48 protein-coding genes and 3 pseudogenes (1 of these 51 running past the window's edge) are annotated in these 57,671 nt (G+C 35.8%); 14 read left to right on the top strand and 37 right to left on the bottom strand.

From position 1 onward, the window contains the following. Nucleotides 1–219: 219 nt before the first annotated feature. The 3 genes from M3627_RS15960 to M3627_RS15970 all read right to left on the bottom strand — a co-directional run bounded on the left by M3627_RS15960 (nt 220) and on the right by M3627_RS15970 (nt 2,572). Nucleotides 220–441 carry a GNAT family N-acetyltransferase gene (locus M3627_RS15960; RefSeq protein WP_251556530.1) on the bottom strand — a complete coding sequence of 74 codons (222 nt, stop codon included), beginning with the start codon at nt 439–441 and terminating at the stop codon, nt 220–222. Nucleotides 442–457: 16 nt separating this feature from the next. Then, entirely contained in the window at nt 458–1,294 is an 837-nt protein-coding gene (locus M3627_RS15965; RefSeq protein ID WP_251556531.1) for a hypothetical protein, read from the bottom strand. 414 nt (nt 1,295–1,708) lie between these two features. Beyond that, nucleotides 1,709–2,572, bottom strand: a complete 864-nt coding sequence (locus tag M3627_RS15970) for a helix-turn-helix transcriptional regulator (protein WP_251556533.1) — start codon at nt 2,570–2,572, stop codon at nt 1,709–1,711. Nucleotides 2,573–2,652: 80 nt separating this feature from the next. Here M3627_RS15970 and M3627_RS15975 point away from each other — a divergent pair, with 80 nt between their 5' ends. Then, the gene (locus M3627_RS15975) at nt 2,653–3,366 is read left to right on the top strand and encodes a DUF4386 domain-containing protein (protein WP_251556534.1); all 714 of its coding nucleotides are present in this window, start codon (nt 2,653–2,655) and stop codon (nt 3,364–3,366) included. A gap of 97 nt (nt 3,367–3,463) precedes the next feature. Here M3627_RS15975 and M3627_RS15980 read toward each other — a convergent pair whose 3' ends face one another. Beyond that, nucleotides 3,464–4,228: an SDR family oxidoreductase gene (locus M3627_RS15980; protein WP_251556535.1), complete on the bottom strand. Its 765-nt coding sequence runs from the start codon at nt 4,226–4,228 to the stop codon at nt 3,464–3,466. 306 nt (nt 4,229–4,534) lie between these two features. Here M3627_RS15980 and M3627_RS15985 point away from each other — a divergent pair, with 306 nt between their 5' ends. Both M3627_RS15985 and M3627_RS15990 read left to right on the top strand, forming a co-directional pair. Further along, entirely contained in the window at nt 4,535–5,122 is a 588-nt protein-coding gene (locus M3627_RS15985; protein WP_251556536.1) for a Crp/Fnr family transcriptional regulator, read from the top strand. Between the two features lie 220 nt (nt 5,123–5,342). Beyond that, on the top strand, nt 5,343–6,311 hold the full coding sequence (locus tag M3627_RS15990) for an NAD(P)-dependent alcohol dehydrogenase (RefSeq protein WP_251556537.1): 969 nt from the start codon (nt 5,343–5,345) through the stop codon (nt 6,309–6,311). Nucleotides 6,312–6,402: 91 nt separating this feature from the next. On the opposite strand, the gene rlmD is transcribed toward M3627_RS15990, so the two are convergent. Then, nucleotides 6,403–7,764 carry a 23S rRNA (uracil(1939)-C(5))-methyltransferase RlmD gene (gene rlmD, locus M3627_RS15995; protein ID WP_251556538.1) on the bottom strand — a complete coding sequence of 454 codons (1,362 nt, stop codon included), beginning with the start codon at nt 7,762–7,764 and terminating at the stop codon, nt 6,403–6,405. Between the two features lie 212 nt (nt 7,765–7,976). Between rlmD and M3627_RS16000 the strand changes: the two genes are divergently transcribed. Continuing rightward, complete coding sequence (locus tag M3627_RS16000) at nt 7,977–8,177, top strand: hypothetical protein (RefSeq protein WP_251556540.1); 201 nt, start codon at nt 7,977–7,979, stop codon at nt 8,175–8,177. Here M3627_RS16000 and M3627_RS16005 read toward each other — a convergent pair. From M3627_RS16005 to M3627_RS16030, 7 genes are all read right to left on the bottom strand, one after another. Continuing rightward, the gene (locus M3627_RS16005) at nt 8,155–8,343 is read right to left on the bottom strand and encodes a hypothetical protein (RefSeq protein WP_251556542.1); all 189 of its coding nucleotides are present in this window, start codon (nt 8,341–8,343) and stop codon (nt 8,155–8,157) included. The genes M3627_RS16000 and M3627_RS16005 overlap by 23 nt on opposite strands. Nucleotides 8,344–8,472: 129 nt before the next feature. Continuing rightward, nucleotides 8,473–9,174, bottom strand: a complete 702-nt coding sequence (locus tag M3627_RS16010; RefSeq protein ID WP_251556544.1) for a YjjG family noncanonical pyrimidine nucleotidase — start codon at nt 9,172–9,174, stop codon at nt 8,473–8,475. An 85-nt stretch (nt 9,175–9,259) separates the two neighbouring features. Then, nucleotides 9,260–9,364, bottom strand: a complete 105-nt coding sequence (gene cydS, locus M3627_RS21190; protein ID WP_445678175.1) for a cytochrome bd oxidase small subunit CydS family protein — start codon at nt 9,362–9,364, stop codon at nt 9,260–9,262. 14 nt (nt 9,365–9,378) lie between these two features. After that, on the bottom strand, nt 9,379–10,404 hold the full coding sequence (locus M3627_RS16015) for a cytochrome d ubiquinol oxidase subunit II (protein ID WP_251556545.1): 1,026 nt from the start codon (nt 10,402–10,404) through the stop codon (nt 9,379–9,381). Then, on the bottom strand, nt 10,401–11,747 hold the full coding sequence (locus M3627_RS16020) for a cytochrome ubiquinol oxidase subunit I (RefSeq protein ID WP_251556546.1): 1,347 nt from the start codon (nt 11,745–11,747) through the stop codon (nt 10,401–10,403). Before M3627_RS16020 ends, M3627_RS16015 begins: the two co-directional genes overlap by 4 nt. A gap of 526 nt (nt 11,748–12,273) precedes the next feature. Beyond that, complete coding sequence (locus M3627_RS16025; protein ID WP_169360570.1) at nt 12,274–13,185, bottom strand: diacylglycerol kinase; 912 nt, start codon at nt 13,183–13,185, stop codon at nt 12,274–12,276. Between the two features lie 116 nt (nt 13,186–13,301). Further along, complete coding sequence (locus M3627_RS16030; RefSeq protein ID WP_169360569.1) at nt 13,302–13,865, bottom strand: thioredoxin family protein; 564 nt, start codon at nt 13,863–13,865, stop codon at nt 13,302–13,304. 126 nt (nt 13,866–13,991) lie between these two features. Between M3627_RS16030 and M3627_RS16035 the strand changes: the two genes are divergently transcribed. After that, nucleotides 13,992–15,308: a TrkH family potassium uptake protein gene (locus M3627_RS16035; RefSeq protein ID WP_251556547.1), complete on the top strand. Its 1,317-nt coding sequence runs from the start codon at nt 13,992–13,994 to the stop codon at nt 15,306–15,308. A gap of 181 nt (nt 15,309–15,489) precedes the next feature. On the opposite strand, the gene M3627_RS16040 is transcribed toward M3627_RS16035, so the two are convergent. The 6 genes and pseudogenes from M3627_RS16040 to ligA (M3627_RS16065) all read right to left on the bottom strand — a co-directional run. Continuing rightward, nucleotides 15,490–16,128 (bottom strand): Type 1 glutamine amidotransferase-like domain-containing protein, encoded by a 639-nt coding sequence (locus M3627_RS16040; protein ID WP_251556548.1) that lies wholly within the window; start codon nt 16,126–16,128, stop codon nt 15,490–15,492. A 177-nt stretch (nt 16,129–16,305) separates the two neighbouring features. Further along, nucleotides 16,306–17,736 carry an Asp-tRNA(Asn)/Glu-tRNA(Gln) amidotransferase subunit GatB gene (gene gatB / locus M3627_RS16045; RefSeq protein WP_251556550.1) on the bottom strand — a complete coding sequence of 477 codons (1,431 nt, stop codon included), beginning with the start codon at nt 17,734–17,736 and terminating at the stop codon, nt 16,306–16,308. Further along, nucleotides 17,736–19,202 (bottom strand): Asp-tRNA(Asn)/Glu-tRNA(Gln) amidotransferase subunit GatA, encoded by a 1,467-nt coding sequence (gene gatA, locus M3627_RS16050; protein ID WP_251556551.1) that lies wholly within the window; start codon nt 19,200–19,202, stop codon nt 17,736–17,738. The genes gatB and gatA overlap by 1 nt, the downstream gene beginning before the upstream one ends. 22 nt (nt 19,203–19,224) lie before the next feature. Then, nucleotides 19,225–19,515: an Asp-tRNA(Asn)/Glu-tRNA(Gln) amidotransferase subunit GatC gene (gene gatC, locus M3627_RS16055; protein WP_169360564.1), complete on the bottom strand. Its 291-nt coding sequence runs from the start codon at nt 19,513–19,515 to the stop codon at nt 19,225–19,227. 82 nt (nt 19,516–19,597) lie between these two features. Beyond that, a complete protein-coding gene (locus M3627_RS16060) occupies nt 19,598–20,731 on the bottom strand; it encodes a CamS family sex pheromone protein (RefSeq protein ID WP_251556552.1) in 1,134 nt (377 codons plus the stop codon). A 14-nt stretch (nt 20,732–20,745) separates the two neighbouring features. After that, a pseudogene (gene ligA / locus M3627_RS16065) lies at nt 20,746–22,341 on the bottom strand (NAD-dependent DNA ligase LigA); the annotation flags it as partial. Nucleotides 22,342–22,571: 230 nt separating this feature from the next. Here ligA (M3627_RS16065) and M3627_RS16070 point away from each other — a divergent pair. From M3627_RS16070 to M3627_RS16085, 4 genes are read left to right on the top strand one after another with little or no spacing between them, the layout of a single operon-like run. Then, nucleotides 22,572–23,906, top strand: coding sequence for a tyrosine-type recombinase/integrase (locus tag M3627_RS16070; protein ID WP_251556553.1), 1,335 nt, complete (start codon nt 22,572–22,574; stop codon nt 23,904–23,906). A gap of 13 nt (nt 23,907–23,919) precedes the next feature. Continuing rightward, on the top strand, nt 23,920–26,109 hold the full coding sequence (locus tag M3627_RS16075) for a site-specific integrase (protein ID WP_251556554.1): 2,190 nt from the start codon (nt 23,920–23,922) through the stop codon (nt 26,107–26,109). Next, nucleotides 26,106–27,980, top strand: a complete 1,875-nt coding sequence (locus M3627_RS16080) for a tyrosine-type recombinase/integrase (RefSeq protein ID WP_251556555.1) — start codon at nt 26,106–26,108, stop codon at nt 27,978–27,980. Before M3627_RS16075 ends, M3627_RS16080 begins: the two co-directional genes overlap by 4 nt. Further along, nucleotides 27,968–28,489, top strand: coding sequence for a hypothetical protein (locus tag M3627_RS16085; RefSeq protein ID WP_251556556.1), 522 nt, complete (start codon nt 27,968–27,970; stop codon nt 28,487–28,489). Before M3627_RS16080 ends, M3627_RS16085 begins: the two co-directional genes overlap by 13 nt. 365 nt (nt 28,490–28,854) lie before the next feature. Here the strand turns inward: M3627_RS16085 and M3627_RS16090 are convergent, their stop codons facing one another. Further along, complete coding sequence (locus M3627_RS16090) at nt 28,855–29,088, bottom strand: helix-turn-helix domain-containing protein (protein WP_251556558.1); 234 nt, start codon at nt 29,086–29,088, stop codon at nt 28,855–28,857. Between the two features lie 156 nt (nt 29,089–29,244). On the opposite strand from M3627_RS16090, the gene M3627_RS16095 reads away from it, so the two are divergent. From M3627_RS16095 to M3627_RS16110, 4 genes are all read left to right on the top strand, one after another. Beyond that, complete coding sequence (locus M3627_RS16095) at nt 29,245–29,772, top strand: hypothetical protein (protein ID WP_251556560.1); 528 nt, start codon at nt 29,245–29,247, stop codon at nt 29,770–29,772. Between the two features lie 100 nt (nt 29,773–29,872). Further along, nucleotides 29,873–30,523 carry a MerR family transcriptional regulator gene (locus M3627_RS16100; protein WP_251556562.1) on the top strand — a complete coding sequence of 217 codons (651 nt, stop codon included), beginning with the start codon at nt 29,873–29,875 and terminating at the stop codon, nt 30,521–30,523. Nucleotides 30,524–30,540: 17 nt separating this feature from the next. After that, the gene (locus M3627_RS16105; RefSeq protein ID WP_251556564.1) at nt 30,541–30,681 is read left to right on the top strand and encodes a hypothetical protein; all 141 of its coding nucleotides are present in this window, start codon (nt 30,541–30,543) and stop codon (nt 30,679–30,681) included. An 822-nt stretch (nt 30,682–31,503) separates the two neighbouring features. Continuing rightward, nucleotides 31,504–31,710 (top strand): hypothetical protein, encoded by a 207-nt coding sequence (locus tag M3627_RS16110; RefSeq protein WP_102782466.1) that lies wholly within the window; start codon nt 31,504–31,506, stop codon nt 31,708–31,710. A 122-nt stretch (nt 31,711–31,832) separates the two neighbouring features. Here the strand turns inward: M3627_RS16110 and M3627_RS16115 are convergent, their stop codons facing one another. From M3627_RS16115 to M3627_RS16125, 3 genes are all read right to left on the bottom strand, one after another. Beyond that, nucleotides 31,833–32,132 (bottom strand): hypothetical protein, encoded by a 300-nt coding sequence (locus M3627_RS16115; RefSeq protein WP_251556566.1) that lies wholly within the window; start codon nt 32,130–32,132, stop codon nt 31,833–31,835. Between the two features lie 604 nt (nt 32,133–32,736). After that, entirely contained in the window at nt 32,737–32,934 is a 198-nt protein-coding gene (locus tag M3627_RS16120; protein ID WP_251556567.1) for a hypothetical protein, read from the bottom strand. A 145-nt stretch (nt 32,935–33,079) separates the two neighbouring features. Then, on the bottom strand, nt 33,080–34,747 hold the full coding sequence (locus M3627_RS16125; RefSeq protein WP_251556568.1) for an SNIPE associated domain-containing protein: 1,668 nt from the start codon (nt 34,745–34,747) through the stop codon (nt 33,080–33,082). 670 nt (nt 34,748–35,417) lie between these two features. Between M3627_RS16125 and M3627_RS16130 the strand changes: the two are divergent. Beyond that, a pseudogene (locus M3627_RS16130) lies at nt 35,418–35,995 on the top strand (transposase); the annotation flags it as partial. A 455-nt stretch (nt 35,996–36,450) separates the two neighbouring features. On the opposite strand, the gene M3627_RS16135 reads toward M3627_RS16130, so the two are convergent. The 15 genes and pseudogenes from M3627_RS16135 to purL all read right to left on the bottom strand — a co-directional run. Then, complete coding sequence (locus tag M3627_RS16135) at nt 36,451–38,127, bottom strand: SMC family protein (protein WP_251556569.1); 1,677 nt, start codon at nt 38,125–38,127, stop codon at nt 36,451–36,453. Between the two features lie 62 nt (nt 38,128–38,189). Continuing rightward, nucleotides 38,190–39,290 carry a dsDNA nuclease domain-containing protein gene (locus tag M3627_RS16140; RefSeq protein ID WP_251556570.1) on the bottom strand — a complete coding sequence of 367 codons (1,101 nt, stop codon included), beginning with the start codon at nt 39,288–39,290 and terminating at the stop codon, nt 38,190–38,192. A gap of 612 nt (nt 39,291–39,902) precedes the next feature. Then, nucleotides 39,903–41,897 carry an NAD-dependent DNA ligase LigA gene (gene ligA, locus M3627_RS16145; protein ID WP_251556571.1) on the bottom strand — a complete coding sequence of 665 codons (1,995 nt, stop codon included), beginning with the start codon at nt 41,895–41,897 and terminating at the stop codon, nt 39,903–39,905. A gap of 98 nt (nt 41,898–41,995) precedes the next feature. Then, nucleotides 41,996–42,409, bottom strand: a pseudogene (gene ligA / locus M3627_RS16150) (NAD-dependent DNA ligase LigA); the annotation flags it as partial. Nucleotides 42,410–42,431: 22 nt separating this feature from the next. Further along, nucleotides 42,432–44,660 carry a DNA helicase PcrA gene (pcrA, locus tag M3627_RS16155; RefSeq protein WP_251556573.1) on the bottom strand — a complete coding sequence of 743 codons (2,229 nt, stop codon included), beginning with the start codon at nt 44,658–44,660 and terminating at the stop codon, nt 42,432–42,434. Between the two features lie 70 nt (nt 44,661–44,730). Next, nucleotides 44,731–45,411, bottom strand: coding sequence for a heptaprenylglyceryl phosphate synthase (gene pcrB / locus M3627_RS16160; protein ID WP_251556590.1), 681 nt, complete (start codon nt 45,409–45,411; stop codon nt 44,731–44,733). Between the two features lie 549 nt (nt 45,412–45,960). After that, nucleotides 45,961–46,281 (bottom strand): YerC/YecD family TrpR-related protein, encoded by a 321-nt coding sequence (locus M3627_RS16165; RefSeq protein ID WP_169360559.1) that lies wholly within the window; start codon nt 46,279–46,281, stop codon nt 45,961–45,963. 25 nt (nt 46,282–46,306) lie between these two features. Further along, nucleotides 46,307–47,365: a DUF3048 domain-containing protein gene (locus tag M3627_RS16170; protein ID WP_251556574.1), complete on the bottom strand. Its 1,059-nt coding sequence runs from the start codon at nt 47,363–47,365 to the stop codon at nt 46,307–46,309. Nucleotides 47,366–47,376: 11 nt separating this feature from the next. Further along, entirely contained in the window at nt 47,377–49,107 is a 1,731-nt protein-coding gene (locus tag M3627_RS16175; protein WP_169360558.1) for an adenine deaminase C-terminal domain-containing protein, read from the bottom strand. 579 nt (nt 49,108–49,686) lie between these two features. Further along, nucleotides 49,687–50,946 (bottom strand): phosphoribosylamine--glycine ligase, encoded by a 1,260-nt coding sequence (gene purD, locus M3627_RS16180; protein ID WP_169360557.1) that lies wholly within the window; start codon nt 50,944–50,946, stop codon nt 49,687–49,689. A 17-nt stretch (nt 50,947–50,963) separates the two neighbouring features. Next, a complete protein-coding gene (gene purH, locus M3627_RS16185; protein ID WP_251556575.1) occupies nt 50,964–52,499 on the bottom strand; it encodes a bifunctional phosphoribosylaminoimidazolecarboxamide formyltransferase/IMP cyclohydrolase in 1,536 nt (511 codons plus the stop codon). Nucleotides 52,500–52,893: 394 nt separating this feature from the next. Next, the gene (purN, locus tag M3627_RS16190) at nt 52,894–53,463 is read right to left on the bottom strand and encodes a phosphoribosylglycinamide formyltransferase (RefSeq protein WP_251556576.1); all 570 of its coding nucleotides are present in this window, start codon (nt 53,461–53,463) and stop codon (nt 52,894–52,896) included. Beyond that, nucleotides 53,463–54,518, bottom strand: a complete 1,056-nt coding sequence (purM, locus tag M3627_RS16195) for a phosphoribosylformylglycinamidine cyclo-ligase (protein WP_169360554.1) — start codon at nt 54,516–54,518, stop codon at nt 53,463–53,465. Before purM ends, purN begins: the two co-directional genes overlap by 1 nt. Before the next feature lie 11 nt (nt 54,519–54,529). Next, entirely contained in the window at nt 54,530–55,951 is a 1,422-nt protein-coding gene (gene purF / locus M3627_RS16200; RefSeq protein WP_251556577.1) for an amidophosphoribosyltransferase, read from the bottom strand. After that, nucleotides 55,927–57,671, bottom strand: the 3' portion of a protein-coding gene (gene purL / locus M3627_RS16205) for a phosphoribosylformylglycinamidine synthase subunit PurL (RefSeq protein WP_251556578.1). Its footprint extends 487 nt past the window's final position; the window shows 1,745 of its 2,232 coding nt (coding positions 488–2,232); the start codon falls outside the window, past its right edge; its stop codon occupies nt 55,927–55,929. Before purL ends, purF begins: the two co-directional genes overlap by 25 nt.

Consider the following 57,671-nt stretch of genomic DNA (forward strand, 5'->3'; position numbering starts at 1 on the left):
TTGCGTCACCTCTAGTTAGTTTTACTCATTATACTATGATAAGAGGATGTAAGATAAAGAAAAAGCGATTGCGTGAACAGGTTCACGCAATCGCTTTAGTAATTTCATTGACTTTTTCAGTGCCCTCTCAACTGTCGGGGTCATCTTTTGGATGTTCTTTTCGTATTAACAAATAGTAATACTAAAATTATTCTTTACCATGTACTACCTGTCCTATTCTCATTTTTCGATGTTTAGATACTCGTCTTTTAATATTATCGAATGATATACACTATCTACTAGTTCTCCTTTTATCATTTCCCTTTTACGAAGGATTCCTTCACATGTCATGCCTAAACGACTAAATACTTTTCCAGAAGCACTATTCTTAACCTCGTATCCAACATACACTCGCTCTAAACCAAGTACTTCGAAGGCTAATTTTAGGATTAGTTTCCCCATTCAATGAAGTAAAAGCTCAATCTTCGTCAATCGCATCAATCCATATGCTGCCACCGCTTACAGTAACAAGATAGTTTCTTTCGACACCGGCAGTGTTTTCAAAGCGGATAAAAGTAGTGCCATCGTGTATTGCTGACATCGTCACATGGTTCCCTTCTACAATCTCCACAGTTACAACTGATTTATCCTCAGCCGAGAAGGTCCATTTTCCCTCGTCAAGGTACATTTCCATAGTGTCATCTATTTTGGTGAAGGCAAAAACTGCAATAAAAACGGCAGCTATAATAGCAAGGGCAGTGATGCAATGCTTCTTCTTATCCAGCAAAATAAAAACAAAAAAAACTGCCAGAGCAAGGCAGAATACGGCGCTTAACAGATGATTCGGGAAATTGGCCTGTGCAGCTCTGAAATAGTGCACGCTTGCCCAAGAAAGATACCCAGTAGCCACAGACAAAACTAAAACGCTGATCCAGTTCTTCTTTTTAAGTTGGAATGCTATTGCAGCACCAGGTAAGGTCAGGACGGTAATTTTAAACCAATAATCATAATAACGGAATATGTCCCAACCGTATGCATAAAACGGAACCTCAATCAAATAAATGAGGGGCTGGCTGACAAGGAAGAACACGAAACATTTAAGTGAGGCTTCCCACCACTTTTTGCAGTTAACAATGATAAATATAGCAAATAGAAACCACCAGTCAGGATAAACGGCTATGTCCTGAAAGGAGGTGTCTTGTAAAAATGAAACCTGATTGATCAATGCAGTATATAATGCTGTAATAACAGCTAAAATGATAACTTTTGGCCATTTCATATTAAATTCGCCAAAGTATTTTTTAATCGTTTGCATGTTTTCTCCTTTTAATAAACCTTGTTTAAAGATAATTTTAACAGGCTTGAATTTTTCTCTATATTTTATCTAGAACAAATTTTACATTGTCTGTTTTCTTATTGGTTTGGGCCACTCATAAGCAATGCCATATCGGATGGTCAAAGACGATTTTATTAACTACCTAGCTAGTATAGTATATCAATATAATTTCTCACATGTGTGGAGTAGTTCTATGTTTTTTACTCAGAAAAGTTCAACAAAGGATGCTAACATTATCCCCTAACAATAGCTATCTAATCGTTTCTTCACAATATCTGGAGTCGTTCAGGAAGTAAAATAATTGTTTTACAGCAAGATATGGATAGTGAAAACAGTACCGCAGTGATAAATTTAGGGCAACGGATTTGGCCCTTCAAACAGATTCATCAATTGCTAATAATCGATCGGCAGCTTTTTAATAGGGGTAAATATATGATAGTCCGAATCAAGCTGATGAACGCTATTAAACGCTTGAATAAGTTCTATATCTGATTGTTCTCTTTCTTGCTTTGAAATTTTCAAAAATCTTGCGAAGTCGGTTTTAAATACATCCCCTACATCAAGAAGGTCACCAGAGTATTGGAACTTAGCACAAAATATTTGCGGCACATCTATGTTGAAGTAGAAAGGTTTATCTATTTGTATATCATATGGAATGCCAAATAGAGCATTGAAGCGTGTTGAATTTGAACGGCAATTGGAATAGACCATAAAACAAGGTCCAGATATGGTCTCATCTATTGTTTCTAAGAGCATTTTCGAATGAGCGTGAATTTGTGCTTTGTAATCCTCACATGCCAAATCAACTTCAAATGCGATGCCCGTCAACCTGATAGCATCAAATTCCATTAAGGTAAAATCTGTTACTACATCACCATTAATGTTTTTTACAGGGCGTTTAACGACTGAAGGTATAGGTTCTAGAGATATGTCGGTATCTTTTTCTTTTAGTGAGCTAGGAGCTAATTGAAATTGACGTTTAAAAGCACGAGTGAATGAAGATTGTGATCCAAAGTTTAACTGATAAGCAATCTCCGTCAATGATAATCGGTCTTCTTGTATTAATTTAACCGCACTATTTAACCGTCTTAACAATATGTATTGGTTCAAGGAACAACCCATAATTGCAGAAAAAAGTCTATGATAATAAAATTTCGACATGTTGAAGTTTTTAGATACAGACTCCAATGACAAAGGTTCCTCAATATGATCTTCAATAAAAGTTAAAGAGTTTTCAATAATTTTATAATGATCCATAAGGGTTCCTTCCCTTCATTTTTAAGGTATTCCGACAAAAAATTGCTGATATGATAAATCATTTCAAGGAGGTAAATGTAATGAAAAAGGATAGAATAAATGGAATATTAATCGGTATATTTTATATCGTGGCAGCAGCCAGTGCTGTTATGGCTGTACTATTATATCAGCCGTTACTATCAGGAGATTGGTATATGGCTGTGGTGAATGGTTCGAAAACAGCCGTTTTGGTTGGTGTTATGAATGACATCTTGCTCATTATAACTGCAGTTGGAACCGCTGTTATGTTATTTCCGTATGTACGACTATGGAATGAACATACCGCATTAGCTTATCTTTGTTTTCGATTTATGGAGGCTGTTTTTATAGCGATTGGCGTGGTGAGTATATTAGGTTTGCTAGGTCTTAGTTCTGCTTACGGAGCTGGACAATTTGTTAATGAAGGAGCATATCATCAAATAGGAAGCGTTCTTCAATCATTTCATGCTTGGACTTCTATATTAGGGCCGAATTTAATGCTCGGCTTGAATACACTCTTGTACAGTTATTTATTATATAAAACGGAAATCGTTCCAAAACCGCTAGCGTTATTTGGAATGTTGACGGCTGTTATGGTATTCCTTGCTGGATTGCTCAATATGTTTGATATCATTGGCCCATTCTCTACTCTAAAGGGACTTATCGCCCTGCCAGTTGGCATCTATGAGTTAAGTTTGGCAACCTGGTTAATTATAAAAGGCTTTAATACAAAGAAATTAGAGATATTAAGAGGAAGCAGGAGCTATGCTGAGTAATGCACTAAGAGAAAAAATTTACAATTTTCAATTCCATTCCTTTCAAAAAAATTCAAACCACATTGTTTACTTGATACCTTATTGATAAATTCACTCATTAAATATAATTCAGTTTATTCCTTAAAAATTCCTCATACGTAATTATCCCTTTCTTTTGCAGAGGATTTGTATTTTTCCCTTCAATTAATGAATTGTATAATTTCCCTGGGAGAGGAATGCTTAAAACATCATTCGTTTCATTGTTCACCTTAATTTTTAACTCCGCCATTTCTCTTAATGTCATTATCTCTGGTCCACAGAAATCATCTAATTTCCCTTGTGGACCTTTATTAACTAAATCGATTAAATGTCTAGCAAATTCATTAACATCGATGCTTTGAAATTTAACCTTTCCAGGGATTATATATCTTTTAAAGAGAGGTTTTGATAAGAGTAAATCCTCAACAAAGCTATGAAACTGCGTTGCACGAGCAATTGTATAGGGTACAGAACTATTTTTTAATAATTCTTCTGCTTCGTATTTAAGTCTATAATATTGGAAGGGGATTTCCTCAATTCCTACAATTGATGGATAAATAAACAGGTGTATATGATTCAGCTTGCTTAATAATTTTTCTAACCCAGCAACCTCAATGCTTTTAGAATTTTTTATCGGACTAGTTGCTGCGTGAATAATGACGTCCACATCTTTTACCGCTTCTTCTAAACCTTCACCTGATAATAAATCGCTATAAACCCATGGGAAGGCTTCTCCTTCTGGTTTTCTTCTCGAAGTTATTTTTACTTGATAGTCTAAATCTTTTAATTGCTTTAACAAAGCCGACCCTAATTTTCCGGTTGAACCAGTTACAAGGATTCTCAAGTACAACACTCCCATTCAGATGGATTATCTTACTATTGTAATATTCAAAAGTTGGTTACTTTATTCTAAGGTCCTACAATCATAGAACTTAGCCCTTTTTAGTATGCCTAAATATTTATTTTGGAATGTTATTAGACTAATTTTTATATGCTTTATTATAAATCCTTTCTTTACTAAAGCATCCGTTAATTGAATAGTAAAAGAGATACTATTTCGATTGTGTTTCTATCTAAAAAGGTAAAACGGTTAAAGGTATTGAAATGATAAGATACATTTAAATTGCCTTAATTAGAAAGGAGAGAATACATGATGGATATACTATTAAAATATATGTCTGACTTTACTTTAATCAGCGAAGATGAACAGCGGGCAATCTCAGAAAGTTTACGAATTGATGAATATAAAAAAGGACAATATCTTCTTAGACAAGGAGAACTTTCTGCTATTAAATGTTATTTCGTATTAATAGGGTGTGTTAGGCAGTTTTTTATAGATGAATCAGGTAAAGAAGTAACATCAAATTTTTTTACTGAAGAACAAGCTATTCCAATTATCAACGAAAAGACTCAAGGTGACTTATCAAAGTATTCATTAGTTTGTGTTGAAGATTGCAGATTAGTTGTTGGTGATATTGATTCTGAAAATACGATGTTAAACAAATACCCACAACTTGAAATAATGATCCGTAAAATGATGGAAATAAACGTTGGTGAAATACAAGATCAATTCGGTGAATTTATTGGTTCTTCTCCAGAGGAACGATACGAATCCATTTTAAGGAAACGCCCCGAGTTAATTGAACGTGTACCACAACATCAATTAGCTAGTTATCTTGGAATTACTCCTGAATCGTTAAGTAGAATAAAAAAACGTATTAAAAAAAATACATTATAAAAAAAATTCCATCCCACCAATTATCCTCCTTCAAAGTAGCAACTAAGCACCGAAGACTGACTTACCAAATATCATTGAACTATATATCACCCTTACCTTTTGTGTTTACAAATAAAAAATTTATAAAGTATCTAGAAATTAACTTAAGTCAATGAACGGTTTTTATCCTCTTGTTATTATTAAAATTAATCAAAGATATTAACATTTGGAGGAGATTTTTATGAAGGCGATAGTTTGTGATCAATATGGTTCGCCCGATGTGCTTGTATTAAAAGAGATTAAAAAACCTTTCCCTACTGAGAACCAAGTATTGGTAAAGGTTAATTCAGCATCTTTAAATTTTGGCAACTTAGTTCTTTTGAAGGGCAAACCCTTCTTAGCCCGATTTGCGTTCGGACTAACGAAACCAAAATACTCTATTCCAGGAGGTGACATAGCTGGTACAGTTGAAGCTGTTGGGGAAAACGTAAAGCGATTTAACGTAGGTGATGAAGTATTTAGTGACCTCTCTACTTGTGGCTGGGGTGGTTTTGCTGAATATGTAACTGCACCAGAACATGCTTTAGCGCATAAACCCAACAATATTTCCTTTGAAGAAGCAGCTGCGACTCCTATGGCAGCTGTGACTGCCTTACAAGGCCTACGAGATAAAGGTGGGATTCAATCGGGGCATAAAGTATTAATTTATGGCGCATCTGGAGGCGTTGGTACTTTTGCGGTGCAAATCGCTAAATCATTCGGTGCTGAAGTAACTGGCGTATGCAGTTCACGAAACGTTGAAATATTGCGTTCTATAGGAGCAGATCATATCATCAATTATACAAAAGAGGATTTCGCACAACATAAGGAATCCTATGATTTAGTTCTCGGCGTCAATGGGTCTAATTCCCTTTCAGCTTATAAAAAGGTTCTAAAACCAAATGGGAAATTTGTTCACGTAGGAGGTTCTGAGTCTCAGCTTTATCAAACGTTAATTCTTGGGCCTTTTATTTCAATGACTGGAAGCAGGAAAATGAGTAGCCTATTACAGAGAGCAAATCAAAATGACTTAAATGATGTAAAAGAGTTACTTCAAAGTGGAAAAGTTAAACCAATAATTGATAAACGGTTTAAATTAAGTGAAATAACGGAGGCATTCAAATATTTCCAGGAAGGTCACGCTCAAGGTAAAGTAGTGATTACTTTATAATAAGTGCCTTGCTTCATCCATAAATAAAAAGCAGACGGAACTTAGAAGTGCGATACCAACACCTCTAACCCGTCTGCTTTTTAATTCACTATTACACTAACTCCAACCAAGTAACAACTTCACAGTGTGTTGTCTGCGGGAACATATCAACTGGCTGAATCTCCTGTGTCTTATAGCCGCCGTCCTCTAAGATGCGAAGATCACGCGCTAAGGTTGCTGGATTACAGGAAACGTATACCACACGTTTTGGGCGTTGTTCAATAATCGTTGTTAGTAGTGCCTCGTCGCAGCCTTTTCTTGGAGGGTCCACAACTAATACATCTGCTGTTTTCCCTTCCTTGTACCAGCGTGGGATGACTTCCTCTGCTGGGCCTGCTTCAAAGTACGTGTTCGTAAAGTCGTTTAGCTCGGCGTTTCTTTTTGCATCCTCAATTGCTTGGGGAACAATCTCCACACCAAGTACTTGCTTCGCTTTTTGTGCAAGGAACAAAGAAATCGTACCAATTCCACAATAGGCATCGATAACTGTCTCGTCACCTGCAAGCTGTGCATAATCAAGCGCCTGCTGGTATAACACTTCTGTCTGCTCTGGATTCACCTGATAGAAGGACCTAGCGGAAATTTCGAAGCGTACATCTCCGATTAGATCCTCAATCGTTGGTTTCCCCCACAATAGGTTAGTTTGATCCCCAAAGATCACATTTGTATTTTTGGAGTTTATATTTTGCATAATGGAGGTCACCTTTGGCTCTACCTCTCTAATTAGCTCAATAATCGCTTCCTTTTTGGAAAGCTTAGGATGCTTCGTCACTAGGACAACCATTACCTCGCCGGTAGCTCGTCCTTTACGTACTACTAAGTGGCGAAGCTGACCTTTCTTCGTATCCTCATTGTAAGGAATCAAGTCTAGCTCTAATGCCTTCTCTTTGAATGCTCTCATCAATCGGTCTGCTTCATCGGATTGAATTAGACAAGTCGGTGTGTCTGCAATACGGTGAGATTTTGCCTGGTAGAACCCTCCAATCACCTTTCCATCGACTAAGCCAAATGGAATTTGGGATTTATTGCGATATTCCCAAGGATTGTTCATTCCTTTTACCGGTAGTACTGGTGCATCAATCTTACCTAGTCTTTGCATGACATTTCGAACCATATTTTCCTTCCATTTCAACTGACCTTCATAATTGATATGCTGAAGCTGACAGCCACCACACTCATAAAATACTGGACATGGTGCTTCCACACGGAAAGGAGAAGGCTCTACAATATGAAGTAATTTAGCAAAGCCATAGTTTTTTAATGTTTTTACAACACGTACCTCTGCTTTTTCATCAGGAAGACCCCCGTGGATAAACAGTGGGTAGCCATCGACCTTTGCTACTCCTGACCCATCATGTGTCAAATCCTCTATATAAACTGTTAACTGATCATTCTTATTTACTGGTGTGTTCACGTTAAATCTCCGTTCTTGTGTAATGGATATTATTATATCAAATAAAGGCGTTCAATAGTATTAGGTAGCTTATGTATATAAATTTCCAACTAATTTTAGAAACAAGAAAAGCGGAATCGCCTGCACTGCCCCGACAGGCAAATGGGGAAAAGCGAGGAGGCAGCTCCTCAGCCACCGGAGCTTTTATCCATTTGACCCCGAGGGGCAAGGCGATGAAGCTAGACATCAAGAAAAGCGGAATCGCCTGTCACTGCCCCGACAGACAAATGGGAAAAGCGAGGAGGCAGCTCCTCAGCCACCGGAGCTTTTATCCATTTGACCCCGAGGGGCAAGGCACAGGTTCCGAATTTTATAATTTCCTAAACAACAAAAAAAGTAAGGAATTATTCCTTACTCATTTAACTTTAATATAGACGAATCCTCTATAACAGACCAGTGTTTATTAGGTAATACACTTTTGTTTAATCGAGTTACAAACCGTTCTGCCTCTTCATAATCATAAAATACTTTTACCATTTGGCTATTTGAGTTTTTCAACACTTCTGTAACACCATTTGTGTTACGTGCTATCACAAACATGGTCAACTCCAGGTTATGTCTTTAACAATAATATTGTTATAAGATTATTATCTCATATACTGGAAATATTGTATACATTATTTGGAAGATTTTAAAAAATTATTTTAACTAAATGGGAGTTTTTCTAATTTATTTCTCTATTAATTGACCATTCACAATTCCATTGAGCTGACTCCAATTCTCTATTTCATATGTTGGTATTATAGTTGTTGTGTTTTCCTTTTGGTTTGGATTAAACCAGCATGTATCTATTCCAAAATGGTTTCCACCTTGTATATCAGAAGTAAGAGAATCACCAACCATCAATACTTTAGACTTTTCTGTTATTTCTAATTTCTTAAATGTATATTCAAATATAGCAGGCTGTGGCTTTTGATAACCAGCTTCTTCTGAAGTGATGATAGCTTCAAACACATCCTTCAATGGTGAACTCTTGATCCTAGCATGCTGGGCAATTTGAAATCCATTTGTTAATATAGCTAAACGACTGCCAGCCAGACTAGCCAGCATTTCCTCCACCCCAGATATTAAGTGGATTTCTCTACCTAGATTTTCTATGTACTTATGACTTACTGCTTCCAAATCTAACTTTAGATTATGTTCTAAAAATAAACGTTTGAATCTCTCTATTTTAAGTATCTCTAGCGTTGTAACGCCCTGTTCTAATTCGTCCCATAAAACCTTACTAATTGACTTGTAGCTGCCTAAGTAATCTTGCAAACCGTTTGGCAGTCCATATTCTAAAAATAACTGATGGAATGCATTTCTTTCGGTCATTCCAAAATCGAATAAGGTATCGTCCAAGTCGAACAATATTACGTCATACTTCATTTATTTCTCCACCTCTCTAAGCTTATTTTAACACCTGGGAAGGAAATGAGCAGAAAAAAAGACCCCAACCTGAGGTCCTGGACAATTATTCATCTCTTACTGGTCCATCCATGGTAGATACCCAGAAGGCTATAATAATGGAGCCAATCAGTACTATGAAGGGAGCATAAAATATTAGGAATTCCATCATAACGTTCATTCCTCCTAAGCGTGATTTTTCTTTTTCCCTTTAACATAATCTTTGTTGAATAGAAATAGCTTTAGTAACAAATACAAGGAGGGGATTAATAAGGCTAGCCCTAGAACAAATGCAATGATTAATGAAATTGCCATGGCCTCATTTGTAAAGCTATCGTGTATAGATAAGTATGGATAAAGTAAATACGGTAAATGAGAATACCCATAAGCAAAAAAAGCGATTAAAAATTGTCCTGCCAGAAGTCCAAATGCTAGACCATATTTTTTCTTTTTCCACAGTAACCAAACGGTACCTAAGAACAGGAGGAAGGACAAACCAAACGTCCACCAAATATCAAGCATATTATTATAATGCTCCACATTGTGTGAGCGTAATTCTACCATTATTCCGCCTGCAGTTATAATCGTTGGAAAAGACCAAATCAATGCGTACTTTCTCATCAGTTGAGTTGCTTTTGGGTCCCCTGCCTTATTGGCATACCAAGTTAAAAAGACTGCAGAGATATACAAAACAGAGGTCAAGCTTAAGGCCACAATAGACCAAGTTAACGGACTAGTGAACAAGGCATCATAATTTAAACTTGGTGATCCGCTGATCATATCAACGAAACCGCCCTCTGAAATAGTTAGTACGATAGATAATGAAGCCGGTAGTAACAATCCAGATAAACCATACATAAAAGAATACCCTTTATGGCCTCTGGATCCATACGTTTCAAAGGCATAGTAGGACCCTCTGATGCCAAGCAATATTAATGCTATGCCCACAGGTACGAGAAGAGTAGTTCCATAATAGTAGGCAGTCTTAGGAAAGAAACCAATAATACCAACGAAGAAAAATACGAGAAATACATTTGTTACCTCCCATACTGGAGATAAGTATCGTTGAATAATATTGCTCAGTATATGTTGTTTACCAGTTATTAAGCTATATGCATTAAAGAAGCCGGCACCAAAATCAATGGAGCCTACTATTACATAACCAAATAGAAAAGCCCATAGAACGGTGAGACCAATAATCTCTAAACTCATGTAATATCACCGCCTTTATCTAATTTTCTATCCTCTATCTCCTGTTCAACAGGATTTCTACGGAACATCCGAGTAAGTACTACAACACTTCCAACTCCAAGAACTAAGTAAAGGCCAGCAAACAGAACTAACATAAAATCTACCTGCCCACTTGTTGTTGCTGCATCCTCCACCCTCATGATTCCTCTTAATATCCAAGGCTGCCTTCCTACCTCCGCTAGCCACCAACCTGCCTCAATTGCAATAATAGCAGCAGGTCCTCCTAAGACGAGAAGCCATCGAAACAACCTAGAATCTACAAAGGACCACTTTAAACGTTTACCTAACCAATAAAATGCGGAGAGAGCTGCCAGACCCATCCCAATTACTACCATAATATTAAAAAGATAATGGATATAAAGTGGAGGTCTTTCATCCACTGGGAACTGATCCAATCCAATAACCTCTGCAGTTGGGTTAGAGTAAGCTAATATACTCAAGGCATAAGGTACCTTAATAGCATATTTCACTTCCCCATCATCTAATATTCCAAACAAAACAAGTTCAGCATTTTCCTGTGTCTCAAAATGCCATTCGGCAGCTGCTAGTTTTTCCGGCTGATACTCCGCTAAATATTTTCCGGAAAAGTCGCCTATAATAGCAGTTGCAATTGAAAAGATTAATCCTAATTTTACAGTTAAATACAAAGCTTTTTTATGATAAACATGATTAGAACCCTTTAACAAACGGAAGGCTGCAATGGAAGCCAGTACAAAAGCAGATGTCATATATGCGGTTACCACTACATGGGCTACCTTCGTAGGCATCGCAGGGTTAAACATTGCTAGGATTGGATTAATGTTCACCATTTGCCCATTTACCATGTCAAATCCTTGCGGTGAATTCATAAAAGAATTTACGATCGTGATAAACACTGCGGAAAAGGAAGCCCCTACTGCAACTGGTATAAGCAATAATAAATGCTTCTTCTGATTTTCAAAACGATCCCAAGTGTAAAGATAAATTCCAAGAAAAATAGCCTCAAAGAAGAAAGCAAAGGTCTCCATAAACAAGGGTAGGGCAATCACATTGCCGGCTAACTCCATAAAATTCGGCCATAATAAGGAAAGCTGCATTCCAATTGCTGTTCCAGTTACTACACCGACGGCAACCGTAATAACAAATCCCCTTGCCCAGCGCCTTGCTAGTAATATGTAATGTTCATCATTCTTTTTTATACCAACCCACTGAGCAATCATAATCATTAGTGGAACTCCAACACCGATAGTCGCATAAATAATATGAAAAGATAAGGTTAACTCCGTTAAGACACGACTATAGAAAACTGAATCAGCATTTCCCATACTTGACTCTCCTCACCCTCCAAAAATTCTTCCAGCAATAGATAGTATCATAATACCTGCCACTACAAAGGCGAGCCACATTAAGTATCTCTCTTGTCTCTTATACACTAACCATTCCTCCTTTATGTTGCTCAGATATATTATTAAATTATTCCCAATATTATTGGATTCATAACCTTTTAGAGAGGAAAGTCAAAAATAAACTGGATGCAATGCATCTCCCCCTTTTTGAATCCATTAGTATGCTTACGTTTGTTCAATAAAAAAAGGCTTTACTCCTTTTTGAAGTAAAGCATCTGATCGTATCAGTTTTAGCGTTCAAATTCTATTTGTTCTATTTAGTCTAACATTCAAGGATGATTACCTTTTTTCGAATAAGTTGTATGGAGAAGTGCTCCTGAAAAAGCGTACGCAGTTACGAAGAACACTACAGATAATTAGAATAAAAGCCCCAAAAACTTTACTAAATCGTAAAATTTTCGAGGCCTTATTATGTTGAGGAGAGTTTTGTCAAAACCGCTTCATTTTATGGTCTATCTTGCTCACGAATCTCATCGATTGGAACAAAGACATCTATATGTCTATATAGGTTTTGGAATGTGGCAGGAATAGTTCCCCCATACTCTCCATCCAGATTTAAGAGAACCTTATCTTCGGAGGTCACTTTAATGTGCTGGGCTTTTTTATAAATGACATGAGGATCTTCTAAATGTTCTCCACGAATAGCTAAAGTGGCAAGTCTTATAAACTCTGCAATATTTACTTTCTTTAAGATAAGCAACGAGAAGTTCCCATCATTAATACTTGAATTTGGAGCAAGCTTCTCGAAGCCCCCTACAGAGTTGGTTAGACCCACAAGGAACATCATCGCTTCATCTTCGAATACTTCCCCATCATATTCAATTCGAACCTTCGTGGCATTAATCGATGGAAGCATTTCAATTCCTTTTAAGTAATAGGCTAGTTGTCCAAGCATTGTTTTTAATTTACTAGGAACTTCATAAGTAAGCTCTGTAATTCTTCCTCCGCCAGCAATGTTAATAAAATAACGGTCGTTTACTTGACCAACGTCCACTGGAATAGTATCACCCTGTACGATTATATCTACTGCACGTTTAATATCCCGAGGAATATGAACTGCTCGAGCAAAATCATTTGTCGTTCCCATTGGAATGAGACCAATCTTCGGGCGATTTTCAAATTCACTTACACCAGCAACAACCTCGTTCAGTGTTCCGTCTCCCCCAGCAGCAATAATTATATCAAAATTATTTTCTACCGCTTTTTTTGCTGCACTAATTGCATCTCCTTCACCAGTCGTTGCATGGCAGGACGTCTCATATCCAGCTATTTCTAAAGCCTCCAAAACTTCTGGAAGATGTTTCTTAAATAATTCTCTCCCTGAGGTAGGATTGTAGATAATTCTTGCACGCTTCATACGGATTTCCTTTCTACTTTACAATTTCTTCATTATAAAGACTCTATTTCCTCACAAAAAGTTCCTAACATATGAAAGAGCCGACTAAAGCCGACTCCCTTAAATATGCGATTCGCTTATTTTTGAAGAATAGGCAACCAGCTACTGCGAATTTCTTCGTAAACTGCCAAGTGAAACTCTTTGTTTGCTATAAATTCCTGTGTCATTTGCTCATAAAATTTCTTTTGGATATCTTCGAATGCCGGGTCTTCCTTATCAGGAAACTTGGCTCTTCCTTCCATCACAAATTTTTGAACCATCTCAGCACGAGGACCCCATTTAGAAATTACTTCTCCGTCCTGACTTAACAATAAATAAACTGGAATGGAGCGCCCTCCATTTGTTAAGTACTGGTCCATCAGCTCTAGATTCTCATCGCGGTAGACAGTGCGAATGTCCAAATTTCCAGCTTCTGCAATCTTTCGTACGATAGCATTATTCATCATGGCATCACCGCACCAGTCTTCTGTGATAACTAATATATGCGGCTTTTCTGTTTTTAATATCTCAATGAATTCATCATCCGCTGGAACTTGAAATTGGTCGTATATACGAAAGGATTCCTCTTTTTTGGTAGTCATATCATTCATATACTGCTCTAAGGTTTTAGCTTCTTCAAAATATTGTTGTTCAGTTTTCAATGAAAAATCCCCCTTTTTCCTTAAGTATACTTTCTTTAGCCACTTGTTTCAAACAAGTTGTTGACACGCGACCTGTTCAGGATTAAAGTAGTTATTATTTTACATCCAATAAAAGGAAGTGTCCCAATGGAGAAAAAGCTCTCTTTTTCACCGCCTGTTGTGATTGCAAGTAGCTTTGCCACCTTGATCTTTCTAGGAACAGTTTTGATGAAGCTTCCTTTTGCTACGACAAATCCGATTTCCTGGGTAGATGCATTCTTTCTAGTTACATCTGCTACCACGGTTACAGGTCTCAGTGTTTTTGATCCTGGTAGTACTCTAACCATGTTTGGGGAAATTGTTTTACTAGTCTTAATTCAATGTGGTGGTATTGGGTTAATGACGTTTGCAGTCGCTATACTTATTCTTCTTCGCAAAAAAATTGGCTTGCAGCACCGAATTTATTTGCAGGAATCTTTTAATCAGCCTTCTATTGGAGGTATCGTCAAGCTAGCTAAGCATATTCTCTTATTTGTTCTTCTTACAGAGAGTATTGCTATCGTCTTCTTAACACTCCACTGGATACCAAGGTTTGGCTTTGGAGATGCATTATATTATAGTTTGTTTCACGTAATTTCTGCTTTTAATAATGCAGGCTTCTCTTTGTTTCCGGACAATTTAATGGGCTTCACTAGTGATCCTCTAGTTATATTGATTATTACTAGTCTAATAATCATTGGAGGAATTGGATTTGTCGTAGTAATAGATATCTCTCGCAAGAATAAATTTCGTGCATGGTCACTACATACCAAGCTTATGATCGTGGGCACATTAATAATAAATACAATAGCTACACTTATTCTTTTAATCTTAGAGTTTAATAATAATGATACAATTGGCAAAATGGGAATCTTCGAGAAGATAATGACCTCCTACTTTAATGCAGTAACTCCAAGAACGGCAGGCTTTAATATGATCGATTATGGCCAAATGGAGGACCCATCTCTATTATTCACAATGCTTCTCATGTTTATCGGTGCAGGTAGTGCCTCTACGGCTTCTGGCATAAAGCTTACTACCTTTATTGTCATCATAGCAGCAACGTTTGCATTTTTCCGTCAGCAGGAGGATCCAGTGCTATTTAAAAGGTCCATCTCACGAGAAATAATTATTAGGTCTCTCGTTATTAGCACAGTTAGCTTAGCAACCGTTTTTATATTTGCTTTTGCTTTAACTATAACAGAGCAGCTTCCTCTGCTCCCTTTGCTATTTGAAGTGTTTTCCGCATTCGGAACTGTTGGTATCTCAATGGGCATTACCTCTCAGCTTTCAGAGTTAGGCAAGGTATTCATTTGTGTGTTGATGTTCTTAGGCAGAATTGGACCACTCACGTTATTTTTCATCTTAACTAAACCGAAAAAGGTTAAATATAAATATCCAAATGATCAGGTGTTTACCGGTTAAGGATAGAAACACCCCTGCACTAGCCTGTCTGCAGGGGTGTTTTTTTATAATCGGACGGTTATATGCAATAATCGGTCGGTTCTGGCTAAAAATCGGTCGGTTTTCTCTTATAATCAGTCGGTCCTGCACGATAATCGGTCGGTTTCTCCTCATAATCGGTCGGTCCAAGTCCATGCCGCCCTCACTGGCTGAGACAGTTTTTCTTAGTCCCGTCCTTAAAGGTAATGACTTCATGTATTCTCGTATGTATGTTGTCATTTTTATAGAAGATTGCACTGCCGTCTGGTAGGGCATAGATTGGTCTATCCTTAGAAAGAGTCAGCAGCTCATCATCTGATTCTGGGCGATAGTGAACCTCTACACTAAAATCGACTAATTCTAATCCCTGCAAAATAATTGTGTCGGGGTAGTCTTCATCCTTTGTTAATATGCAGTCTGTGCAAAAAGCTAATGCACCTGCGCTATAGCCAATCATTAAGCCTGGAAAACTACTAATTGCTGCAGTCAGCTCTTTATCCAAAATAACCTGAAGTAAACGCTCAGGTTTTCCTCCTATAATATAAAGAACATCATACTCTTCCATCATATTAATCATGTCTTCTTTTGGTAGCTTTTCATGCAATAAACCAAGCGTCACGTTTGGAATACGTGTAAACGCCTGCTGCAGGCTTTCCATCCAACTTTCATATCTAGATTCATCTGTTGCAAAGGGTACGACCAATACTTTCGCATTCGGACTAATTTTACACTCTAATTCTTCAAAAACGTCATCAAGCTCACCCTTTAAAACATGTCCCCCGCCAATAAAACATAGCTCCATCCCCATCACCCTTTCTCAAATATTATCTCATCATAGCATCTATAATTATAAAATTAAATATATTTACAGCTTTGATAAGTAGCTGAATGTGGAGGAGCTTTTGCTAACATGCATCAAAAAAGCGAGTAAGTGGTCAGGAAATCTGATCACTTACTCGCTATGATTATCTTTAGGATTTTATCGTTTCACGATTTCTTCGTTTAGGATTTTGTTAACAAGAGGTGGATTCGCTTGACCTTTTGTTGCTTTCATAATTTGTCCTACTAGGAAGCCGATGGCACGATCTTTACCGTTTTTAAAGTCTTCAATCGATTGTGGGTTAGCATCTAATGTAGCCGTTACGATTTCACGTAGAGCGCCTTCGTCTGAAATTTGTACTAAGCCTTTAGCTTTTACTACTTCAGCAGCATCTCCGCCGTTATCCGCAAGCTCTTTAAATACTTTCTTCGCGATTTTAGAAGAAATTGTACCATCTGAGATTAGCTTAATCATGCCAGCCAGATTAGAAGGAGTAAGCTTGATATCCTTCAATTCTTTTTGGTCTGCGTTTAAGTAAGCTGAAACCTCACCCATTAACCAGTTGGAAGCAAGCTTCGCATCTGCCCCTAGAGCAATCGTTTCCTCGAAGAAATCTGACATTTCTTTTGTTAAAGTAAGTACCATTGCATCGTATGCAGGTAAGCCTAGCTCCTCGATATAACGAACTTTACGTGCATCTGGAAGCTCAGGAATTTCAGAGCGAACTCGTTCTCTCCAAGCATCATCAATGACAATTTGCACTAAGTCTGGCTCTGGGAAGTAACGGTAATCATCCGCTCCTTCTTTAACACGCATTAAAAGAGTTTTACCAGTTGACTCATCATAGCGACGAGTTTCTTGTGGAATTACCCCACCTGATAATAGAACCTCTGCTTGACGAATTTGTTCATGCTCAAGACCACGACGAACAAAGTTGAAGGAGTTTAAGTTTTTAAGCTCTGTTTTCGTACCGAATTTTTCTTGACCATATGGACGTAAGGAAATGTTCGCATCACAACGAAGGGAACCTTCCTCCATTTTACAGTCAGAAACTCCTGTGTATTGGATGATAGATTTAACCTTTTCAAGATAAGCATAAGCTTCCTCAGGAGTGCGGATGTCTGGCTCTGATACGATTTCAATCAAAGGAGTACCTTGACGGTTGAAGTCAACAAGAGAGTATCCATTGCTTGTATGTGTAAGCTTTCCTGCATCCTCTTCCAAGTGAAGACGAGTAATACCAATACGTTTCTTTTCTCCGCCCACTTCAATTTCTACCCAACCATTTTCACCGATTGGCTTGTCAAATTGAGAGATTTGGTAAGCCTTTGGATTATCCGGATAGAAGTAATTTTTACGGTCGAATTTAGTTATAGGTGCAATGTCCATATTAAGTGCAAGAGCGGCTCTCATACCCCACTCAACTGCTGTTTTATTTACAACAGGTAATACTCCAGGGTAACCTAGGTCAATTACATGTGTATTTGTATTTGGTTCTGCTCCAAAGTGAGCTGGTGCTGGTGAGAACATTTTAGAGTCTGTTTTTAACTCTACATGAATCTCTAATCCAATAATCGTTTCAAAATTCATTATTTTGCTCCCTCCCATATTTGCGGAGTTTGTTTATGGAAGCTTGTTGCTTGCTCATAAGCATGTGCCACACGATAGATAGTTGCTTCATCAAAGTATTTACCGATAATTTGTAATCCTAGTGGTAGACCGTCTGAGAATCCGCAAGGAATAGAAATTCCAGGGACGCCAGCAAGGTTTACTGGAATTGTTAAAATATCATTGGCATACATCGTTAATGGATCCTTAACATTTTCCCCAATTTTAAATGCTGGAGTTGGTGTCGTTGGTCCAATGATAACATCGTATTTATCAAATACATTGTCAAAGTCTTGCTTGATCAAAGTACGTACTTGCTGTGCTTTTCTGTAGTAAGCGTCATAAGAACCAGCGCTAAGTGAATAAGTTCCTAGCATGATACGACGTTTTACTTCATCACCAAAGCCTTGTGCACGAGTTTCTTTATAAAGCTCCATTAAGTTTTCTACGTTGTCTGCACGGAAGCCATAACGAATTCCATCAAAACGAGCTAAGTTAGAGGAAGCTTCTGAAGAAGACAATAAATAGTAAGCTGCTAAAGCGTACTTAGAATGTGGTAACGATACTTCTTCCCATGTTGCTCCAAGTGATTCTAAAACTTTTAGAGCGTCAAGTACAGATTGCTTAGATGCTTCTCCGACACCTTGTCCTAAATATTCTTTAGGAACAGCAATACGAAGTCCTTTAATGTCACCTGTTAATGATTTAGTAAAGCTTGGTACTTCCACATTTGCAGAAGTAGAGTCACTTGCATCTAAACCAGAAATAGCCTCTAGTAAAAAGGCATTGTCCTCTACATTACGTGTAACAGGTCCGATTTGATCCAAAGAAGAAGCAAATGCCACTAATCCAAAACGTGATACTCGGCCGTATGTTGGCTTCATCCCAACCACTCCACAGAATGAAGCTGGCTGACGAATAGATCCACCAGTATCAGATCCTAATGAAAATGGTACCTCTCCTGCTGCTACAGCTGCAGCCGAACCACCTGAAGATCCACCAGGTACATGATTTAAATTCCAAGGATTTCTTGTGTTTTTAAAGGCAGAGTTTTCATTCGAAGAGCCCATTGCGAACTCATCCATGTTTAACTTACCAATTGTTATTAATCCAGCATCACGTAGTTTATGTACAACAGTTGCATCATAAATAGGGTTAAAGCCTTCTAAAATTTTACTTGCACAAGTAGTTTCAATACCTTCTGTTACGATATTGTCTTTTACTCCGATTGGCATTCCGAAAAGGGGGCCTCTTTCCTCGAAAGGAACTTGATCCATTTCTTTTGCTTGTGCAGTTGCTTGCTCTTCATTTAATGCTAGAAAAGCTTGAACTTCTCCGTCCACTTTATTAATTCTTTTAAAGGATTCAGCAGTTAGCTCTTCAATAGATACTTCTTTCTTTTTGATCAAATCTTGAAGTTCTACTGCTGAATGTTTGAATAATGTCATCAGATGCCCTCCTAACTTTTTCTTATTCGATAATAGTTGGTACTTTTACTTGTCCTGCTTCTTCTTCTTTAACATTTTTCATCATTTTCTCACGCTCTAAGCCAGGTACTGATTTGTCCTCACGAAGCACATTTACTAATGGTAATACATGAGTAGTTGGAGCTACATCAGTAGTGTCTAATTCGTTCAGCTCATCTGCAAACTTAGTAATTGCAGCTAGTTGCTCTGCAAACATCTCCGCTTCTTCTTCAGTAATAGCAAGTCTAGCTAAATGCGCAACATGTTTTACTTCTTCTTTTGAAATATTCGCCAATTTTTACACCTCCGAATTCAATAAACCATAACAATAATCATATCATTTTTCACACTAGTTGAACAGAGTACGCATCGTTTCCTTAATGGTTATAGATATGAACAAATGCGTCCTCTTCACCTGCCTCTTTAACTAGCAATGCCTCAGCACCATCCAATGAGTTCACTTGAATTTCTACATTCATTGAAGCAGGGAAATTGGCTTTCATATATCCCGCAAGCTGCTGTGTAAATCCAATTAACTCTGCAGATCCAAAAAACTGTATTGGTATTTCAATAGTTAGCTTCTGTAGTTGCTCGTCCTTAAAGTATCCTGTGCCAATAACACTAGTATAATTAGAGAAATACTCTTCCACATCCCGCTTAAAGTTACTAAAGACTGTATTTAAGTCACGATATTTTTTTTCAGCCTCGGAAGACGGGAACATAATATATTCTTCATTGATAGGCTTCCAATCAGACAGGTTGCCACCTTTAGAAGCAACACCGTATTCAAAATAAGTACCTGGAACAATAGCATTATTACTATTTTGTTTAAACAAACCTACAACAATAGGTACCTCTTCCAGGCCAGCTATTTTTCTCATACGACTAACAACCTCTTCAGCTATTCTTTCCCCATTCTGCTTGATTTGCTCATCTGTTAGGGCTTGTTCATAGACTGCCCCATATTCTTCCTTTGTATAATAATAAATTGAATTTAAGGAAAGACCTACAGATACTCCCGCTAGTCTAGCTTTATTGTCCACTACCTCTAAATAGTTTTGTTCGACAATATGTGTAATGTAAACAGGAGTTTTTAATGCTTTTTCTTCTCCTGTCAGACCCTCTGCATTCGGATTTAACCCATCCTTTGTTTGTCCCTCTCTTGCAAGCCAAGATTTTAAAGTATCTCCTTTTAAGTATTGTCCTTCTTGGAACATATACTTATCTGGTGAAAATTCTGTTTGAGAAATTCGAAATAGACCTAATTCTACTTCTTTCATGTCGTATTTCGTATTAAGATTTGAGACAACTAATCCTCTGCTTGCACTCTCTTCATACGGCATCAAAGTACGATAATAGGTTTCATCCAGCTGAATGCTTGGAATCACGACTGTTTTCGCTTCTTCCTCCGTATTTTGCACAACTTCTGTATCGTTTTTTTGATTCGGAGTACATCCCGTTATAACTAACGCCAAAATCAAAAGAGCTAACACTAAATATTTTTTGGTCATGCTTTTAACTCCTTTTATCCTTCTAAATGGTCCAATAGCTTTTGCTCATCCCAGACTTCAATACCAAGACTAGTAGCCTTTTCTAGCTTAGATCCAGCATCCTCTCCTGCAATAACTAAGTCTGTTTTTTTACTTACGCTGCCAGCTACATTACCACCTAATGATTCTATTTTTTCTTTTGCCTCTGGACGTGTCAATTGTGTGAGTTTCCCTGTTAAGACAACCGTTTTACCGGCAAATGGACTGTTTTCCATTGTAGCAGCATCAATAACTTTACCTGTGTATCTCATTGCTAATCCTGCTTCTTTTAATCGCTCAATTAGCTTTTGAACCTCTTCCTGTTCAAAATAAGTTACAAGAGAATCTGCCATCTTTTCACCAATTTCATGAATGTCAGTAATTTCATCTCGTGTAGCATGCATTAGTGCATCAAAATCTAGGAACTTTTCAGAAAGAATTTTTGCAGCCTTTTCACCAATATGGCGTATGCCCAATCCAAATAATACTCTCTCCATTGAATTGGATTTTGAAGTTGTAATAGCCTCGACAAGATTAGTAGCAGATTTCATACCCATTCGCTCTAGCTTTACCAAGTCCTCGATCGTAAGCTTATATAAGTCCGAAACATCCTTTATAAGTTCTTCTCTATAGAGCTGTTCTACAACCTTACCACCTAGACCTTCTATATTCATCGCATTGCGGGAAGCAAAGTGATAAATTCCTTCACGAATTTGAGCTGGACATTGCGGATTAACACATCGTAGAGCGACCTCTTCTTCAATACGTATCAGTTCACTATCACATGCAGGACAGTTTGTCGGCATTTCATAAGGGACTAGATTATCCTTTCTTTCTTGAAGGATTACTCCCACTACTTCTGGGATGATGTCCCCAGCTTTTCGAATGATTACTCGATCGCCTATTCGTATATCCTTTTCGCGAATAAGATCCTCGTTATGCAAGGAAGCTCTTTGTACTGTTGTACCTGCCACCTGTGCTGGTTCTAACAATGCAGTTGGAGTAACTACACCAGTTCGCCCCACTGTTAAGTCGATTCCAATTATCGTCGTAACTACCTCTTCAGCAGGGAATTTGTAGGCAATAGCAAAACGTGGACTTTTAGCTGTGAAGCCAAGCTCATCTTGCTGCGAGTAATTATTCACCTTAATCACAATTCCATCTATCTCATAAGGAATATCATTTCTTTTGGTCGTCCATTTTTCAATAAAAGCCATAACCTCTTCAACGGAATGACATTCTCTCGTTTCGTTATTAGTAGGTAATCCTAGCTTTCTCATATACTTAAGGGCTTCCGAGTGATCGTCAATATTAAACTCTTCCCCGTCCCCCCCCATGCCATAAATGAACATGGACAAATTACGGCTTGCAGCAATTTTAGGATCTAGCTGACGCAAGGAACCAGCAGCTGCATTGCGCGGATTCGCAAATAATTCTAACCCATCTTCTGCTCGTTGTTCATTTAGCTTTAGGAAAGAAGATTTAGGCATATAAGCCTCTCCTCTAGCCTCTAGCGTTACATTTTCCTGTAAACGTAAAGGGACAGCACGAATCGTTTTAATGTTACTCGTGATATCCTCACCTGTATAACCTTATAGGTAAAACTGCTTTTGTACAAATACGTGGAAAGCCCATCTAATACTGTTTTCTTCATGATTTTTTTAAATTTACTACTTAGACAACCACATGAATTATATTATGCACTAATTTCTATTGAAAATCGACTATTTTTCTACTATTAAGCATTATAGGTAAAATGATAATTGTAAATTTATGTCGTAAATGTTATGTTATTTTCAGAATATTCTACAAGGAGGACATTATGTATTTAATAACTGAAAGAAATTGTCATGATGGCATTTATTATGAAAAATCATTTTTTTCCGAAGAAGGGGAGATATCTTCAAAAGAAATAGTACATTTTCGAAATGCAAAATTACAATATAACGGTATTGAATATGTCTTTCTTTACGATACAGAAATGAATCCCATACCCGAAACATTTGATTATTTAAACTTTGAGCTTCAAGACGCTTCTCCTAATCATCGGTATACAGCCTTAACAGCGTTAAAATTCTTATATTGCTTTTTAGAACTATATAGTTTAAAACTTGAGTCTCTTTCAAAAAACGACATAAAAAATTTATATTCATTTCTTCAAGGAGTATCAAAAGAAGGAACTTTATATCAATTGAACTTAGCCACTTCACGGAGTCATTCCACTGTCAAAACTTATACTACTTTGTATAGAAGTTTCATTTCATATTTAGGTTACAAAGAATCACCTCTCCTCCAAAAAAGCAAAAATTATAAACTTATATATAATGACGAATCGGATACACCTATGAAAATATTTCAATATGATACAAGTCTTACAGATTACAAAACTGAAATAAGTACACCAAGATATATAAGTATTGCGGACTTGAAAGAAATTCTTACTGTAATTAGAAATGAATATTCTATACGGGAAGAATGTATTGTACGATTAATGTTTGAAAATGGCTTACGTCTTGGAGAATTACTGGGACTAACAAATGAAGATATTGTTGTGAATGAAAAGGGTAATTATTTATATCTGCGTAATCGTTGGTCAGATTCGCCTGATCAATTAGCGAAAGGATGTATGAATATTAAGAATAAACAACAATATAAAGTAAAAGCTTACAGAACTAAAGACATAGGTTATCAAATTGTTTATCTAAGTGAAAATTTATTAAAAAAGATCAATGATTACGTAAACGAATTCCATCTGAATGACAGTAACACATTTCAAAGTAACTATGCACGATTTACATTTGCTGATTCAGTTGAAAACGTTAGTAATGATAATTTCTATATTTTCATTAATAGTATAGGAAAACCTCTGAGTGGAAACTTGTGGGGTAAGACTTTACGGGAAATTTTCAAAAAAGCTGGATTAAATGTTGATAAAGAACAACGAGAAACTAATTTAAGTCATAGATTTAGACATGGTTATGCTATGTTCATGGTTAAATATAAAAAAGTTGATGCACATACCTTAAAGATGCTTTTACGACATCGTAATATTAATTCCGTAAAACATTACTATCGACCAACTGATGAAGAGATTATTGAAAAAAGAACTGATTTAGTTAATTCTATTTATGACGTTATTCCGGAACTTAAGATTTGAGGGAGGAAAAACAATGTCAACGAGTAAAACATATAATTTTATTTTTAAAGATGAAAAGATACGAGAGATAGTAGATATATTTTTAAAAAAGGCAAAAGGAACATTTCACAATTTTAACATTCAAGATGCAAGTAAAGTTGTAGACCTTTTACCACTGGATTTAGATATTTATTCTATTACGTGGGAGTTTTTTCAAGAGTTGTTTAATAAAAGCATAGATGAAAAAACAAAAGACGGTGCTTGTAGACTAATCACGGAATTTATAAAAAATGATTGCTACTACGGAAATTATTTAGAAACCGTTGAAACTTTTAAAGAAGTTTTTTTAATATTAGGTAAAGAGTTGTACTGGCTTTTTTCTAATTCACTTCTCCCATATAACCTTATTGTTATAAAAGGAGATTCTAAAAGTAAAAATGCAGGCATTAAAGACAGAACTTTATGTTATAAAAATGATAGTTCTAATCTATATCTTACTAACTTGTTAAAAGATTTTGCTATTCAAAATATTACAGGTAGCAGACTTAAATATCAATTTTACGGTAAATTCCAAACAAGTCTAAACGGCAAATTAATTACTAAAATAACTGATTTTAATTCTGAAACGTTTAAACAACAATACTATTTTTATAAAGAAAATGAAAATAGCACTCATTCCCTAACTTTGCTTAAAAAATTCTATTTAAAACAATTAAATCATCCCGATGGTAAGAACATTTTACATTGGAGAGAAGGTATTGATGGGAATATGCTCCGAGCAGTAAGTTTTAACAAAAATTACGAAATGGGGTTTATCCCTATCCCTTTAAATCCTTTCGATCCTATTCCCAAATTTGATAAATGGTTAGTAATGCCGAACGGTGCTGAAAAGAAAACGACCAAAATAAATAGTTTTTCATATAAACCCATTGATTTCTCTCTTATAGAAATTGAAGATTTAAAAAATGGTCTTAAAGATTGGTTTTGGAATTCTAATGTAGTTATAACTGCAAGGATTGACTATGCACATATTTGTATTAGATTCATAAATTTCATTTTTAATTTACGTAATGAACTTAGCATTAGAAGAATGACGTCAACTACAAATGTTATTGATAATATAACTGTAGAAGAAGCATTCTCGTATGTACAATTCATTAAAACAAATAACAAAAGTCCCCTTCATATTTCGGCTGTCAGATACTTTCTTGCTTATCTTCAAGAGAACAATCTGTATAAGGTTGAACCAACTGTATTTAAGTATTTTGTCATTAAGTCCAAAGAAGTTACAAGCTCCACTAAAGATATTTCCGATGAAAATTTAATAAAAATCGAAGCAAAATTTAAGGAAAATGCACATGATAATTATTTGAATACTCTTTACTATATTATTTTCCATATTGCTATCGCTACGGAATTTAGAATTTCTCATATTATTAATCTAAAAGTGAATTGCTTAAAAAAGGGTGTAAAAAAGGATTATTACTTAGAATCTAATACAAAGGTTTCAAAAGGAAAGGAAGTAAAAGTCCCGATTACTCCCTATACTCGAAGATATATAGAAACGGCAATAAAATTCACTCAAGACGTAAGAGATGAATGCAAAGATAATGCTATTAAAGAACACATTTTCATTCACAATACTTCGTCTTTCAATTTTAAGGTAGTTACTATCAGATCGTTTTCTGACTACCTAAAGCGAATTTGTTTGGAATTAGGTATCGAAGGTTACACAGCAGAAAACTTAAGGGATACCTATATGACTAAAGCCATAGAACATGCCATCAAAAATAACATGTCTGACATGGAAATTAGGGCTTTAACTATTCATAAACAAATTAGCACTACCACTAACCACTATGTGTCTATAAAAATTAAAGATTACCTCGAAGCGACTCATATGGTCGTAATTGGAAATCCTACTATCAAAGGAAATATTATCGGGGAAACCAATCATAAAAACGAAGACCTTGTAAATGACCAATGTGGATATTGTCCTTATGAATCTTGTATCAAAAAAAATGATAATTTAGACTGTTTAATGTGCTCGGGGTTTATAGCCACCATCGATAGAATACCCTTTTATGAGGAAAAAATTCAAAGTATTGAAAATGAAATTAAATCAACTAAACTGCCTTCCGAGAAAGACCGTTTAGTAACCATAAAACGTCTTTATCTTGCTTATTTAGGGAAGTTGTTAGAGTTAAAGGAGTCAACAGGATGAATGAAACTTTAAAAGAACTTCATGGTATAGCGTGGTTATTTCCAGATGAATACGATGAATCGGTGTTACAAGGTGTAACTACAAATAAGATTTTCGAATATGTAAAAAGAATCGATAAATTACCGATTGTGTCTGGTGACATTTATTTTTCAAACGATGTATGGGACTTTAACTCAGTTACACTTAAACGGGTTCCTAAGAGGAAATCTACTTATGATTTTACAAAAGTAGATGTTGCTTATAAAGAACCCATAAAATTTTTTACTCTGGTTAAACTTTGGGAGGATAAAGACAAGATTCAAACAATCTACAGTTCACTTGGGAATATAAAAGATTTTTTGGATTATCTAATTTCAAATTATATTTATTCACTTGAATATGTAAGTTTTCAAACAATTACGAAGTATTTTGATACCAAAACTCACTTAGCACCTACTACGTATCATAGATATAAAACTGCTATTAATGATTTTTTTCAATTTTATTCAAATAACTGCAAGAAATTTGATTGGGATGAAATTAGTAAATTTCTTTCTAAAGTGGATAGTCAAGCTATTCAAGCACACAGAGAATCTAATAAATGGGATACCATCCCAGATGATTATTTTAATAATTTAATATCTTGTTTAACTAAAGTTATGGATAATGAAAGTGCCCAAATTAATGATCGTGGCATTTCTTCAATGATAATTATTCTATCTCAGACTGGATTAAGAAATGGTGAGATTTGTGATATTCCAATAAATAGTTTAGAAACCCTAAAAATCTTAAATGGTACGAAAACTGCTTATCACTTACGATATAAGACAACAAAAGGTGTAAAAGGAAATGGTAACTATAAAGAGGTTAGTACTGTCATGACAGATTTAGCTTGTAGGGCATATTACACTTTAGAAAATATCTATGCGAAAAGAAGAGAAGAAATTAACAGTGATTTACTATTTGTACCTCTAAATACTAAAACACTACCCGTTACTGAAAATACACTATCACGAATGTTAGTCCAAATATGTTTAAAACATGGGAAAGAAATAGGTTGTATCAATGTAAACGAAAAGTATCCTACTCTACATCATAGAGATATAGGAACCATAATGGACCGTAAAGAATTATCTTATATATATCTAAAAGATTATAAACCTATAGATACAATAAGTATTCCTCGTACACATCAATTTAGGGTGAAGTTATGCAACGAGTTAATAAATCAGGGCGTTTCAATTTTTTACGTTCAAAAACATATGAATCATTTAAAAAAGGAAATCACTTATAGTTATCTTAGACAGGAGCAAGATTTAGCCCAGGAAAAAGAATACGCTGAATCTGTAATGAAAATGCTTGTAACCGGAGAAACTGAAATCATGGGTGAAGGTAAGGAAACGCTCATGCTGCGGATCAATGAATACATTGACAAGTCTACATTAAACGTCTCCACCAATTTAGATACAATAATTAGTGAATTAACTAAAGAAATTCCTATAAGAGCTAAAGTCGGCGGGATATGCATTAAAAGTGGTCCAATTAGAGAATGCGGAAAAAGTGATAAAACCGATGATTTATTCTGTGCATTCGGTATGTGCAACAATCTTTTCCATTCATTTTATATGATTGATATTAACTATCAAAAATATACAAATTTATTGAAAACTATTAAATATAATCAAGAAAAGGGATTTAATAAGGCAGCTGTTAAGGAAGTAAATAAATTAAAATGGATTGCCGAAAAATATTTACTTCCTGAACTTTTTGAGTTAAAAAAAGAAATCGAAACTAAAGGTGAAGCTGAGATTAAAGAAAAGTATCCACAGGTTTCTTTTTTTATTGATAACTATCAAACGATATATGAGGAGGTTAATGCATGGTTAACTTAATTGATACCATAAATGTTACCATAGAAAAGATGGGCATTAAATTTGACTTAATTGAACCTAAGATACTTGAACATTTAAAAAAAGTAGAGCAAGTAATAAGTGAGAAGTTCTCTATCCAAGAAGATATACAAAATAATATTAAAAATAACCGTTTATCCATAAATAATATAGCAAGTGATTCAAATATTGCTCGTCAAACTATTTATAATAATGAGCTATTAAAGAGTTACATTGAAATTAGAATTAATAGTTATAATCAATTTGATCCCGGCAAGAAAAATGATAAACTATTAGAACAAATCTCAGTTCTCGAAAAAATGATAAAAAAAATGACTGAACGAGATGTTCAATTAGAATTAACGAGGAGAAAACTAGCTTTAGTTGAAAACGAATTAAAGTTATTAAAAAAAGAGAACATAGAATTACATCAAAGATACAATAACTTGAAACAAGACAAGAGAACAAAAGAAAAAACCGTCTCTGTGGCGGTGTTTAATCAGAAAAAATAAGAAACTGCACATTTCAGCTTGTAACCCCTCTTTTTCATTAGGGGGTTACTCTTGTATAAATTGGATAATTCTTACCCCAACAATTCAGTAAATTTTTCAAACATAAAAGAACCCTTAAGATCCTAGCTTTGCTGGCTTTTTCTATTTGACTACTAATGTATGATTTTTAAACAAACCATTCAAATATATAGATAGATGATATGGTCACATAAAATACCGCTGCTTTCCCTTTATATCGACACAAGAGACTTATTTCACTTTAACAATATGTGTTTTCAGATGTTTGCGGGAAGTTAATCACAAGAGTTTTCTATGTAATAAAATCCAGATTTCTTCATTTGTTGTGCAATATTGTGAATCGGGTTTCAGTCCGTTAATCCCATTATTTTTTCGGTTTCACGTATTAATTCGCTAGGTCTAACATTTAATGCTTCAGCCAAAACAAAAATAGTTGCTAAAGTTGGTTTCCTCATTCCTCTCTCTAACAAACTTATATAAGTTCTGTCTAACTCGCAATTATGTGCTAATTTTTCTTGAGTTAGCAATCGTTTAACTCTAAATGTCTTCAATACGATAGCAAATGCCTCTTCTGTTTTCATATTCTTAATCACCAATCTCTTTTTTATTAATATTCAAAGAGATGTGACGGACAGTCCACGGACTATAGTCTGCAAAAGTTCACTTTCTGTGATATAATTTATAAATCATGAATTTTATCTACACATACAACCTTTTTCGGAGAGTGAAAGTGAAAAATGACGGAAATAGAAGATACAATTGAAACATCTGCATTACCAAGCCAATTAAAAGAATATTTTAAAACAAGTACATCGATTAAAGTGATACTTTCAAAGGATTTACTGGAAGATGTTGTAGATTTGTATGCATATTATCATTCTCTTTACCAATTCGATACATCCGAATTCAGTGCTTGCGTCATCACTTCAATTAAACAATGTACCAATTCTAGTTCATTTTATTATTACCTAAAGAAAATTTTAGAGAATCGCTTAGAAATTAAATCTAAAGATGAATTAAATAGTGAATATGACGACTATAAATACATAAAGATAGAAAAAGATTTTTTAGACAAAAAATTTAAAAAAATCGCTTTAAATTTTATTGATACATTGTTTGATGAACAAGAAACTAATGCTAGAAAAATAAACGCTGATTTAGGTAAATTAGAATTAATCAGCGAATTAATGGAAGATGAGTATTACTTAGAGATGTATATAAAAGTAAAGGAATTAAAGGAGAACTCCCATAAAAATAACGGATAGTCATTTAAAAATGTCTATCCGTTATTTATTATCCTAGTTTATATGGAACCAAGTTTCGTGTTTAATATTAGACAATATTAATTGGAAGAAGGTGTAACAAATGCAATTCTTTGAATATCGTAATATTATTGCGGAAAATTTAATACTCTTTATAAGTTTAAAAGGTTACACGAAAACATCATTTTCTAAAAAAGTTGGAATTTCCCCTTTAGAACTGAATCAAATAATACAAGGAGATACCACTAATCCTATGAATTATGAAAAACTAATTTGTAAAATATCTGCCTCGTTAAGCTTACCTTCTGATTATTTTTTAAGTTCTTACACAGAGAATGTAGAAAAATGGCGTTTTTCTACCTATCATATTGATAATGTTATTAAAGTTGACAGAAGTGAATTGGTACAAACTCTTCTTAATGATTTAGAGGAATTATTAACAGTTGCAGCATTTTACATTACAGAGGAGAAAACACAAAGATCAGAGTCAGATTCAATAGTATTTGCTCCCTTTTATACAATACGTCAACTAGCATGTTATTTTGGCGTTTCTATTACAACTATTAATAATTGGATTAAAGAAGGAAGATTTATAGGCGTGGAAAGAACGGAGAAAAATGGACAAGCTCAAATTAGTGCAAATACACTCTGGAGGGCTAGAACGGGAAAACTATATCCCATTTCTCTAATCATAAATGATTGGGAAACTGGACAAGAAAAAAAGGAAGAAATCAATTTAATACTAATGAAGTGACATTTTTAATTGAACAGATGGCTATTTACGAAAAAAAATATGATGGAGTGTTTGAGAATACATTGGGATTAAAAGTGGATACGTCGCCTGAAGAAGAAACTGATGCTGAAGTTTGGTCCTATTTGAGAAAAAGGTTTGAAAATTTAAATGTAGATTAAACTTTGTACTTAAATTTTTTCTATTACATAAATAAAAAACTTTTCATATCAGGAAAATGAAAATCACTAAACAAGAAATAAACCTCATTAAATTTATTCTTTCTGTTCTCTAAAAAACACAACATACCATCTTATAATATGGTATCAGACCAACGACTGGATTCATTATCAATCTCCTCCTAATCCTTTAGCTTTGCCAGTTGCCCCTAATCCTCCATGCAGTGTCACAGCTTCGCTTGTTATACGAGATCTCAGTCCCAACCAGCCTCAATCATGTTTCTACAAGGAGGGGGTGAACGGTTTAGTTGACGGGGTCAAGCCCCACGGGCAGGTACGTTCTACCCTGGCTACTGTTATAATAAAACCATATAAAAAATAGTCAACCAGATTTCTCTGGCTGACCTTATAATACGAAGGGGCAGGTTAGTGAGAATAAAAGAAGATGAAACAATGCAGTTGTTTATCGGTCTTATAGTAGCAGAGCTTCATTTTTTCGTTGCTTTTTTTGTTTGGAAAAAAGGATGAGTATTGCGGACAATAGAGCCAGTAAGTGCGGGATAGAGAGCCACTGGTTAGGAAAGCACAAAATAGGGACCCATTTTGACAAATGATTGTTCAAAATGGGTCCTTATCCAGAAGATTTAAGTTTGGTTTCTATAAAAAAGATTGATTATTTCGGAAAGCGAATCTTTAACTAAAGCACTCGTTAGTTGAAGAAGCACCTTCTCATTTATTACACATTATCTACGAACTATGACACATTCTTTACATATTATAAACACTCAATTAAAATTGGTAAGTGTTCTTATAAGGAGTGGAAATATGTTTAGAAAAATATGGATTAATTTACATTGGATTGCTTTGTCCATTTTATTATTGCTTGTAATCCCAATTGCCATAATGAATAATTTACATACAATTGACGGTGGGCAAATTGGGCATGACATCATCATGGTTTCATTAAATATTTTTTTTACTTGGCTTCTATTTAGAAATAAAGATGCTAGATATGAAGATGCAAGAAAATAGAGTTGTTGCTCATTATGGTTCATGTGCGACACAAAAAACCCTTTTCTTCTTCAACTAAACTGCCCCTTTAGTTCAATAAGAAAAAAGGCTTTACTCCTTCTTGAAGTAAAGCACCCGTTAATTTAATATGATTCTCTAAATAAAATATAACTCCAAACAAATAAAACAATAGATAATATAAAATATAAAGTTTTAGCGACCCAGTATGGAAGTTTATCAAATATCCAAAATAACCCTTCAACAATGAATGAAAGTATTAATGATTCATTTATCCCAGTGCCTGTGCCCTCTTCTTTATGGATTTTCTTGTTGTGTCTAAAACCTAAAACAAAGAAGCCAATCCCAAATAATCCAACTATAACTGCTTCCCACAAAATTATTACCTCAATTCCATCAATGGTGTTAATGTACCTGTTTTTCACCTTATTAAACTAACCTGCTTACGTTAGTTTAAGTGAAAAGAATCACAAAATTCTGTTATCACTATTTTTTTTATAAACTCATTTTACACTGTAACACTTAATCAAGTAAGTCCTTTTACAATGAAATCCCTTCTTAGATAAAAATCCAAAGGGGAAAAGCTTCACGACTCTGTTTTAAATATCGCATATTTTTATCAAACATTATTATAAATAATAGATCTGTATTCAAAATGATCAAACTTTATTTCAAAGCCAAATATGGAGTTGAAAACGGCTTTCGTTCCATACAAGAGGATATTCTATTATAGTGGCTTTCCAGTCCGCAAACGCTGGCTCTTTTCTTCGCAAAGCCTGGCTCAAAACTCCACACAAGTGGCTCAATTCATCTGCAATCATCAAAGGAAAAGTACAAAATTTTAGCTCGGGTAGCTTTAGTAAAAAACCAGTATCCAAGTAAATGAGCCAGGAGAAAACATCCTAGCTCGTTTTTTATGTGTATTTCTATCAACCTTTACCGTTTTACATAGCTAATAAAAAACACGCTTAGAGCGTGTTTTGGTGTCTCATATTACTATGCTTTACGAAGCTTGTTCGTTATTTTATGTCATCCAAACTTCGCTTTCCATTTATCTATCATCTTCAAGAATTCTTTATTTTTCTTAACCATTTTAGATTCCACGGGAAACTTCGTTTGTCTATACATAACCGGCCATTGTAATTTACTACTTTGCTTTTTGTCCACTTGCTCCCCCCAGTTACTTTCTTCTCCAGAACTGATACCATTTTTTCTTTCATTTTCCAATTCTGCCGTTGCAATTTGTTTTTACCCTCTTGATTAAATCTGGTAGCTTCCAGCAACCTACGATCTCGCTCATCCAATTTAGTGGCTATATATTCTTGTTGTTTTTGTAGTTGATCACTTCTTCAAAAGAATATCTTTAATATTATCAATTAAACAAGAAAATAATATCTTCTTTTTCTGTTATATCTAATGCATTTTTAAGAGCTAAGGTTTGGTAATAATGTGTTGCTAGAGGAGAATCTAGAAAAACAACATCCTTTCCTATTACCGAAAATACTTCTCGTTTAATCTCCTCCAAATTCACACTAAAAAATTCTTTCCGATTATTAATCAAATTCACGCGATTAGAGGTAAATACAGTATGTAGATGATTCTCCAACCTAGGGGCATCATCAGTTAAAATCATAGCATGAACATCGTATTCAAATGGTACAGAAGCCCCGCTGAGTTCTTTAATTCGTTCAAGAGGCTCTAATCTTCGAGTCATACCAATCTTATATACATTTTCTCCTAGCGTACCAATATTTGAGATAATATAAACATATCCAGATTTCCCTATTAAGTGTCTTTGGTTTACTTCTTCACGCTTTTTATGCACTAAAGATAAAGAGTCTTCTAATTCTTTAATTTTATTTAGCAGTAATTCATTTTCTCCTTTAGACTGTGCAAACTCTCTATTTACACGATTTAAATCTCTTTCAATTTCTTTTTCACGTGTGCTCAATTCCAGCAATTTATCTTTAATCTCTTGTTCAACTTTCTTTCTTTCACGTTCTTCTTCCCTTAATGCTCTTAATTTTTCTTTTTCATTTTGTTCAAATATCTTTAACTCATGAATCAGCTTTAATTCTTCTAACTTTAGTTGATGAAATTCTTTATTTATAGATAATTCATTCGTTCGGTTCAGTTTATTTATATCAATAAAACACTTATTTAATCTATTTTCAATACTTTCAAAGTTAAAATGTTTTAATGAGGAAATCGCATTATCACATTCTGTGTTATAAGAACGGATCATAGACTTAATATTCAAATTAGCCATTTTCCTACCTTCTCGAGCACTACCATTTACAGTCCAGGTTGTACCTTCATGGACTGCATTTTTACTTTTAATCATCTCTTTTTGATGTTGATTGTTTAGAGACAGTTGAGTTTTATATTGCTCAGTAGTATTAAAAGAAAAAATATTTTTATAAAAAGCTACTTCTTGTAACTTTTTTTCTTCTCTAGCTAGAATTAGAGATTTTTTTACTTTAATATACTCTTGAAGTACAACATCTTTGTTTCTTAATTTCTTTTCTAACTCCTCTAACTTAAGACTACCTTGGGCGAACTCTTCTTTCTGAAGTTCAATTTTTTCTGTTAAATCCTGAAGTAATTGTCGTTCTATAATTGTAGCCATCTCGTACTTCTCTTTACTCATCTTTTCAACTTCAAGCATTATTTTATTGTGTTCACTTTGTAATCCGCTATTAATATCTCGAACAAGAAAATTCTCTTCTTCTAATTTTCTTATGTCACTACCTAATTGGGATAGATAATTAGTTTTATCTTGTATTTCAGCTTCTAGTGCCTTAATTTTTATACTCAAAGAAACAATCTCAGAATTTCTACTGTTTATTTCAGATTTAATCATACCTTCAAGCTCTAGTTTTATATCATTATGATTGTCTATTAATAAATCATGTTCTTTTGTTAATTTCGATAATTTATCAGCTTTTATTTTTAAAATATCTTCATTTCCAGATATAATTTGTTCCAAACTACTGATTTTTAATAAAGCTTCTTTATATTTTTTTTTGCTTACAAACATGTAAACCCTCCTTGGTTACAGTATTATTGTTCTAATTAATTAGAACAACTAGGTAGTTTAGATACACCTAAGTGTAAATGATTTCCTAATGTATGTCTATTAGCTGCAAGTTGACGAAATCTATTCAATAACCAAATATAAGGCTATGTTGAAGATAAAGTTGGATTTAAAAATGCACATAAAAAATGAGCTAGAAAATGTATCTCCAAGCTCATTTTGGTTTTTTGAAGTATAACAAAAACAGGGTAAGGTAACGCAAACAGAGCCCTTAAAGTATTTTAAACCAGCTTTTAAAAATTTTAAGTCTGAAACAACAAGTTATAATTACTGTCGGCTGAGCCTATTACTTTTGGCTATGTTAAGGGCTGTATCTTGCAAAATCATAATACATAAGATTGCAATTGCAAGTACACAATGTTGCAACTTGACATGGAGCCTCTGCAGGCATGAGTACCAAGCCATGAATCCAGCTATATCAAGGGCTGGCTCTGCCGGCAAAGGCTATCATGCCCACCACACCATGTAAAGTTATAACGCCAAGTTTGATTGCAATACTATGTACTTTCATTTTGCACTACACAAGGGCTTAGGTTGATTTTTCGTGAGGTGGTTTTGTTTGTGAAATGTTACACTTAAACTAACTAGACAAGTTAAATAAGGGGGCGAGTACGAAGATGTAATAGCAGCTGAAGAAAGTAAGCTAGCGGAGTGTGTAATGGAGTTTTGTCCAAGGCGTTATAGTCTATGGGCATTGGATAAGGCAAAAAAACTAATGGATTCTGCCTATCGAAATCCATTTCAAAAAGTGGTGTATCACAATCACTTGATCAATCTTCAAATGTATATTGAAATGCTTTTTCAGTAACAAGGACACCTTTCGGAGTTGGAAATTTCGTATAGTAACCTTGGCAAACGGAGAAAAGATCGCTGCCACGATAATCTCTGAGATTGGGAAATCGAGCGGTTTAATCACCCCAAAAAACTAGTTGCCTTTGCAGGAGTAGATCCAAGTGTTCATTCAACAGGTAAGTTTACTGCTATAACCAATCGTATTACTAAACGAGGTTCTAGTAGATTACGCCATGCTTTGTATCTTGCCGTATTATGCGGTATCAGAAGTTCAAGAAACAAATAACTGAAAGAATTCTATGATAAGAAAAAATCAGAAGGTAAGCCTGCAATAACAAACTGCTTCATTGGATTTATGCTCTATTAAATAGCAAAGAAACTTTCCAAGATATAGCGTAATTAATGGTTACAAGTAATTAAGATAAAACCTTCCAGAAGGTTTTTGGAGGGCTATTTCATGCACAAAATAATATAACATAAGATTAATAGTAATATTATAGAAAAATATTGACATCCTATTAGCTGGTTTAGTTGAATATTCGTCCTCCGAAAAATAATTTTTCCCCTTACAAAAAGCCCTAAATATATATGAAAAATAGCCCTCTTTTGATCATGCTTGTTCAAAAGAGGGGCTAAAATTTTCATATTAGAATTTACTAACTACTTTTTCTATAGAAAGAAGGCGTTGTGAATTATTGTTCCATCTTAAATAAAATAATTAAGTAAGCAAAAAATAACAGTCTCAGCAGCTAAAGGACCTTAGTATAGAGTATTGACCAGATTTGCCAAAAAAAAAAAAATAACAATCCTCTTCTATAAGACTATTCTACATTTAAAATTTTATAGCACAAAAATTAATGCTTCAAAACCTGTTCAATATAGTCTTTGTGTACTTGATAATACTCCGGTTTAAGTGTCTGTTTATAGTCAGTCAACTGAATCACATTTCTAGCTTTATTCTCAAAACCTGTTTCTCTTTCCGTACCTATGATAAATTGTCCACTTGTATTTGTTAGTTCCGACATTATCTTATCAATATGTATTAAATTTTCATCATCTTGTCCTTGCTGATTTGGGGTATCAACTACTAACCAATTGAAAACTCCTCTATTTTTTTCAAGATTATATAAATATAGTGCAATATGATATGCATAAATAAGTCTAGGTAATTCACTTCCTGTATTATCAAGAACTTGAACGAAATCTCTTAACTTTAAAAATGATTGTGGAACATTTAATTTATCTAGGATTCTAGTATATATTATCTTGAATTCCTCTCTTACCTCATTTGCTCTCTTTCTCGACTCAAAAGTCTTTAAATCCTCTGTTTTTAATTCTATTTCGCCTAATTCTTTATTAATACTAGCTTTAATTATGCTTTGTTCATCTTGACTAATTTTAATAAATTCTTTTTTCCCTTCAATTTTGTACGTATTTGCAATTGAAATACCTTGCTTTTCTTTTTCTAAAATAATTTTCTTATTTCGTAAGTCTTTATTTGTCTGCGATAATTCACCAGTCAAGTTATCAATTTCATTTCTTATTTCAGCCACTTCTTTCCGATACTCCTTGACTAGTTCATTACCTGTTTGAATATCCTTAATAATCTCTGTGCGTTCTATTATTGTATTATCATGATTGGTACCACAAAATGGACAAATTATATATTCATCTTCATTCTGTGCAAATTTATGATCATCCTCTAATTCACCTATTGTTTTTTTAAGCATCTTTAAAGCCAAATTTCTTTCATAATGTAAATTTTTTGCTTCAGATAATCTCTCAGTTAATGAAGCTTTATTTCTTTCTAAACTCTCTAATTCTGAAACTATACTTTTCATTATATCCAAGTTCTCACTTATATTTTTAGAAGAATTATGGGTGACTGAGATAGTAAGATTAATATGTTCTAACATTTCATGATAATGTTTTAATTTTGCCTTTAAATCCTCAATTATTATTTTAGATAAGTTTATTTCTTTTTTTAATCTATAATATTCCTCACCCTGAAAACCTATGACAAATTTATTACTAAACTCTTTCCAATTTCTTATGTACCCCATGTTTGTAAAACTTTCAGCTATTTTATTCCATCCTTTATCTTGATCTATATATTGAAACCTCCATAGAATTGGGGTAGTTACATTGACAGGTTTTAAATCGTTAGTAATGAAAGGAATGTCAATATTGAAGATTTCTATAGTTAGATAATCGCAAAATTCGTGAAAACTACTGGTATCTATTAAAATAGATTCTAATTCAACTATTAAAAATCGTTTTCCATGTCTTATTATTTCAAATTTCCTATCCCCATATTTAAACTCCAATAAAAACCAATCAATATTATTTTTCCATGAGGGCTCCATTTTCACTTCACAACCTAATGTATAGAAAATACTTTTTATTATAGAAGATTTACCTGTTTTATTCTTTCCAATTATTATATTCATTCCTGTTTTAAAATCTATCTCTCTAGATTTTTTTTCTTTTTCGCTTATTACTATTAATTTTTGTATAATAAATCGATTCATTATTTGTCTCTTCCTTTTGTAGTCTTATTTTTCTAATCAACCGCTTGTATTCAAAAATTTTTTTATCCCAAGATTCTTTCATAAAAAATTGCCTCCACTAATACTTTGTTAAAATTATCGTGTCTAGAATCGACAGCTTCAAATAACATATGTACTTGTTTAATCAAGTACGGTAATTCTTCTATCCTTTCATAGTAAACAATTAAAACTTCATCAATAATTTTAAAAAGCTTTGTTGTTGTATCTTGATATAGTACATCATTAATATCAAGTAATTTACGTTGGTGTTCCTTAAGAGCTCTAATTATTAATCTCCTTTGTTGAATCGGTATATATTCCTTCAATGAACTTTCTATTTCTTCGTATACTTTCTCTAATGTGTTAGTTTCTTTCATAATTTCTTTTAATCTAAAAAAAACTTGTGATGAAATACCTTTTTCGTCAGATAATCGCTTATAACTTATAGGAACTTTGATTTTATGTTTACTTTTTTTCCTCACCTCTTCAATAATATCTCGAAGAATTCTATTACTATTGGAAGTATAAATATCTTTATTATCTAGCATTTGAAAAAACTCTCCTGCAACTACTTTTTCATAATTTTCTAGTGATAAATTACCATGATATAAGAATGTACTTTGAACAAATTTCTCAAAAGTCTCTTCAAACAAAATCGAATTTAACTCTGGATACTCTAACAACATTGCATCTTTAATTGTATTATAGGTGTCTTCACTTTCTACTTTCAAAAGCTTGTTGTCTTCAATAATGGCCTGCCAAGTAGCCACTGTATCATCCATTCCAATATTAGATACAAAATGGCATTTACTACACTCTGAATTGAATTTTAAAAAATTATAAAATATAAATCCTAAAAAAGAATGTTTATAGTCTCCTGTTCTTCTCTTGGTTCTGTTAAACAACCTTGCAATCGTCCACTCTTTAAACTTGCTCGATGTTTTTATTTGAAAAAATTCTGCACAATTATTAGTAGTATCAGTTTTAGCCATATCATCATGAAATTCACAAAATATCAGATATTCCTTATTTAACTTGTATTCATTTATCATATGATATACGATCCAATGTGCTTGATATTCAAACCTGTTGTAACTTTCTGAACCAGCTTGCTCTCTTAATTCACTTTCTAAAATTTTCTTCACACCTTCACACACCCTTACTAGTCATTATTTTCAAGTTTGAGTTCTCTTATAATAGTCTATAAAAAATGAATTTGATAAAGTATCAATTTTGTATCCATATCCATTTCATTGATTTATCAAGAATTTGCTAATCCAAAGTTGTATTTCTTAACAAGGGGGACATATTTATTACTTCAAAAACCACGATTAAACTTTAGAATTATGAAAAATAAAAATATAAAACTTTTAGTAAAATACTAACTTTCCTCTTTCTCGATTGTTTACCTAATTCGACAAACATTCAAAAACCCCTTTTTTAATAGATTATTTGCAATGTCATATTAAACTATCTATTCACTTTTCCAACATTTTCTCTTTAATGAAAAAAGTTTGTATGGTTCTTAAAATGTCTTATAACATTGTGTCTCGACAGTGCAAAGTTGGTGTTTGTAAATGTAATACATGCTAGATGCATGTTTTAATATTAATTTAATTTTAGAAAGTAAAAGGGCAATACTACATTTTCCAAGTAGCATTGCCCTAATTTTTTATAGCAGAATTAAATAACTTTATTTTTAGAGAAAAATCTTAATAATTTTGTATCACCTTATCTTAGTTATACTTTAATGATTTTTATCTAATCATATCTAATAATTCTTCTTCAGTAAGAATTTTAATACCTAATTCTTGTGCTTTGGTAAGTTTACTACCAGCTTCTTCTCCTGCTAAAACATAAGAAGTCTTTTTCGATACACTGCCAGAGACTTTTCCGCCATAACTTTGAATTAACTTAGCTGCTTCATCTCTTTTCAAAGTAGGTAAAGTTCCCGTTATCACAAATGTCTGACCAGAAAATCTATCATCACCACTATTATCTTTGGCTACTTTGGAATTAAGATTAACGTTCGCATTTTTTAATTTTAAGATTAACTCTTGATTCTTAATATCATTAAAGTAATTCAAAACACTGTTAGCAATAGTTGCTCCGAAATCAGGTAATGATAACAACTGTTCAAAAGTTGTATTTCCAATTTCATCAATATCAGAAAAATTCATTGCTAATACTCTTGCAGTTTGTTTTCCAACATTTTTTATCCCTAACCCTGTAATTAATTGGTCTAAATCATTATCTTTTGACTTTTCAATAGCTCTTAAAAGTTTATCCGTTGATTTTTCTCTTCCAACTACACGTTTTTCTATAAGTTCATCACGATGGTTTTTAAGGTAATATATATCTGCAATATCTTTGATATAGCCTTCTGATACAAGTGATTCAACAGAACTTGGTCCAAGTCCCTCTATATCCATTGCACCTTTAGAAGCAAAATACACTATACCGTTCAAATGTTGTGCAGGGCAATCTTTATTGATACAGCGTGTATCAGCCCCATTTTCATCTCTTACAGTAGGTGAATTACAAATAGGACAAGTAGTTGGAATTGTATATTTCACAGCATTGGCTGGTCTTTTCTCAGGAATACTTTTTATTACTTCTGGAATTATATCCCCAGCTTTTTGAATAACTACTGTATCTCCAATTTGAATATCTTTCAAATTTATAAAATCTTGATTATGCAGAGTTGCTTTTGAAACGTCTGTTCCAGCTAACTTGACTGTCTGCAATATTGCTAAAGGAGTTAATCTTCCTGTACGACCTACCTGAATCTTAATATCGTTAATAACCGTTTCTTTTTGTTCTGGTGGATACTTATATGCAATTGCCCATCTTGGTACTTTACTTGTACTTCCTAATATTCTTCTGTCGTTTAAGTTATCAACTTTAATAACTGCACCATCAATACCAAAAGGTAAAATGCTTCTTTCTTCACCAATTGAAGATATAGCTTCCCACACTTCATCTGCTGTAGAGCATACTTTATAATTAGGTATTATAGGAAATCCTTGAGTTTTCAACCACTCAAAAGTTTCAGTATGATAAGTAAATACTTTACCTTCTGAAATTTCAAGATTAAATACAAAGATATCAAGATTACGTTCTCTAACTATTCGAGAATCTAACTGCCTTAATGAACCTGAAGCTAAATTTCTTGGTGTTTTATACTTTTTACCACCTTTAGTTTTCTCTCTCTCCAATATCATTTCAAAAGACCTATTGGACATGTAGACTTCTCCACGCACCTCCAAGTATGGTAATGCTGTTGGAATAGTTTTAGGTATGTTCTGGATTTCTAATACGTTTTCATAAACAGACTCCCCAATTTCACCATTACCTCTCGTTATACCTTCAGTTAATTTTCCATTGTGATATCTAAGCATTACTGTTAAACCATCGATTTTCATTTCTACTACAAATTTAGGATTAACAATTTGAGACTTAACCTTCTCCACAAAATTGTATATTTCCTCTTTTGTAAATGCATCTTGAAGACTTATTACTGGGACATCATGTAATACTTTTCTTAGTTCACGCTTAACATCTCCTCCAACTTTTTGAGTAGGGGATTCAGGATTAAAATACTCTGGATGTTCATTTTCTAGAATTTCTAATTCATTAGCAAGTTGGTCATATTCATAATCAGATATCTCAGGCTGTGCTTTCTCGTAATACAAATCATTATGGTATTTAATTATTTTACGTAACTCTTCAATTCTTTCTCTCACACTCATGCTAATACACCTCCACCCTGTCTAATATTTTTAGGGTGAAACATCCTCCATTTATTTATTAAAGTTTGTAATATATTATACAAAACACATTTTACTGATAATGTTCCATCACCACGAGTTGCTCCACGAACGAGTTGTCCATTCTCGTATAAAAGTGAAACAGCAAGTCCGTCTATTTTTAGTTCACATACGTAGACCGGTGTCTCATCAATAATGTTACGAATACGTTTGTCAAAATCTCTAATATCTTCTTCATTAAATGCATTGGATAAACTTAGCATTGGATTGGCATGGGTAACCTTTTTGAATCCTTCACTTATAGTTAATCCTACACGCTGAGTAGGAGAATCCGGGAAAATCAAGTCCGGATTTTCTTCCTCTAGTGCAATCAGTTCATGCAAATATTGATCATAGATAGCATCGGGTACTGTCGGTTTATCTAATACATAGTATGAGTAGCTATAGTCATGCAATATTTTATGAAGCTCTTTTACTCTTTCTAATTTATCCATCGATTTTCCTCCGCTAAGAAAATTATACTTTTTCAATCGGTGCATATTTAGCAAGTAATCGCTTGATCCCAGTCGGACTTGGGAAAGCAATATCAAGCTCTGTATTCTCACCATCGCCACGAACGCTGACAACCATACCCTCGCCCCATTTTTTATGGGCTGCCTTGTCACCAACCTGCCAGCCTAAACGCTCTCCACCGGTCGATTGGTAAGCTGGTCTAGAAACTGCAGCGCGAGGAACTGGTGCAATTACTTTTGTATCTCTATTTTTGTTTTTGCGGATATCTCTGGACCACCCTACAACCTCAATAATTTCATCTGAAATCTCCGCGATGAAACGAGAGGGACTGTTAAAGCTACTGCGTCCAAATATAGTTCGTGCTTGTGCACATGTGATAAATAATCGTTCCTCAGCACGAGTAATACCTACATATGCTAAACGGCGTTCTTCCTCCATCTCCTCGTCGTTTCCAATGGATCGAGCATGTGGAAAAATATTTTCTTCCATTCCAATGATAAATACTACAGGAAACTCCAGCCCCTTAGCAGCATGCATTGTCATTAGGATAATATTGCCCTGTGACTTGTCCTCATCTTCATCGAGCTTATCAATATCTGAAATGAGCGCCAAGTCTGTTAAAAATGCAACAAGGGATTTATCGTCACTTTTTTCTTCGAAGGCTTTCGTTACAGATAAAAACTCCTCGATATTCTCTAGACGGCTTTCTGCTTCAATTGTCTTTTCATTTTTTAGCATCGTTTTATATCCAGTTTTCTCTAATACCTGTTCCACAATCTCAGTTACTGAGAGGAACTCCTGCATTTGAGTTAGGTTTTGAATGAGTCCATGGAAGCCTACTACAGAATTCACTGCTCTAGCAGGTAATCCCATGAAGTCTACCTCGTTTAAAGCGTCTAAAATGGAACGATCCTGTTCTATAGCATATCTTGCTATTCGGTCAAATGAGGTTGCTCCTATGTTGCGCTTAGGCTCATTTATAATTCGAGCAAGTGATAAATCATCATCATTATTGGCAATCAGTCGTAGATAGGCAAGTAAGTCTTTAATCTCTTTCCGATCATAGAACTTGGTACCTCCAACAATCGTATAGGCCATGTTCGATTTAACGAGCACTTCCTCCATTACACGTGACTGGGCATTCGTTCGATATAAGATAGCAAAGTCGTTTAGCGTTCTGTTTTCTGTTTCTATTAGCTCTTGAATCTTTTGAACAACATATTGAGCTTCCTGCTGTTCTTCATTTGCACGGAACAACTCAATCTTTTCACCTTCAAGGTTTTCAGTTCGCAACACTTTTGGATAACGACTTTGGTTATTACAAATGACGTCATTTGCTGCTTTTAAGATTCTTTGAGATGACCGATAGTTTTGCTCCAGCATAATCACTTTCGCGTTTGGATAGTCCTTTTCAAAGGAAAGGATGTTTTGTATATCCGCGCCGCGCCAGCGATATATGGATTGATCAGAATCACCTACAACACAGATGTTTTTGAACTTGTTTGCAAGCATTTGAACTAGCTCGTATTGAGCCTTGTTCGTATCCTGGTATTCATCTACATGGATATACTGAAACTTATTTTGATAGTATTCCAATACATCTGGCACTCGCTTAAACAATGTTAAGGTAGTCATGATTAAATCATCGAAGTCTAACGACTGGTTTTTTCTCAGACGTTTTTGATACCCTTCGTATACCTTTGCTACTGTTTTCTCAAAAGGATTGGAATCATTCATTTGAGCCTTATATGTGTCTGCATCAATACATATATTTTTTGCACTACTAATAGCATTCAGCATCGAGCGAGGATCATATTGTTTCGTATCAATATTCAAATCCTTCAAAATACCTTTAATAACTGTCAGCTGGTCAGAAGTATCTAATATAGAGAAACTTTTAGAATAACCAATTCGATCGATATCTCTTCTTAAAATACGTACACACATCGAGTGAAACGTAGAAACCCACATTCTTTCTCCAGTGCCTTCTCCTAAAATACTATTGATACGCTCTCGCATTTCGCGGGCAGCTTTGTTAGTAAAGGTAATGGCCAATATTTTAGAAGGATAAACTTCCTTTTCCACGATTAAATAGGCTATGCGATGTGTTAGCACTCTTGTTTTACCAGATCCAGCTCCAGCCATAATCAGTAGTGGACCGTCAGTTGATTTCACTGCTTCCTCTTGCTCTTTATTCATCCCGTTTAATAGGGTTTTAGCTATAAGTTCCATACTTTACTACACTTCCTCTACAAGAACATTTGTTCTTTCTATTATAACCTCGGCTATCTATTTCCTCAATTCATTTTACTGCATTAACAGTTTTCAACGCTTCATTCAAATTATCGTAGATTTGGTTTCCTACAATAATGGTATGTGCATAGGCAGCCATTTCGCGGGCTTGTGCTTCTGTTTTAATGCCCCCACCATAAAAGAGCTGGGTTTGTTTTAAACCAGATCTTACCTTGGCTACAGTTTGAACGTCACCATATTTTCCGCTGTATTCCATATAGAAGACAGGGAATTTGAACATATGCTCTACCATTTGAGCATAGGCAATTATATCATCGATTGTTTCAACTGGCTCCGCTTGTGTCAGTATAGCTGCCTTACAGTCAGGGTTTAAAATACAATAGCCTTCTGGGATTATTTCCTCCCAATTCATAACCTCACCAAATTCCTTTGTCGCCTTATGATGCAGGTCCTTCACCCATCTCGTATCGGTGCTGTTCAAAACACTAGGAATAAAATAAAAATCAAAACCAGGGGTTATACTATCTATCGTAGAAACTTCCAACGCTACCGGAACTGCGTATCTACGAATTCTCATTAATAAATCTATTACGTTGTCTAAGGTCACGCCATCAGAACCGCCAATAATAATAGCATCTGTTCCAGATTCGCATACCCTCTCTAATGCCTCGGAAGAAATCTCCTTCGCAGGGTCTAGCTTAAATATATGTCTCCACTCTTTATAATCCATTTTTTCACCTACACAATTGTTGTTTGATAACATTTCTCCATTATACCAAAAATACCTGCTGACAACGCTCATAAGCCATGAGGAATCCAAATTTGTAATAAAAATTAGTTTTGTTAAAGTTATTGGTTGATTTTGATTAACATTTCTTTTTTTATAGTGACTGTATAAACTAAAAAAGTGTCATTCAACTGACTATTAAGAAAATAAATAGATTATGAATCGGGTTTGGTGACCGTTTTCGTCTTTTGTTAATGCGAGTAAATTTATAAGCACTTTATCGATGCATTAAAGCCGCTCCCATTTATTGATTGGAGCGCCAGACGGCGACTCCAGTGGGATGAGTGAGACAGATAAGACATCACAACCACGCGCGTAAGCGATGGGTGATGGCTTATCGCTCACCCCACGGAAAGCGTCCGGCTGGTGCGGAAATCAATTCTACTTTCTGATATAAAGATTTATTTGCATCATAAATCAACCCTCCCCTGGTACTTCTCTTAACAAACAAAAAAACTCTCCCGAATAAGTTTCGGAGAGAGCTCTTCTCTATTACTCTTTTCTATTTAACACTGGTTTCTCGTCTGGATATAATCTATCTAGCATTTCGTCATACGCATCATTGCCATAATCAAATGCTCGTCTAACACGTGAAATAGTAGCAGTGCTTGCACCAGTTTCTTTTTTAATAGATTCATAAGTTTTCTTTAAACGAAGCAAATGGGCTACTTCAAATCGCTGAGCAAGTGATTGAATTTCGCTAATCGTGCATAAGTCGTCAAAAAATCGATAGCACTCATCTATATCCTTTAACTGCAGAATAGCATTGAATAGTTGGTCTGTTTGTTTACCTTTAATTTTTTCAATCTGCAATGTATTCATTCCTTTCTTTAGTCGTTTACGGTATATACTTAACCATATTTTCTATCCCAGGATTTGTCGGAACAATACTAATCCATGTTTTCCCTTGAACTAGCTTTGCTGGTACACCATTATCCATAGGGACCAATATGCCCTCTATATTTTTCCACTCTATTTCCTTCATAATACCGGCTTGGAAAAGATATGCTTTTCCTCCATTAGCTAATGTTAACTGCTGACGCCCAGAATTATCAATGGTTTTATGTGGGATTTCCATAAAAATAAGATTTGAAAGTTTTACAGGAGTCTCGTTTTCCTTATCGGTTGTAAGCACTCCAGCAGACTTTCTTTCGTAAATCCCTTCGTCTGAAACATAATTATATTCGTTCTCAAAGCTAGTACCATTCCCGTAGCGAATAGTTATATTGGAAGCTGGATTTCCAATCTTCGCACCATCTATAGATTCTAAGAAAGAGAAGGTCGGTATTTTGTTCAATTCCATTGAAGCCCCTACTCGTTCTGCTCCAGCTAAAATATTCTCACCTGAAATATAAGAATTATGTGGTGCTTTTCTTTCTTTTGAACGCTTAAAGTAGATTCCATCATACTGCATACCGTTTATATTATCTACTACTCTAGCGTTTAACATTTTCTGTGCATCTGGACTATAGCCATGCGCCACATAAAAGGCATCTAACCCCTTGGATAGCTCTACAAAGTAATCTCTAGCACTTCTAACTGGTCCAATATTATCTGGAATCTCACTTTGAAAAACCGCCAAAAATCGAGTAACATTTCCCTCTGCAATGACTTCATAAACTAGATCTGCTTGAGATATCCCAGATTGCGGTCGTGCTTGTGGATGATTATTGATAGTTACCATAACTGGTCTTTGCTTTAGCTCTTCTTCTGATCCAACCCCAGTAAATGGAGCATTGAACGGCAAGACTGTCGGTTCCTCTTCAATTATTTCAGCCACACTCTCCTCTACCTCTTCTTTAATATCTTCAGCAACTACTTCCTCTATTACTGCTTCCTTTGAACACCCTGAAAGTAAAACACAAACAACAGCAATCATTCCCCATTTTTTTAACACGCTAAAGCCTCCTACCTCATTACTGCTGGAAATAAAACCTTCTTCTTCATCACATCGAATATCCCTTTTTGAGTTACACGGACATACGGCAAATGAGTAGATTGTAAAAACAGCAGTGTGTATATAGCATCCCCATGCTTAAATCCTCTATTAGCTAGTTCTCTCTTTAACACTATCTCTTCTTCTATAAGCTCTTCCATTGGCTTATCAGAAAGCCCTCCACCTATTGGAAGACTGATTGAACAGACAACCTGGTCATCTTCTACAATGACGATCCCGCCGTTCATTTTCTTCATTTCATCAAAGGCCTGCATCATACTTTTTTTACTCTTCCCAATCAATAATATATCCCCAGTATTCGAATAGGAAGAAGCAAATCCCATTAAGGACGTTGCGAAGCCTTTGATTAAAGTAGATACTTTCCACTTACCATTTCTATCTATAAGTAGCAGGAAGCTTTGGTCGTGACTTTGAGACAATTCATTGTCCGTTGTATCAACACTAATAGAATAAGGCTTAGTAATGACGTCATTCACCATTTCAATACCAAATGGCATCGAGAATTGAAAATCGCTATCGGTTAAATCGAAGTCTAGCTGAAGCGGCGGCATATTAGACCAATCTACCTCTTCTAATCCACGAACTTTTTCTCCGTCTTTTCTTAACCATACTCCTTTTGATAAAACGGCGATTGGGACAGGATTTCGCTCGTCCTCTAGGAAATTCAATGTTGCAAGTCTACCTGTTGCAATAACACCATGTAAATTTGAAAGATTATAGTACTTTGCAACGTTAAATGATGCCATCAAGTACGCATCAATCGGATCTACACCTGCATCTAATGCTACCTGAATACATTTGTCCATTACACCGTCAGTATGAAAAGATGGTGTCGAACCATCTGTAGTCATCATTAAATGATCAAAGATACGTAGATCCTTCTCTAAAATATCCTTTAGTAGGTTTGGTAAATCTGGACGAATGGAAGAATGACGTAAGGTAACTGCATAACCATGCAGTATCCGTCTTTCTACTTCCTCGATTGTCATAGACTCATGGTCACCGTCTGCCCCTAATAATCTCATTCTAGCAAGTGTTTTCTCGGATGCACCAGGAAAATGTCCTTCGATTTTCATTCCTTTGGTTTTAGCCTGCTGAAGCCAATACAGCATCTGGTCATCTCCGGATAGTAATCTAGGCCATCCCGTCAGCTCACCACCCATAATGACATCCGGTCGATTGATCCATTCTCCTACTGTTTTGGAGTTAAAAAGCTGCTCTTCATTTTCTAATTCTGTTTGGGAATCAAAACGAGCCCACCAATAAAAAGAAAAGGGTAATTTTTTTAACTCATCCATTATTGAAAACGCTTTCTTATTTTCAAGCATCAGGAAAAGGATTAAATTATCTGATATAAATGTTGTGGTTCCAAGCTGTGAAGCGTAATCTGCAAATGTTTGTGGATTATAAAGCTGGAATGGATGTACATGGGGTTCAATATAACCAGGTACAATCTTTTGCCCCGCAGCATCGTATACTTCAGTTTCATCCGTAATTAGAGGTGTTTCAGACCCAGAATAAACGATGCGGTCTTTGACAATCCAAATGTTTCCACTTATCCACTTTTTCAAATGGCTATGTAAGTAAGTAGCATTCTTAATAAGAATGTCGGGTGCTTTTGTACCGTTGACCACTTCTATTTGATGCCTTATATGTTCGATTTTCCATATTGGATAATGCATGTAACCCTTCTCCTTCCCGTATATTCTATTCATAAAAATAATACTAGCACAGTACTTTAGTAAATCAAAGTGTTGAATTATATTTTTTGTAAATTCTGATAAACAAATAGGTAAATTTATCTGCTACTATATTTATCGACCGAATAATCTCTATTTTAAAGACAAGTAAAGTTTGCATATGATAGTTTAGAATATCTATTGCATAGCCTTCTCTTATATAATAGTCTCCTTAAAGGAAATTATGATAAATTTTAAAAAGGTCATTGTTTAGAACTAACACGTGATGGCAGATTCCCACTTATCTAGCGAATAATTTTTTGTGGTGTGAGCGATAAGCAAGCTCTACTTAAGGCCCGCCTGTCGCTTCAATCATACGTATATAGGAAATAAAGATCCGACTTAGTATCACTTTCAAAGTCCATTAGCTTCTCTAAACTAAAACAAGTGGTTAAATGTTCCATTTTGCTATTATTAGGTATTATCACTTAATGAAACATTACCTTCCGTGAGAAGTACAATCTGTTCTCGCACATTTCTAAAAAAAGAATGTCCAAGCTTATACCGGACATTCTTTCCAAATTATTTAAATGTTCGCCAACCAATATCGGTTCTATAGAATAAACCATTCCACTCTGTTTTAGATAGCTTTTCATAGACACTTTGCTGTGCAGCCTTTAAGGTTGCTTCTTTTCCCGCTACTAATAAGACACGACCACCGTTTGCTACTAGCTCACCATCCTGCAACTTCGTACCTGCATGGAATATGTGTAGTCCCTCTTCAGTCAAATAATCTAAATTAGGAATCACTGCACCCTTTGCCGGATTCATTGGATATCCCTCAGCAGCAATTACTACACCTAACATTGCCTCGTCGGACCATTCTACATGATAAGACGTTCCTTCCATCAACGCTTCCATAAATTCACCAAAATCACTCTTCATTCTAGGAAGAACTACTTGAGTTTCAGGATCTCCAAAACGAGCATTAAATTCGATAACTTTTGGACCTTCCTTTGTCAGGATAAGACCAGCATATAAAATACCTGTGAAAGGATAACCTTCTGCAGTCATTGCTTGAACGGTTGGTTCCACAATCGTTTGGTAAGCAGTCTCTATTACGTCCTTAGAGATTTGTGGCACAGGGGAATATGCACCCATCCCTCCGGTGTTCGGGCCTTCATCCCCATCGAAAGCACGTTTATGATCCTGTGCTATTACCATTGGATAAATAGCCCCGTTATGGACAAAGGACATATATGAAAATTCTTCTCCATCTAAAAACTCTTCTATAACAACACGAGAGGAAGATTCTCCAAACAATTGGTTACCAATCATGTCCTCTACTGCGGCTGTCGCCTCTTCAACCGACATCGCAACTACTACGCCTTTCCCAGCAGCAAGACCATCCGCCTTCACAACAATTGGAGCTCCAAGACGTTCAATATATTCTTTTGCTTTGTCTACCTCTGTAAATGTTTCATAAGCAGCTGTTGGGATTTTGTATTTGTCCATTAATTCTTTTGCAAAAGTTTTACTTCCTTCAATTTGTGCGGCAGCCTTCGTTGGGCCAAATATACGTAAGCCTTGACCTTCGAAGAAATCTACAATCCCTTCTGCAAGAGGCTGTTCTGGTCCGACAAACGTTAAATCAATCTTGTTTTCTTTTGCGAAATTGGCTAACTCGTCAAAAGCTAACGTATCAATCGGAACAATTTGAACGTCCTTTTCCATCCCTGCGTTCCCAGGTGCTACAAACACTTTCTGAACAGACGGAGATAGATGGAACTGCTTAGCAATAGCATGTTCTCTCCCTCCACTACCAATAACAAGAATATTCATGAATGTGGGAAGCCTCCTTAATGTTTAAAATGGCGCACGCCAGTAAATACCATCGCAATTCCATACTCGTTAGCTTTATCAATTGAATCTTGGTCTTTCACAGATCCACCAGTTTGAATAATTGCTGTAACACCAGCTTTGGCAGCTGCCTCTACTGTATCATTCATAGGGAAGAAAGCATCTGATGCAAGACTAGCTCCTTTTGCAAGATCACCTGCTTGTTCAAGAGCGATTTTAGCAGATCCTACACGGTTCATCTGGCCTGCTCCTACACCTACTGTCATTTCTTCATTCGCTACCACGATGGCGTTAGATTTAACATGCTTTACTACATTCCATCCCAATGTCATCGATTTCCATTCTTCCTCTGTAGGCTGACGTTCTGTAACTACTCGAACATCTGCATCCTTTAACCCGTAAGTATCTGGAGATTGTATTAATAATCCACCCTCTACTGAGACCGTATTCCATTTGTCTTTTTTCGTTTGCTCATAGGAAATAGTTAAAAGACGAATGTTCTTCTTAGCAGTTAGCATTGCAATGGCTTCCTCGGAGAAGGACGGAGCAATAATAATCTCTAAGAAAATGCCTGCTAATGTTTTAGCAGTAGTAGCATCCACTTCACGGTTTAAAGCCACAATACCTCCAAAAATAGATGTAGAATCTGCTTCATAAGCTTTTTGGAATGACTCGGAAATTGTGTTTCCTGTACCTACTCCACATGGATTCATATGCTTCACAGCAACTGCAGCTGGTAATTCAAATTCCTTAACAATTTGGATAGCAGCATTTGCATCTTGGATATTGTTATAAGAAAGCTCCTTACCGTGTAATTGCTTAGCAGATGCGATCGAGAAATCAGAACCAAGTGGGCGTTTGTAGAATGCAGCCTGTTGATGAGGATTTTCTCCATAACGCAAAGCTTGCTTACGCTCATATGTAAGAGTTAATAGCTCAGGGAATTCTTCTCCCGTAAGATTTGTCATATAATCTGCGATTAACGCATCATAAGCTGCTGTGTGACGGAATACTTTAGCTGCAAGTCTACGACGTGTTTCAATAGTAGTTTCTCCAGTTTCTTTTAGCTGACTTAACACTTCTTCGTAATCAGTTGTATCAGTAACTACTGTTACATACTGATGATTTTTAGCTGCTGAGCGTAGCATAGACGGTCCACCAATATCGATGTTTTCAATAGCATCTTCAAATGCTACATCAGGTTTTGAAATAGTTTCACGGAAAGGATAAAGGTTTACGCAAACCACTTGGATTGGGGTTATGTTATGTTCTTCTAATTGAGCTTGGTGAGAGGGATCATCATGCTTTGCTAGTAATCCACCGTGAATCATTGGGTTTAATGTTTTTACTCGACCATCCAAAATCTCTGGAAAATTAGTTACTTGGTCAACAGAGGTAATAGCAACTCCATTTTTCTCTAAAAATGATTTGGTACCTCCAGTTGATAAAATTTCATACCCAAGCTGTTCCAGCTCTTTTGCAAACTCAAGAATTCCTGATTTATCAGATACACTGATTAACGCACGTTTAGACACAATAATTCCTCCTAATTTTTTGAAAAATCGATATTAAATATTTAAATGAAAAGTACGGGGGTAGCTCCACAGCAATTGTAAATTATTCGTTAGCCCCTCTAGTGAAAGTTAAATATGTTAAGTTTCATGCATAACATAAAATAAAGGATTAATTTAACTTTGCCCTTCTAATTTCCCTACCTGCACTACATGTGATTAAAGCTGTAGGCGGCGACTCCAGTGGGAAGAGTGAGACAGATAAGACATCCCAACCACGCGCGTAAGCGACGGGGGATGGCTTATCGCTCACCCCACGGAAAGCGTCCGCCGAAAGCGCAAATCTGTGATCTATTGGTCCTAATTTTTAAATAAGTTATCTTTCCATAAGCTCTATGCTGGCAGAAAGCAAGGTCGGCTAGCTCCACAGCTGTTGCAAGGCCTTTACGTATAATTCATGCTCTACTGCATGAATTCTTTCCTCAGTCTTCTCTCGGTCATCAGCAACAACCTCTACTGCACATTGAGATAATATAGGTCCAGTGTCCATGCCAGCATCTACTAAATGTACAGTAACTCCTGTAACCTTCACTCCATGCTCCATCGCTTGACCGATAGCGTCTTTTCCAGGGAAGGCGGGTAACAAGGAAGGATGAATATTAACTATACGATTCGGATATGCATCCAGTAACACATTGCCAACCAATCTCATGTAACCAGCAAGCACTAGCCATTCTACCTGTAACTCTTGTAATTCGTTTAAAATTTCCTGCTCATAAGCTTCCTTTGTAGAAAAATCGGATGGCTTACATATTAGCGTTTCAATTCCTACTGTCTTTGCACGATCCACAACATATGCATCTGGTCTGTTTGTTACAACTAAGACGGGTTCACCTACCAGCTTACCCGCCCTAACCGCATCATAGATTGCTTGAAAATTAGTGCCGCTTCCTGAAGCGAAGACGGCAAACTTTGGACCTGTACTCATTACACTAAACTCCCGTCATGTGTTCCGTTGAATAGTACGCCTTCCCCTTTTACCACACGACCGATTGTGTATGCTTTTTCTCCATGAGTCTCAGCTATAGCAATCGCCTTTTCTGCCTCTTCCTCAGTTAAAGCTAGTACAAAGCCAATTCCCATATTAAATACATTATAAAGATCTCTATCAGTCAGCTGCCCCTTTTCCTTGAGGAATTGGAATATCGGTAGCACTTCCCAAGAACCAAGATCTATTTCAGTTGCCAACCCTTCTGGCATCATACGTGGGAGGTTTTCATAGAATCCTCCGCCAGTTACATGTGCCATACCATGGATGTTTAATTGCTGATGTAACTCCATTACTGGTTTTGCATAAATCTTAGTAGGAGTTAAGAGAGCCTTGCCAATTTCTCCAAGGTCCTCAAAACCCTCCACTATCGTATCTGTTGTATACCCTTGCTCTTCAAATACTATTTTACGTACAAGAGAATATCCATTGGAATGAACACCACTAGAGGCTATACCAACTAATACATCTCCTTCGCTAATCTGCTCACCTGTTACTATTTTTGCTTTTTCACAAGCACCAACAGCAAACCCCGCTAAATCGTACTCATTCTCTTCATAAAGCCCTGGCATTTCTGCCGTTTCTCCGCCTATTAAGGCTGCACCAGACTGAACACATCCATCTGCAACGCCCTTTACAATTTGTTCGATACGAGTTGGTACTGCCTTACCTACCGCTACATAATCTAAGAAGAATAAAGGCTCTGCTCCTTGTGCAGCGATGTCATTTACACACATAGCAACACAATCGATACCAATTGTGTCGTGACTGTCCATCATAAAGGCAAGCTTAAGCTTTGTTCCTACACCATCAGTCCCAGAGATTAAGACTGGTTCTTTATAATTTAAAGAAGATAAGTCGAACATTCCTCCAAAGCCACCAAAAGTACCCATGATTCCTTTTCTAGCTGTACGTTCGACATGTGATTTCATGCGTTCAACTGCTTCATAGCCAGCTTCAATATTTACACCAGCTTTTTCATATGCTTTTGACATCTATAATCCTCCTATCGAACAAGCTCTTTTTCATGTGGTAATTTTGTGTCTGGAAATATATCTGTTGGGTATTCTCCAGTAAAGCAGGCTAAGCAATGACCACAATTTTTTTCACCGTCTGGTCTGCCAATAGCTTCTACCATTCCCTCCACCGATAAGAAGGAAAGGGAATCTGCACCAATCAATTCACGCATTTCTTCAATAGAATTATTTGCTGCAATCAGTTCAGAATCAGAACTAATATCTATCCCATAAAAGCATGGATTCTTTAAAGGAGGAGAACTAATAACTACGTGAACCTCTGTCGCTCCTGCCTCCTTTAGCATATTTACAATTCTTCTAGAGGTAGTTCCACGAACGATAGAGTCATCAACCATAACCACACGCTTGCCTTTCACGACTTGACGAACTGGTGATAGCTTCATCTTAACTCCACGCTCACGTAAGTCCTGCGATGGCTGGATAAACGTTCGGCCAACATAACGGTTTTTGATCAGACCTAGCTCATACGGAATACCCGTTGATTCTGAAAATCCTATTGCTGCAGAAATACTGGAGTCTGGGACACCTGTTACCACATCTGCATCGATGAATACTTCATTTGCTAGTTGCTTTCCTAAACGCTTTCTTGCCATATGAATATTTATGCCATCTATATCAGAGTCCGGGCGAGAAAAGTAGACATACTCCATTGTACATATCGCACGGTCCTTTTTTTCAATATAACGTTCCGAACGACAACCTTCGTCATTAATAATTAAAAGCTCTCCTGGATGGATAGAGCGTACTAGCTCTGCTCCGATTAAATCGAAGGCACTTGTTTCAGAAGCCACTACCCAAGCATGGTCTAATTTCCCTAGGGAAAGAGGACGCATGCCTTGCGGATCCTGTGCGACTAGCATGCCATCCTCGGTCAGAATGATGAAGGCAAAGGCTCCTTCTAGTAATCGAAGAGATTGCTTTGCACGCTCTTCAAAGGAGGGTAATTTACTCTTTTTTAATAAGTGAGCCAGCACTTCTGTATCTGAAGTCGTTTGAAAAATACTTCCTTGCTGCTCTAGGTTACGCTTCAAACGAGTAGCATTGACGATGTTACCATTGTGCGCAATGGCTAAGCTGCCTGTCGTAGAATTGAATAGTAAAGGCTGTACATTCTCAAGTCCAGATCCTCCTGCTGTTGCATAACGAACATGAGCAATAGCCGAGTGCCCTTCCAGCTGCTCCAGCTTTCCATTATTAAACACGTCATTCACAAGGCCTTCGCCTTTTACCGCGCGTAAGGATTTGCCATCGGTTACAACAATCCCTGCACCCTCCTGTCCTCGGTGCTGTAATGCATGCAGTCCATAATAACTCATGGCCGCAGGCTGGGTGTGACCCCAAATACCAAACACACCACATTCTTCATTTAAGCCTCTGATTTCAGCAAGCATGGTATGGCTCCTTTCCAAGCGGAACGGAATTCGTCAACAGAACCGCTGATCCATGTAGTTCCGTCTTCTTGAGAGATTACTAGATTATTTGTATCAGTTACCTGACCAATTTTCTGAGCATCTTCTACAATTGCTTCAAACTGATCAGCATCCTCTGGCTTGATCGTCACGATGAAACGAGATTGGGATTCACTGAATAAAGTCGTTACTGCTGAACCTTGAACCGTCACTTCTACTCCAAGACCTTTAGCGCCAAATGCTTTTTCAGCTAATGCTACTGCAAAGCCACCCTCTGCGATATCGTGGGCTGACTGTACTAAACCAGCTTGAATAGCTGATAATAAGGCTTGTTGGCGAGCTGCTTCTACCTCTAAATCAATGGAAGGTGCTTGACCAAAAATGCGACCTTCTACTAATTTTTGTAGCTCCGAGCCACCGAATTCTGTTTTAGTGTCACCTATCAAATAAACGAGATCTCCCGTTTGCTTAACAAATTGAGTTGTTACATGAGCCAAATCCTCTACTAATCCTACAAGACCAATGGTTGGTGTTGGATAAACGGCTGTTCCACTTCTTTCATTATAAAGGGACACATTTCCTCCAATTACCGGTGAGTCTAAGGCGATACAAGCAGCAGCTATCCCTTCTGCTGACTGATCTAACTGCCAGAAGATTTCCGGGTTTTCAGGGTTACCGAAATTCAGACAATCAGTAATTGCCAATGGCTTAGCTCCTGAACACACTACATTACGTGCTGCCTCTGCCACTGCAATTTTCCCTCCGGCTACTGGATCTAAGTAAATATAGCGAGAGTTGCAATCTGTCGTCATAGCAAGGCCTTTATTTGTCCCACGAACACGTACAACTGCTGCATCGGAACCAGGAGTAACCACTGTACTAGTTCTAACCTGATAGTCATATTGATCGTACACCCATTCCTTTGAAGCAATTGTAGGCTGTTGAAGAAGCTTTAAAAGCGTTTCGTTATAGTCCGTTACTACAGGTTCTTTGTTTTCCATAGCTTGAAACTCTGTGTAATAAGCAGGAATCTTAGAAGGCTTATGATAAACCGGTGCTTCCTCCGCAAGTGCATCTGCTGGAACCTCTGCTACAATCTCGCCATTATGAAGAAGGCGAAGCATTTTATCATTTGTTACCTTACCAACAGCAACACAATCTAGACCATACTTTTCAAAAACCTCAACGATTTCTTCTTCACGGCCCTTTTTAACAACAATTAGCATGCGTTCCTGTGATTCAGATAGCATCATTTCATAGGCAGTCATACCAGTTTCGCGCTGTGGAACAAAGTCTAAGTTCATCTCTACTCCGTGCCCAGCTTTTGAAGCCATTTCTGCCGAGGAAGAAGTTAAACCAGCTGCTCCCATGTCTTGGATTCCGATAATTGCATCCGATTTAATAACCTCTAGACATGCTTCTAATAAAAGCTTTTCCATAAATGGATCCCCTACTTGAACTGCAGGACGCTTTTCTTCAGAAGCTTCCGTCAATTCTTCCGAGGCGAATGTCGCACCATGAATTCCATCACGTCCTGTTTTTGCTCCAGCATACATCACTGTATTACCTTCACCAGCTGCTATTCCTTTTTGGATATCCTCATGGTTGATTAAACCGACACACATAGCATTTACTAGTGGGTTACCCTCGTAACAGTCATCAAACTGAATTTCTCCGCCAACTGTTGGAATACCAATACAGT

The organism is Psychrobacillus sp. MER TA 171 (genome assembly GCF_023713305.1).
Classification (GTDB): domain Bacteria; phylum Bacillota; class Bacilli; order Bacillales_A; family Planococcaceae; genus Psychrobacillus.

Bases quoted from the DNA above. Each gene is read 5' to 3' on its own strand.
- M3627_RS15960 (WP_251556530.1), bottom strand. From the start codon at position 441: ATGGGGAAACTAATCCTAAAATTAGCCTTCGAAGTACTTGGTTTAGAG.
- M3627_RS15965 (WP_251556531.1), bottom strand. From the start codon at position 1,294: ATGCAAACGATTAAAAAATACTTTGGCGAATTTAATATGAAATGGCCA.
- M3627_RS15970 (WP_251556533.1), bottom strand. From the start codon at position 2,572: ATGGATCATTATAAAATTATTGAAAACTCTTTAACTTTTATTGAAGAT.
- M3627_RS15975 (WP_251556534.1), top strand. From the start codon at position 2,653: ATGAAAAAGGATAGAATAAATGGAATATTAATCGGTATATTTTATATC.
- M3627_RS15985 (WP_251556536.1), top strand. From the start codon at position 4,535: ATGATGGATATACTATTAAAATATATGTCTGACTTTACTTTAATCAGC.
- M3627_RS15990 (WP_251556537.1), top strand. From the start codon at position 5,343: ATGAAGGCGATAGTTTGTGATCAATATGGTTCGCCCGATGTGCTTGTA.
- M3627_RS16000 (WP_251556540.1), top strand. From the start codon at position 7,977: ATGAAGCTAGACATCAAGAAAAGCGGAATCGCCTGTCACTGCCCCGAC.
- M3627_RS16005 (WP_251556542.1), bottom strand. From the start codon at position 8,343: ATGTTTGTGATAGCACGTAACACAAATGGTGTTACAGAAGTGTTGAAA.
- M3627_RS16010 (WP_251556544.1), bottom strand. From the start codon at position 9,174: ATGAAGTATGACGTAATATTGTTCGACTTGGACGATACCTTATTCGAT.
- cydS (WP_445678175.1), bottom strand. From the start codon at position 9,364: ATGATGGAATTCCTAATATTTTATGCTCCCTTCATAGTACTGATTGGC.
- M3627_RS16015 (WP_251556545.1), bottom strand. From the start codon at position 10,404: ATGAGTTTAGAGATTATTGGTCTCACCGTTCTATGGGCTTTTCTATTT.
- M3627_RS16020 (WP_251556546.1), bottom strand. From the start codon at position 11,747: ATGGGAAATGCTGATTCAGTTTTCTATAGTCGTGTCTTAACGGAGTTA.
- M3627_RS16025 (WP_169360570.1), bottom strand. From the start codon at position 13,185: ATGAAGCGTGCAAGAATTATCTACAATCCTACCTCAGGGAGAGAATTA.
- M3627_RS16035 (WP_251556547.1), top strand. From the start codon at position 13,992: ATGGAGAAAAAGCTCTCTTTTTCACCGCCTGTTGTGATTGCAAGTAGC.
- M3627_RS16040 (WP_251556548.1), bottom strand. From the start codon at position 16,128: ATGGAGCTATGTTTTATTGGCGGGGGACATGTTTTAAAGGGTGAGCTT.
- gatB (WP_251556550.1), bottom strand. From the start codon at position 17,736: ATGAATTTTGAAACGATTATTGGATTAGAGATTCATGTAGAGTTAAAA.
- gatA (WP_251556551.1), bottom strand. From the start codon at position 19,202: ATGACATTATTCAAACATTCAGCAGTAGAACTTCAAGATTTGATCAAA.
- M3627_RS16060 (WP_251556552.1), bottom strand. From the start codon at position 20,731: ATGACCAAAAAATATTTAGTGTTAGCTCTTTTGATTTTGGCGTTAGTT.
- M3627_RS16070 (WP_251556553.1), top strand. From the start codon at position 22,572: ATGTATTTAATAACTGAAAGAAATTGTCATGATGGCATTTATTATGAA.
- M3627_RS16075 (WP_251556554.1), top strand. From the start codon at position 23,920: ATGTCAACGAGTAAAACATATAATTTTATTTTTAAAGATGAAAAGATA.
- M3627_RS16080 (WP_251556555.1), top strand. From the start codon at position 26,106: ATGAATGAAACTTTAAAAGAACTTCATGGTATAGCGTGGTTATTTCCA.
- M3627_RS16085 (WP_251556556.1), top strand. From the start codon at position 27,968: ATGGTTAACTTAATTGATACCATAAATGTTACCATAGAAAAGATGGGC.
- M3627_RS16090 (WP_251556558.1), bottom strand. From the start codon at position 29,088: ATGAAAACAGAAGAGGCATTTGCTATCGTATTGAAGACATTTAGAGTT.
- M3627_RS16095 (WP_251556560.1), top strand. From the start codon at position 29,245: ATGACGGAAATAGAAGATACAATTGAAACATCTGCATTACCAAGCCAA.
- M3627_RS16100 (WP_251556562.1), top strand. From the start codon at position 29,873: ATGCAATTCTTTGAATATCGTAATATTATTGCGGAAAATTTAATACTC.
- M3627_RS16105 (WP_251556564.1), top strand. From the start codon at position 30,541: ATGGCTATTTACGAAAAAAAATATGATGGAGTGTTTGAGAATACATTG.
- M3627_RS16110 (WP_102782466.1), top strand. From the start codon at position 31,504: ATGTTTAGAAAAATATGGATTAATTTACATTGGATTGCTTTGTCCATT.
- M3627_RS16125 (WP_251556568.1), bottom strand. From the start codon at position 34,747: ATGTTTGTAAGCAAAAAAAAATATAAAGAAGCTTTATTAAAAATCAGT.
- M3627_RS16135 (WP_251556569.1), bottom strand. From the start codon at position 38,127: ATGAATCGATTTATTATACAAAAATTAATAGTAATAAGCGAAAAAGAA.
- ligA (WP_251556571.1), bottom strand. From the start codon at position 41,897: ATGAGTGTGAGAGAAAGAATTGAAGAGTTACGTAAAATAATTAAATAC.
- pcrA (WP_251556573.1), bottom strand. From the start codon at position 44,660: ATGGAACTTATAGCTAAAACCCTATTAAACGGGATGAATAAAGAGCAA.
- pcrB (WP_251556590.1), bottom strand. From the start codon at position 45,411: ATGGATTATAAAGAGTGGAGACATATATTTAAGCTAGACCCTGCGAAG.
- M3627_RS16175 (WP_169360558.1), bottom strand. From the start codon at position 49,107: ATGCATTATCCAATATGGAAAATCGAACATATAAGGCATCAAATAGAA.
- purD (WP_169360557.1), bottom strand. From the start codon at position 50,946: ATGAATATTCTTGTTATTGGTAGTGGAGGGAGAGAACATGCTATTGCT.
- purN (WP_251556576.1), bottom strand. From the start codon at position 53,463: ATGAGTACAGGTCCAAAGTTTGCCGTCTTCGCTTCAGGAAGCGGCACT.
- purM (WP_169360554.1), bottom strand. From the start codon at position 54,518: ATGTCAAAAGCATATGAAAAAGCTGGTGTAAATATTGAAGCTGGCTAT.
- purF (WP_251556577.1), bottom strand. From the start codon at position 55,951: ATGCTTGCTGAAATCAGAGGCTTAAATGAAGAATGTGGTGTGTTTGGT.